The following is a 54,972-nucleotide window of genomic DNA, read 5'->3' as shown; positions in this document are numbered from 1 at the left end:
TAGTCCAGTTTTGCGATTCGATTAGCCCCTGCAAGCCAGCCCCATAAGCCCCCGGCTTAGAGCCAAAGATGCGGTAGCGCGATCGCAGCTCCGCCTGCTCTGCTGTCAGCCCCTGCCGCTGCCACTCAGCACTCTCCTGCCGCGATCGTGCCGCCAGAGGATTTTGCTCCGGCGGTTCTTCTAAAGCCGCCACCGCCGCTACAGCCTGATCCACCAAGTCGATCAGATTGGGAAAGGCATCGCGAAAGAAGCCCGAAATCCGCAGGGTGACATCCACCCGAGGCCGCCCGATCGCCGACAGCGGCAGCACTTCAAAATCGACCACCCGCCGCGAGGGGCCATCCCACACCGGGCGCACCCCCATCAGGGCCAGAGCTTCGGCAATGTCGTCCCCGCCGGTACGCATGGTGGAAGTGCCCCACACCGACAGGCCTAGGGTTTGGGGATAGTCGCCGTGATCCTGGGTGTACTGTTCCACCAGCACTTCCGCCGCCCGCCGCCCCACATCCCAAGCGCTCTCGGTGGGGATAGCGCGAATATCCACTGAGAAGAAATTGCGCCCCGTGGGCAACACGTCAGGGCGATTGCGGGTGGGGGCTCCGGCGGGACCGCTGGGCACGTAGCGCCCGTCGAGGCCCTTGAGCAAGTTGGCGATCTCGTCAGTGGTGCAGGTCAGGGCGGGGATGAGGGTGTGCTGAATCCAGTGGAGTTCGGCGACGAGAGATGTCTCCCTCTCCCCCAGCCCCTCTCCCTGGGGGAGAGGGGAGCTAGAGCTTCCTCCGGTTCCCTCTCCCCCAGGGAGAGGGCTAGGGAGAGGGCGGTTCGGGACAGTGGCTTTTGGCAATAACCCTTCTACCAAACGCGACGCTTCCTCTTCTAAGGCCTCGACAACGTCTCCAGCGATGCGGCAGGTGAAGAGGTGAGGGGATGAGGGGGTGAAGGGTTCTCCAAGATCGACAGTGAGGGGGTCAAGATCGAGGGCCCAGGATTCTGCGATCGCCCGTGTCAATCCCTGTCGGCCACGGCCGGGATGGCGGGCGATCGCCACTACCAAATCCCGCAGTTGCCGGCCATCAGGGCACTGCCCAAAGATATGTAGCCCGTCGCGAATTTGGGCTTCCTTGAGATCGCAGAGGTAGGTATCGAGGGTGGGAAGGAGGGTGGGAAGGGAGGATAAGGGGGATGGGGAAGTGGGGGAGGAGATCTCGGTGAGGAGGCTGGTTTCGGTGAGCAGGGTGAGGATGCGATCGCCAATCAAGGCCAACCGGCTCGGATCCAAGCTTTGAGCTTCATAGTATTCATCCACCAGACCTTCCAACTTTTCGAGAGGGCCGTAGAGTTCGGCACGGGTGAGCGGGGGCGTCAGGTGGTCGAGAATTACCGCCTGGGCGCGGCGCTTCGCCTGGGAGCCTTCGCCAGGGTCGTTGACGATAAACGGGTATAGGTGGGGCATGGGGCCAAACATGGCCTCGGGGTAACAGTCCTGAGATAGGCCGACGCCCTTGCCGGGCAGCCACTCCAGATTGCCGTGCTTGCCCAGGTGAACGATCGCCTGAGCCCCAAAGGTATGCCTCAGCCAGAGATAAAAGGCTAGGTAGTCGTGAGTTGGCTCTAGATCGGGCGAGTGGTAGTTAAGAGAGGGGTCAAGGTCATAGCCCCGGCTCGGCTGAACGCCGATGAAGATGTTGCCGAGCTGGATGCCGGGAATGGGAAATTTTGAGTTTTGAGTTTTGAGTTTTGTTCGCGTAGCGTCTCCAAAGGAGAAATTTTGAATTCCTTCCCTAGTTTCCCCATCTTCCCCAGCCTCCCCATCTCCTCCAGGAAGACCCCAACGAGCGCTCATACCAGCGCGCACCGCTTCCGGTATGGTCTCAAAATACTGACAGTAGTCAGCAAGGGGAAGAGATTGGTGAACCTGGCGAAAATCGTGGCCTTCGGGGTCGTTGGTCACCCCCGCGGTGAGCTGGCGAATTAGGTCGTCGCCATCGGCGGGAATGTCGCCCAGGGTGTAGCCAACGGCCTTAAGGGCGTGGAGAACTTCGATCGCACTCTGGGGTGTGTCGAGGCCAACGCCATTGGCGAGGCGGCCATCGCGGTTGGGGTAGTTGGCGAGAATTAGGGCTATGCGGCGATCACCCACTGGGGTGCGGCGCAGGGTAGCCCAACGGGCGGCCAGGTCAGCGACGAAGGTGATGCGATCGCTCACTGGCTCGTAGGTCACCACATCGGTTTCCAATGTCTCGCTGCGCCGGTTGACCGATTTAAACGAAACAGCGCGGGTGATAATGCGCCCATCCACCTCGGGCAGGGCCACATTCATGGCAATGTCGCGGGGCGAAAGGCCAAGGCTCTGGCTTGCCCAGGCGGCTTTGGTACCGCCGCTGAGAATCACTTGCAGCACCGGCACGTTGAGGGTTTCCCATAGATCTAAATTGGGGGTTGCGCCGTCCAGTTTCGCCACCGAAAAGCTGGTGGTATTCAACAGCACGGCAATACCTTGGCCATCCTTGGGATTGAACAGAGCGACCAAATCCTCCTGCACCTCAGGGTCTTGCAGCGACGACACAAACACAGGGACAGGGTGCAGATGCCGTTCCACCAAAGCCGCGCACAGGGCATCAATGGGCGCAGTATTGCCTGCCAGATAGTGAGCCCGATAGAAGATCAGGCCAATTTTGGCTGTTGTATTCTCCAGTTCCCCTCTCCCCATGGGAGAGGGGCTAGGGGAGAGGGGTTCCGGGTGTATCTCCTGTTGTCTGATAGAGGTTAGTAGAGGATATACCCCGACTTTGGGAATGGGTTGGGGAGTCGGAGGGCAATAGGCAGTGTGGAGGATGCGATCGCACACCCACATCAACCCGTTCGCCATATTCTCGACACCGCCTTCATTGAGGTAGCGCCAGAGTTGGTTGGCCACCGTCAGCGGCACCGTGGAGTAGCTGATCAGGTCGGGGGCGGGGCGATCGTCGCCGGGCAGCACAATCAGGGCGGCCCCGGTTTCGGTGGCCACATCCCTGACGACTTCTAGGCCATAGGGCCAGTAGGCGCGGCCTCCTAGCAGCCGCACCACAATAATCTGGGCGTGGCGCAGCACATCGTCGGCGTAGGTATCGATCGCCAACTGCTGCTGAAGCTGAAGCAGGTTAGCCACCCGCAAAGCGGGGAAATTGGCCGGAAAACTGGCCCGAGTCAGGCTTTGAATTTCTGTGTCGGCGGCGGTGAGCAACACCAGCGGTGCCGGGGTCTGCTCGACAAAAATGACGCCCTCGGTATCCGGCGTCCAGCCGCCGGGGGTAGCGGCTAAGCGATGCATGGGCAATCCCTAGGGCAACAACAAATCTGAAGGAACTCTAGCGTAAGTCAGGGTATGCCCAAAACGGAAGTTACGATGAGGACTCCCTAAGATTGGGCTCCTCAAACCTTAAGGCTTTCTTTGGCAACTCCCCGTTTCAAACCACCGCAGTGGGCGCCCTCGGCCTCAAAATATAGAAATGCCTGACTTTATAAACCGTGGCACTGAACAGGTCATGCCCAAAGCTGCTCTAGTTTTGCTGGGGCAGTTTTTGCGTCAGTACTGCCAGCAGTATCAGCTGACCCTGCTCACCGAGGCTAACCTACCCGCCGACACTCCTAACGACGGTAGTTTTTGGTGCCTAGAGGGGCCCGAGCTGGCGGTGGTCGTAACGGCCCGCCCTCAGGATGACGATCGCGTCGTGGTCGGCCTCACCGCCGAAGCGGCTGACGTAGAGGCATTTTTGGCCCAGCAGGGCTTGGACCGACCCGTCTCTACTACTAGCCTCAGCGCCCTCAGCCAGTTTATGCTGGCCTGGCTTCAGGCCTGTGCCGAGGTGCCGGCTCAAATCGTCATCAATCGACAGCGAGAGCGTCGCCTGCTGCTCAACCAGGTGATTACCAAAATTCAGGGCAGCCTGGAGCTGGGCGAGATTTTAGAAACCACCGTGGCCGAGGTGCGCCAGTTTCTTCAAGCCGATCGGCTGCTGATCTACCAGTTCGACCAGGTGCCGGGCACCCCCGTTAAGCCCATGGATAGCGCTGCTCCAGCCTACTTCAGTGGGCCAGGTCCGATTGGCTACATCACCTACGAGTCGCGATCGAGCGATCGCTTCGCCTCGGTGCTCAACTACACCGAAGACCTCTGCTTTCACGACCACCCCAACTACCCCCATCAGGAGCGCCGCTACCGCCACGGTCGCCCCCTCGCTATCGACGATGTGGCCCAAGCCTACCCCCATGCCCCCTGCATGGAAACTTTTCTAATGCAGATGCAGGTGAAGTCAAAGGCTGTGACTCCCATTTTGGTGGGGCAGCAGCTTTGGGGGCTGCTGATTGTGCATCAGTGCGACTACCTGCGTCAGTGGCAATCCTGGGAAACCGAGTTTTTGCAGCACATTGCCGAACACCTGGCGATCGCCATTAACCAGGCCCAGCTCTACCACCAGCTCCAGCAGCAAACCCAAAACCTAGAGGTTTGCGTCGTCGAACGCACCCAAGACCTGCGCGATGCACTGGTGGCCGCCGAAGCCGCCAACCGAGCCAAAACCGAGTTTTTGGCCACCATGAGCCACGAGCTGCGCACCCCCCTCACCTACATCATTGGCATGTCGGCTACCCTGCTGCGCTGGTCGTTGGGCGATCTCACCCCCCGCCAGCGCGACTACCTCTCCACCATTCAAACCAGCGGCGAGCATCTGCTGCGCGTCATCAACGACATTCTCGATGTGTCAAAAATTGAGGCCGGGCGCACCGCATTAGAAGTACGTCAGTTTTCCCTCACGTCCCTGTGTCGCCAGAGCGTCGATGCCTTTCGCACCGAGGCCGCCCAGAACGATATCGACATCGCCCTCGACCTCAAGCTGCCCAGCGGTCAAGACACCTTCTTAGCCGACCCCCGACGGGTGCGGCAAATTCTCGCTAATCTGCTCAGCAATGCTGTCAAATTTACCGATGCTGGCGGCAAAGTTGTTCTGCGCGTGCGGCGCGAGCAAAACGACGCTGTCTTTCAGATTCAAGACACGGGCATTGGCATTTCGTCCTCCGCCCAATCCCTGCTGTTTGAAAAGTTTCAGCAGCTTGAAAACGTGCTCCAGCGAGAGCACCCAGGTACAGGCTTGGGTCTAGCGCTCACCAAGCAGCTAGTCGAGCTCCACGGCGGCTCTATTAAAGTGAGCTCAGAGGTCGGCAAGGGCTCTATTTTTACCGTCAGAATTCCTCTCCAGCGACTGACTGAACCCCTCGTAACCGAGCCACCGCTCACCGCCGAACCCATCGTGGGGCGCATTGTGCTGGTCGAAGACAATGAAGAAACCGCCAGCGTCATCTGTGACATGCTTACCGCCGCTGGCTACCAGGTAATCTGGATTGTGGACGGATCGCGAGTGCTCGACCAGGTGGAGTTGCTTCAGCCCGCCGCAATGATTACTAGCCTCAGTCTAGCCAGCGCCGATGGCAGCGACATCATTGCCACCCTACGCCGGAGCTCAGGCTCCCCAGGGCCAAAAATTTTGGCCCTAGTCGATCTAGACAACCCTGAGCAAACAGAGCAAGCCCTTAGAGCCGGGGCCAACGACTGCGTCAGCAAACCCATTGACCCTCGGCAACTGCTAGCGACGGTCAACGCCGTTATGACCGCCCAGACGGTATAGCCAAAAAGTTGTCCAAAATGTCTTGACTGAACGGGCGATCGCTATACAGCAGGCCGATTCCAGATTAGAACAAGCTAAAGTGCCAGAATTCAAACCCGCTGGGCATTCTTTTCATTTTTTGCTCTTCCATTTTCGTTTTTCGTTCTTTCGCTCTAGCTCCCCCCTCAAAAACAGAGTGGGCATCGTTCAAACGAACGATGCCCACTTTCTTCACCTGTGCCGCTTAAACAGGATTCCCGACCATTAAGTCTCAGAATTGGGGGCTTGATTGCCGAGAATTGGCGTCAGGAAGGCCACTAAAGCGCCAATCAAAAAACCGGCGACGTTACGCGTTAGGGGCAGCCAGTCACTGGTGCGGGTTACTACAGGGCCAATGCCAAAGGCAAAGAACAGAATCCCCCACAGGGGCGAGAAAATCAGCACCCACTGCCAGGCAAAAATCTGATCGGACTTGCGGGGATGGGCCGCAAATCCACAGATCACGCCGCCGACGATGGAGGTAATCAGCGTCAGCACCCACTGCTCTTGAGGCAAACCGGGCACCACGTTGCAGCCCCCCTGACGCAGACAGCCCTGAATTGATTCAAGGGCGCTGAGAATGGAGTTGTCTTCGCCATTTTCGCGCACAAAGAACTGGTTGCCGTAGCGGGTTTGCAGCTCAATCCAAAAGGTGCGGGGCAGCAGGTCGTAGACGGCATCGCCCACGCTGAAGTTGAGCAGGTTGCCGCCGCGCGGGTCGGCCACCAGCATGATGCTGTGATCGTCGAGGCCCCAAAAGTCTTTTACTGCGCGGCCTGGGGTTTGGTCATACTGGGTCAGCACCCGCAGCTTCCAGCCGGTTTCGGTTTCAAAGTCGTTGAGCTGAGAGTCGAGATTCTCTTCTTGGCGGGCGCTGAGCGACTTGGCCAGATCGATGATGGCGGTCTGGTTATCGGGCAAGAGTTCTGGGTTGTCGTAGGCCCAAGCCGGTGCCATCGGCAGCCAGGCGCAGAGGCTTACTACACAAATGACCAAAATGTTTAGCACGTGTCTCATACTGGCTTGCCGTAAGAACATGAAACTGACAACGACGAAGGCGACCCACCGCTGGCCCAAAATAAAGCCACGTGTGAGTATTTTCCTTAATTTAGACTATACCTTTGTTAACAGTTGTTTACACAACTCTAATATTTCTCTGTCCTTAGAACAAGGGTACCTAGCTACCTGTATCGGACGGCGCTAGGCCTAATTTAGAGGGGGCAGGGTGTAGGGTATAAGGGTTCAAGGCAGATTTATACCGTAAACCTTAGACCCTATACTCCTTGTCTAAAGCCTGTATCTCTCAATTATTAAAGGGTCAGAGGCAGATGCAAGCTAAAGCACGCCTCACCGGCAGGGCGGGGAGCCAGCACCAGATCGCCGCCGTGGGCGCGGGCGATCTCGCGGGCTAGGCTGAGGCCCAGGCCAAGCCCTTCGGTTTGGCGGGCACGGGCGGGGTCGCCGCGATAGAAGCGATCGAACAGGCGACTGGCTTCGGCGGCGGTGAGAGGCGCGGTAGCGTTAGTCAGCGTGAGCTGCACTTGGGACTGGGCGTGGCAAGCTTGGACTCGTACCCAGCCTTGAGGCAGGTTGTATTTAGCGGCGTTGGTGATCAGGTTTTGGATCAGTTGGGCCAGCAGGTCGCGATCGCCCATTACCCTCAGCTCCGACTCAACCTCAGCCGTCACCGTCAGCTCGGGGGCCAGTAGCGAGAGATCCTCCAGCTGATCTTGCACCAGGGCACTGAAATCAACCGGCTGGCGCTGAATGCTCATCTGCCCGGCGTCAGCCAGCGACAGCAGTAGCAACTTGCGCACAATGCCGCTCAGGTGGCGCACCTGGTCAAGCAGCTGGCTGAGGGTTTGCTGGGCCGCCGAGCCGGTTTCGACCTGCTGAATGGCCCGCTCTAGCTCACCCTGAAGAATGGTGAGGGGCGTCTTTAGTTCATGGGCAGCATCGCCGCTGAAGCGAGAGGCCTGCTGAAAGCTGCGCTCTAGCCGCTCTAGCATGGCGTTGAAGGCGGAAATTAGCGGCGCAAATTCGGGGTCAGGGTCAGCGGGCACCCGCTGGTGTAGCCCCTGGGCCGTCACCTGGCCAATGCCCTGGCTGAGCTGGCGCACGGGTCGCAGCGCCTGGCCCGCGATCGCCCAGGCTCCGCCCCCAATCACCAGCAGTAGGCCGGGAATGGTCAGGGCGTAGATGCGTCGCAGGGTGGCCATTTCCTGGCGGAGAGCGTTGAGGTTGGCGGCGATCGCCAACTGTCCCACGGGCGTAGCCCGCACCACCACTCGCCAAGGCCCATTGGGAGTTCGCACCGTCATCAATCGACGCGGCCCCCGACGCCCCTGAGTAGGGCTGGGCACGGGGGAAACTTGGGTTATGGCACTGGGCCATTGGGGCGATCGATAAACCACTTCCCCCGTGCGGCCCACCAGCAAAAACCCCACCTCGGCATCGGCGGGTAGGCCCAGGTCTTGGGCCAGGGCCGGTTCTGGGTTGGGAAATCCACTGCGATCGCCGGGCGGCAAGCCACCGCGATCGCCCGGACGGCCCAGGGGAGCGGTGCGCTCTAACCGGGCGTCGAGGCTATCGAGTCTAGCCTGGTAGATCAACCAGCTCGACAGCAGAGCAAACCCCAGCAGTGCTCCCCCGGCCAGGGCAGCAGACCACAGCGCCAGCCGCAGCCGCAGGGAAAGCTTGAGGAGTGGCGATCGCGTCACGGGCGTTCCCCTCGAGGAGGCTCTTCTGGTGGGCGAAAACGGTAGCCCACCCCTCGCACGCTCTCGATCCACTGGGCCGCATCTAGCGGATCGAGCTTTTTGCGCAGCCGCTGGATAGCCACATCGACGACATTGGTACTGGGGTTAAAGTCGTAGCCCCAGACATGCTCCAAAATTTGGGTGCGGGTCAGCACTCGGCCAGGCGATCGCATCAAATATTCCAGCAGGTTAAACTCCCTCGCCGTCAGCTCGACCTGCTGCCCGCCGCAGGTGACTTCGCGGGTGATGCGATCGAGGCGCAGGGGGCCGGCGGCCAAAAAGTTCTGCCGTTCGCCGCTGCTGCGCCGCACCACCGCGTGCATGCGGGCCACTAGTTCTTCGACGTAGAAGGGCTTGGCGATGTAGTCGTCAGCCCCCAGGTTGAGCCCGGCCAGGCGATCGTCTAGCTCGTTGCGGGCGGTAATTAAAATTACCGGCACGGCGTAGCCCGCCCCTCGCAGCGCCTTGAGAATGGCCAGCCCATCCATCCCTGGCACCATGATGTCGAGCAGCACCACGTCGTAGGTGCGATCGGTGGCTAAGGCGTAGCCTTCGGTGCCGTTGGGGCAGGTGTCAACCACAAAGCCCTGTTCTTGCAGCCCCTGGGCGACAAAACTGGCAATTTTGGCCTCGTCTTCGACTAATAAAACATTCATAGGTGCTCACAACCTAGCACCGCCAGGGAGCCGCAAAAATGACAAAGCTGTAATTTGGCGGCCATGGTTTTGCCATAGTGCCCAGGCTTAATAGAAATCGTCAACCCTAAACCACCGGAGCAAATCATCCATGGTAATTCATCGTTCACTGCTGACTGCTGGCCTGGCCGCTGCCCTAGTGGGTGGCCTGGGTCTGGCCGCCTTTAGCCAAACCACCCAGAGTCAACCCCCTCAACCCGAAGCTACCCCCACCGAGCCCGCCCAGCGACCCGAAGGTCGAGGCCGAGGTCACGGTGAAGGGCTTGCCAACGCTGCCGCCGAGCTGGGCGTTAGTGAAGCCGCCCTGAAAGAAGCCCTGGGCCTGCCCGCCGAGCCACCGCCGCGTCCTGACCTGGCCACCGCCGCCACTGAGCTGGGCGTTAGCGAAACTGAGCTACAGGAAGCCCTGCGAAGCGGTAGGGATGGCGATCGCGGTCAAAGACTGGCCACCGCCGCCACGCAGCTGGGCGTCAGTGAAGCCACCTTGAAAGAAGCCTTGGGCCTGCCCGCTGAACCGCCCGCTCGTCCTGATCTAGCTGCTGCTGCCGCGGAGCTGGGCGTCAGCGAAACCGATCTCCAAGAGGCCCTACGCAGCAACATGAGAAGAGGCGGCGGCCCCGGCAACTGCGGTTCCGAGGGCAATCCTCCCCAACAGTAGTTCGCTACTGGGAGTCAATGGTCACTTCGCTTGATATGCCCTGGAAATCTTGCTGAAATTTCCAGGGCATTTTTTGCTGGTCAATTCGGTAGCGAATTAGGACGCGCACGGTGGCAGGCTGGAGCCTCAACCTGCGCACGCTGGTGCCTGCCCAAGACATTTTTCTCAGGCCCCTACCCGATCTCGATTAGGGCTTAGCTGCCTTTGGCCACATCCGGTAGCGATCGCCGCCCCACATACAACCACAGCAGCCCAACAATCCCCAGCGCTATGCCGGTGAGGCTCACCACCTGGGCAATCCGCAGTGGTCCCAGCATCAGGCTGTCAAGGCGCAGACCTTCAATCCACAGACGACCCAGGCTGTAGGTGGCGAAGTAGACCAAAAAGAGCGTGCCTGTCTTTAGCCGATTGGGATGGCGCAGACCCCAGAAAAACAGCCACATCACCAGGGCAAACACCCCCAAATTCCACAGCGATTCGTAGAGAAAGGTGGGGTGATAGTACTCAACAGTTTCCAGACCGGGGGGGCGCTGGGCGGGGGGAATGTAAATTCGCCAGGGCAGGTTGGTGGGGCCGCCAAAGGCTTCGGAGTTAAAGAAATTTCCCCAGCGACCAATAGCTTGGCCCAGCACCAGAGCTGGGGCCACCACATCCGCCAGTGCCCAAAACGACAGTCGATTGAGGCGGGCAAACAACAGCGCCGCCAGCATACCGCCCAAGATTGCCCCGTGAATGGCAATGCCCCCCTGCCAGATGGCGAAGGCACTCAACGGATTGTCAGCGTAGCGATCCCACTCAAAGGCGACGTAGTAGAGACGGGCTGCGGGCAAGGCCCCCAGCACCAGCCAGATCGACAGGTCGGCAACCGCCTCGGGGTCAAGCCCACGCCGCTGAGCTAACCGCTGAGCTAGGGTAATGCCCAAAGCCAGGGCGATCGCAATCAGTAGCCCATACCAGCGAATGGCCAACGGCCCTAGCTGAAAAATAATTGGCCCCGGCGACGCCAGCTGCGCCAATCCGTTGACTGCCAGCCCCAGTTCTATACCTGCTAACCCCATTGCCCGCCTACCTACTTACGTCTTGGCCCCCGGCTTGGGGCCAAAACCACTATGACATTATATTGAGGCTCCTCGGTTGGCACCCCGCTGGGCTAAACGGGCTAAACCTCTATATCAATGGCTAGGATGCGCACTAAAACGTTAGCAGGTTCAACCGTTTAATCCGTTTAACCTGCCAACCAAACGAGTGAATTTCGACGTCTCCCGGCTCTAACTCCCCATCGAATCCGCCTTTGCGGTGTTAAGCCGCCGATGGCGCATAGTCCGACGCAGGGGCAAAGCTGCGAATCAGCTTGGCCCGCAGATAAACGGTTTGCCCCTCATCAATGCCCAAGTCGCGGTACTGCTCCCGATTAATGTGGGCAGTAATCGGATGGCCATTTTCGAGGGTAAGTTCAATGCGAATCGTCCAGCCTAGGTGAATGATATGGTTCACCGTGGCGGCAACGCTGCCGTCCCGATGTTCGGTGAAGATTTCAATGTCGTGGGGGCGCAGAAACACCTCCCCGTGAGTGGGGGCGTCGCGGTGAAGCGACTTCCAGGTGTTGTCAGGGGAGAGCACGTTGACTGCGCCAATGAAGCTCATCACAAAAGGCGTGGCCGGGTTCTCATAGACCTCAGCGGGGGAGCCCACCTGCTCGACCCGTCCCTGGCTCATCACCACGATTTCATCGGCAATTTCCATCGCTTCTTCCTGGTCGTGGGTGACGAAGACAGTGGTGACATGCACATCGTTGTGGAGGCGGCGCAGCCAGTCGCGCAAGTCTTTGCGCACCTTGGCATCGAGGGCACCAAAGGGCTCGTCGAGCAGCAGCACCTGAGGCTCAACGGCGAGGGCTCGCGCCAGTGCCACCCGCTGCCGCTGACCGCCCGAGAGCTGGGATGGGTAGCGATCGCCTAACCCATCTAGCTGCACCAGGTCGAGCAGGGTATCGACCCGATTTTTAATGCGTTCTTGAGGCCACTTTTGTAGCTCTAGGGCAAAGGCCACGTTTCTGCGCACAGTGAGGTGCTTAAACAGCGCGTAGTGCTGAAACACAAAACCCACCTGGCGAGCCTGCACCGTTTTGTGGGTGGCATCTTGGGCCGAAATATAAATTCTGCCGGTGTCGGCCTTTTCTAAACCGGCAATCACCCGCAGCAGGGTCGACTTACCCGAGCCCGACGGCCCCAGCAGGGCCACCAAAGAACCGCTCTTAATATCCAGGGTGATGGGCTCAAGGGCCTGAAAATCCCCAAACCGCTTTGAAACGTTGTCTACTCTAATTCCCACGGGTGTTTCCCAAAATCGACAGTGTGCTTCAACCGGGATGCGACACCAGAGCTTAGCGAACGGTGCCACTCCCATCACCTCAAACCCAAACCTAAGCAGCAGGGGCAGGGTGCGCCTCAGTTCTCCAGGGGCGATCGCCCACTGACCGAGCTGCAATGTGACCCTACGCTACCCCACCCACAATAAAAATGCAACCTATTCCAAAACCGGGTTGATCTGATTCTAAAAAAATGTGCAAATGACTTCAATTTCATTTCAAATCTAAGTTCAAAATTTTATGATACAGTCCATAAACGTAATCCTCGAAAACCCTATCGAGATACCGGAGATTCTTTGGAGAGCTACCCATGACATCACCTCAACGCTATATTTCGCGGCGATCGGCAATTTTGTTTGCGGCTGGCCTGGGGCTAGCGGGTACCCTAGCCGCCTGCAGTAGCACCACATCGACCCCCGAGGGCAGCAATGGCGAAGCGACCACCGCTGCCGCTGGCTCTGTAGAACTCACCCTGGTCTCCTACGCTGTGACCCAGGCGGCCTACGAACAAATCATTCCTAAATTTGCTGAGCAGTGGAAGGCGGAAACTGGCCAGGAGGTCAGCTTTAACCAGAGCTACGGTGGCTCAGGCTCTCAGACACGGGCCGTGCTTGACGGGCTAGAAGCTGATGTCGTTGCCCTGGCCCTGGCCGGAGACACCGAAAAAATTGAAGAGGGTGGCCTGATTGAACCCGGCTGGGAAAGCGAAGCGCCCAACAATGCGATCGTGCATTCCTCGGTAGCGGCACTGGTCACCCGCGAGGGCAACCCCAAAAACATTCAGGGTTGGGAAGACCTGGCCCGCGACGATGTGCAGGTGGTGACCGCCAATCCCAAAACCTCCGGCGGTGCCAAATGGAACTTTTTAGGAGCTTGGGGGTTTCAGACCCAAACCGGTGGCGATGACGCTGCCGCCTTAGACTTCGTCGCCAAGGTCTATCAGAACGTGCCGGTGCTACCTAAGGATGCGCGAGAATCTACCGACGTGTTTTTTAACCGGGGCCAGGGAGATGTGCTAATTAACTACGAAAACGAGGTGCTGCTGGCCGCTCAAAATGGCGAAGAGCTGCCCTTTGTAGTTCCCGAGGTGAACATTTCCATTGATAACCCCGTTGCCGTCGTCGATGCCAATGTAGACAAGCACGGTACCCGCGAGGTTGCTGAAGCCTTTGTGGAGTTTCTGTTTACTCCAGAGGCCCAAGAGGAGTTTGCCAAAGTGGGCTTTCGCCCCTCCGATCCAGAGGTAGGCGAAAAGTTTGCCGATCAGTTCCCTAAGGTCACCACCCTCTTTACAGTGGCCGACATGGGCGGATGGGAAGAAATCGACAAAAAGTTCTTCGCCGACGGGGCGATCTTTGATCAGGTTCAATCCAAAGTTGGCAAGTAGGCAGATGGCCCTTAGCTCAGCTCTATGCGATCGAGAGCAGGCTGGGGTAAGGGTCGCTCGGGACTGACTAATCGACATGTTTTCTCTGCACCTATGACTTCATCCCCACCGTCTTCATCCCCAGGTCTTTGGCACCAGATTCTCCATGCTCCCTGGACTTGGCGGGTCACCTGGCTCTATCTCACCGTGTTTTTGTTTTTGCCAATGGCGGCGCTCGTGCTCAAGGCGCTGACCCTAAACCCGGCAGAGATTTGGCGCATTGCTACCGATCCGGTGGCGATCTCGACCTACAACGTCACCTTTTTTACGGCGCTGGTGGCTAGCATTATTAACGGCTTTGCTGGGCTAATTATTGCCTGGGTGCTAGTGCGCTACGAGTTTCCAGGAAAGCGATTTTTAGATGCCATCATCGACCTGCCCTTTGCTCTGCCCACGGCGGTGGCTGGTTTAACCCTCTCGACCATCTACAGCACCAACGGCTGGATTGGCGGCTTTCTAGAGCCCTTTGGCATCAAAGTGTCGTTCACCCGGCTGGGGGTGCTGGTGGCGATGATCTTCATCGCGCTGCCCTTTTCGGTGCGGACGGTGCAGCCGGTGCTGCAGGACATGGAGTCGGAAATGGAAGAGGCTGCCTGGTCCATGGGAGCTTCCCAGTGGCAGACCTTTTGGCGGGTAATTTTGCCGCCACTGATGCCTGCCATTCTCACGGGCGTGGCCATGGGCTTTTCGCGGGCGGTGGGCGAATACGGCTCAGTGGTGATTATTGCGGGCAATATTCCCTTTCAAGACTTAATCGCACCAGTGCTAATTATTCAGCGTTTGGAGCAGTTTGACTACGCCGGGGCCACGGTAATTGGCACGGTGCTGCTGCTTATTTCACTGGCAGCACTGCTGGTGATCAACCTTATTCAGGCCCGCGGGAGGCGCTTCTATGGCTGATTCATCTTTAAAACAACCCATTGCCGCCGCTGGGCCTAAATCTCAGGGAGCGGCCTTTCAGTGGGGCAAGTGGCTGCTGGTGGCCTTTGTCTTTGGCTTCCTGGGGCTGATTTTGCTGGTGCCGACCCTCAACGTGTTTGTTCAAGCCTTAAAGGCAGGTCTACCCGGGTTAACTGAAACGTTTAGCAACAAGTTCTTTTTGAATGCGGTGAAGCTGACGGTGATTACGGCAGTGATTACGGTGCCGCTGAACACGGTGTTTGGGCTCTGTGCGGCGCTGTCGTTGGCCAACAAAAATTTTCCAGGGCGATCGCTCCTGATCAGCATCATCGACCTGCCCTTCTCGATTTCGCCGGTGGTTGCGGGTCTCATGCTGGTGCTGCTGTTTGGCAACCGGGGTTGGTTTGGGCCTCTGCTCGATGCCAACGGCATCAAGATTATCTTTGCCCTGCCGGGCATCGTCATGGCCAGTATCTTTATCACCATGCCCTTTATTGCCCGTGAGGTGCTGCCCGCCCTCGAAGAAGCGGGCACCCAGCAAGAAGAGGCCGCTGCCACCCTGGGGGCGACCCAGTGGCAGACCTTTTGGCGGGTCACGCTGCCGTCGATTAAGTGGAGTTTGCTCTACGGCCTAATTTTGACTAACGCACGGGCTATGGGTGAGTTTGGGGCAGTGACTGTGGTCTCGGGCAACATTGTCGGCAAAACCCAAACCCTGCCCCTCTTTATTGAAGAAGCCCACATCCAGTACAACAGCCAAGCAGCCTATACCGCCGCCCTGCTGCTGGCCTGTTTGGCTGTAGTCACCCTGGTGCTGAAGTATGTGCTAGAGCGCAGTGCCGGCATTCAGCATCGGGGGCATTAATTAGGTCTAGGGTTTAGGGTCTTGGGTAGGTCAGACCGAACGCCCGATCGCCAAGCCGCGTAGCTTACATTTCAGGAGGTTCCCAATGTCATCCGTTTCTCCCGACTATGGTCTTGAGGCTTTGCACCTTAAAGACCCTGAAAGTCTGATTCACACCGAAGTAAAAATCCGCATTCCTAAGGCACGCCACCCCGACCCGGTGATCTCAAACTTGATCAACCGCTACGGGCTCAAGGTGAACATTTTAGGTGCTCTGTTGGGAGCCAACGGCCAAGAGGACGGCTGGTTTGATCTCGCCATCGAGGGCCAAGCGGGGACAGTTCACGAGGCGCTGCTCGATTTGGTGGAGCTAGAGGCGGATCTGTGGTTCAACACTGAAGTCGACGACGGCTACTAAATTTGCCTTGTCAGTTTGTTTAGGGGGCGGCTCAGCGGCTCAAGCGATCGATCGCGGCCCTGCCACCCACTGTCAGCTCAGTTGCCCTACCCGGTCCAATTTTCCAATTCGAATACAGGTCAATCGAGATTGCGATCAAGAATTCTTGAGCAAGCGTAGTTTTCGAGGGACAATGGCGGGGTAACGAACCTGTAATGCAGTATGGCAAGGCAAAAAGGTCAGGTTTCGGCGGCCGATGCCATCGAGACTTTGACCACAAAGAGTTTTTTGTTTCAGGGCATGGAGGGCAAAGACCTGCTTAACGGGTTAGACCCCAGTGTCTTGATCATAGAAAAGCTGTACTCCAATCGGCCGGTGTATACGGCCTTTCGTCCGCAAACCTGGTTAGAGCACCTCTACGTGGTGGTCGAGGGCGGCCCAGTCATCATGCGCAGCACCCCCCTCGATCGGGTAATTGCCATGACCTACCCCGGCGCCTGTTTTGGCATGCGCAATTTGCCGGTGGGGTTTGGGCCGGTGGTGCGGGCATTCCCCAGCTTAGTAGAGGCCTACAAAACCACCGACGTGATCAAAGTGCCGGTGGCAATGGTGCAATCGTTATACGACCAGCATGAAACCTTTCGCGATCGCTACTCTCTTTTATTTGAGCTGCGCGAAAAGTTTCAGTATCACCTGCTCAATTGCAGCACCTACCCGCCGCAGGCAGTGGCGGCGCTGCTGCGGGCATTGATCTACCAAGAGCGCAGCCTGGGTAGCCAGCCGAGCCGGGGCAACAATCCCAGCTACTGCTTTGACCTGCCCATTGATATCATTGCCCGCGCTTGCCAACTCAACCACCGCACTGTTGAGCAGGTCTTAAAGGGGCTAACGAAGGCGGGCTACATCAAAACCAGCAAAACCGCCGAGTCGGCTAACGACCAGGTGCAGGTGGTTGACCCCGAGGGGCTGAAGGAAGTGTACGGAGCCACCCGCGATAAGGTGTCGTGGTGGCCCCTAAAGTAGCCCCTGTGCCTGGTGCGTTGCTGAACCCGATCGCCATGCAGATTAGACCCGGCGAGGCGACAGACAGCCCTGCTCACTGACCTCAACTACCCCGTTACCCCCGAGTTTATCGCCCACAGCCTCCAGCGGCAGCTCACCCATGCTGATTTTGCGTTGCCCCAGGGGCACGGGCTATAGCCTAGGAATAGCCGCTGTGGATGGTTCAATCCCGGTAGCGAGCGCCATAATTGCAGCGCTCAATTCGCCTGAAATTTCTGGCTCAGTCAGAATGCCGGCGGCATCTAGATTTTTGCCCAGCAAAGAAACCGTGATGCAGGCTTCAGGCACAATACGCCCTGCCATGGTGGTCACAATTTCGATCAGCGAGGCCTGGGCGTGAGCGGCCCGGGGTGAAGCATTGAATAGTGCAACCGGCTTGCCCATAAACTCTTCGCCACTCACCAACCAATCCAGCGCGTTCTTCAAGACGCCCGGTATACCGTGGGCGTATTCGGGGCTAGAAATTATGATGCCATCTGACCCTTTCACCTGGGCCCGCAAATCGGCTACAGATGGCAGTTCCACTGGCTCTAGGTCAGGGTTGAAATGGGGCAAATCACCGAGGCCACCATATAGGTTTATTTCAACAAATTCTGGTGATAGAGCGATCGCTGCCTGTAACAAAGCCGTGTTGGATGAAACCTGGCGTAGACTGCCTGAAATCGCCAAAATGCGCAGAATTCGAGCTGTGGGCACAACGTCTGCAAAAGTCACTGTTTTATCATCCGTGCCTGAGGGGGCGGGGTGTCTAAGAAGTCGTCGGGGACGGAAAAAAGCCACACGATATGGATTGCAAGAACTAATCTTACAGTCTTAACAGCCTGAACTCTGAAGAAGCGAACCTTTCAGCTAGTAGCTCAGCAATTCAACCTCAATTCAAAGATATCAATGGGTGCTTGGCTCGGCACCTCTGCCAGGTAGCTCTGCCAAACGATGGATGGAATCCGTCTTTACACTTCGCAACATGTAGTGGAAGCCTGATGAATTGATTCAGTTCAATTCATTTTTTGAAAAAGTTGTAGTGAGAAATTATGGCAAGCCAAACCCAGCAACAATCCTTTCTCGACAAAGTGCTAGAGCGGAGCAGTTTGCAAACTCCTAATGATGCTGAGCGGGCAACAAACATAGTATTCCGAATTTTGCGGGATATGATGTTGAACAAAACCAGCGATCGGATCGAAGAGGACCTTAAAGCAAACGCATCTGAAGCGGAGCAAGAAGTGCTCGATCTTTGGAAAGATCCCAACGTCATGGTCGCTTTTTTCAGCCGCATTAGCCCCGCGCAAGATTTACACATTAAGCCAGGGACATTTATGCTGCGTCTACAGCAAGAAGGTGCCTTACCCTCCGGAGTTGCTCCTGAGGAAGTGACAAAGGCCGTGTTCTCAGCTACGAAGGAAATTTTGCCTGCCGAACGAAACCAGGAAATCGCTTCGCTTCTTCCCGGTGAAATCCGGCAAATTTGGGAGCAGGCTTAATCACCACCGCCTAATTGTTAACAGGTGACCATAGCTAAAATCTGCTGTTAGCGTAGCCCGTGGGCAGAGATTCCAGGGTTTTAGTTCTAGCTCTACTAGCCGACCTGTGGAGCTGACTAAAACCCTGGAATTTAGCAATTGCTACCCCTCGTCTTAAAGAAAATCTACGGGCGGAATGGATTTGATTGAATGTCAACTCACAAGGCAGAATGATACCCTTGCCGCCCCAGCTGGGCCAGGCGGGGTACTCGCCCTAGGCGACCGGTCATCAGCCGCAGGGCCAAACGTTTAAGGGGGGAAACGTGGCTGAGCACCCAAAGCCCGCTGCGTCGCAGCACTACTATGGGCAGCAGCTGATTCGAGAAAATGCGGGTCAGCCCGTCGGTAAAACTGAGAATGACCCAATTTTCTAACCGTCGCCAGCGTTCATAGCGGCGCAGCACGGCGAGGCTGCCTATGTCTTGGCCCTGCTGGTGGGCGGCCATCAACACTTCTGCCAGGGCTGCTGCGTCGCGAATGCCCATATTTAATCCCTGACCGCCTACGGGGTGACAGCTATGGGCGGCGTCTCCCACCAGGGCCAGGCGGGGTAAAACGTAGCGATCGCACTGCATCAGCTGCACCGGGAACATCGCGGGCGCGGTCAATCGCTTGAGCTGACCCATCTGATGGCCATAGCGCTTCTGTAGCTCAGCCATAAACTCGGCCTCGGGCAGGTGCAAAATAGCCTCGGCCTCGGCGTGGGGAGCCGTCCACACCACCTGGCAGCGCTGGCCGGGCAGGGGCAGAATGGCAAAGGGGCCGCTGGGCCAAAAGCGCTCGTAGGCGGTGTTTTGGTGGGAGTGCTCGGGGGCTAGCACCGCCGTGACGCAGGATTGCCGGTAGCGCCAGCCAAAGCTGCCAATGCCCGATCGCTGCCGCAGGGAAGAGCCCTTGCCGTCGGCAGCGACAAAAAGGGGCGATCGCACCATGACGTTGCCTTCGGGTGTGCTCACCGCCGCCACTGTGCATTCTCCCTGGTCGTGGGTTTCCCCTAGGGTGGCTGAGCAGAGGTAGTGAATGTTGGGGAAGGTGGCGATCGCCCCCTGCAAAGCCGCCATCAGCACCTTGTGCTCGGCGCCATAGTAGACCGCGTCAGTATCCAGATCGCTGGGCAAAAACCGCACGACCTTCCCGTAGTCACCATCAGAGAGCTGAACCTGGTCAAAATGACAAATCTGCGGCCCAATCTGCGGCCATAACCCAAGCCCCTTAAAAATATCCGCCGAGGTGAGCGAGAAGGCGTAGGCCCGCTGCCTCGAAGCCGCCGCTGCCGCTGTTTGAGATTCGATCACAGCAATCTGCATGCCGCTGTCGCTTAGGGCCGCCGCCAGCGTTAACCCCACAATGCCTCCACCGACAATGGCCACATCCACCGTTAGCTCCGACGGTTGAGCACCTAAGCTGGGCTGATCAGACGGGGCTGGAGACCGAAATTGCGGGGTGGTAGCAGTCATAGGAGCAGGTATTCGCCGTTGCTGTAGCTTTATTCTGGCCTGATGTTCTTTAAGAAATCAAGGTAACTCAGTGCCTTCAGCGGTTCGCGCTCTAGCATTTCAGCCTGCGCATCGGCTGATTTGGCTACTCCTCTGGCTCTATGCCCGCCGCCCGAAGCTGAGCCGCTAGACGCTCGGCTCGCTGGTGTTCCTGCTCGGCCCGTTCTTTGCCCCAGGGGAGCATATCGCCATGAGCATCCCACCAGCGCAGCCAGTAGCCAGTGTGATTTTCGCGAGTGCCTTGCCAAACACCTAGGTCTAGGCCCAACTCATCAATCCAGAATCGCTGCTGGGTATCGGGTGAGCGGAGCTTGTATTGACCGGCATCATTGAGCGCGTAGGCTTCTAGTAAGCCGCTGTCGGGTTCAAAAATAATGTAGTTGGGCACTCGCAGCACCTGTTCGTAGAAGAACCACTTACCAGGGGGATAGGTAGGCTTAATAGAATATTCGCCACCCTCGGTATCGGAGAGAAATTCCATGACGACGACGGGAAAGTCCCCTTGCAGTTGGGGGGTGTAGCTGCGCGTCACCTCTTTTCTGGGCACGCGGATTTGGGGCACATAACCCCAGTCAGGAGCTTTGACCACGGTTTTACCGTTCACGGTCGAGCACAGGCCATAGTTGGTCATTACTAGCGACTGAGTCGGTAAAAGCCCATTCAACTCCAGACTTTCGGTCAGAGCGGCGGCAATGGCAGGCTGGTTGATATTATCCACAGGTTCATCGTCAAGGATGAAGTCGTCGGGTAATTTTTCCCAAGTCACTACCCAAGAGGATTGAGGAGCTGCGACCATAGCTAACCTCGCAAACAGCAGTGTATGGCTCGAACCTATAGTTTAGGAGACCTACGCTGCCATGGGCAGCGATCGCTGCGCCAGCACCTGCCGATAAAACTGCTGGAGCTGTCGGGTAGCGGCAGCCCAGCCCCATTGCTCGGCCTCGGTCACGGCATTGCGGCGCATCAGCTCCCGCTCGTCTTTGGCCTCGATCAGGCGGCGAGTAGCGTTTATGGCTCCTGCTTCATCGAGCGGGTCGAAGAGAAAGCCATTGACGCCGTCGGTCACAATGTCGGGAATGCCGCCGGAGTTGGCCGCTACCACCGGGCAGCCTGCTGCCATCGCCTCTAGCAAGACTAAGCCCAGCGTCTCGGTGCGGGAGGGGAATACGAAAGCATCGGCCGACGCATAGGCAGAGGCCAAATCTTCTCCGCCCAGATAACCCACAAAATTGGTGGGGGTATCCTCAAAGTGGGCCTCTAGCTCGGCACGGTAGGGGCCGTCACCCACCAGAGCCAGCCGCGCACCAGGGATAGCCTGAAGCACGGGCTTGATGCGATCGATCTCTTTCTCGGCGGAAAGGCGACCGATGTAGAGGAGTAGGGGCGCTTCGGAGTGACCCTGGGAGAGGCGATCGCGCATCTCAGCACTGGCCAGTTCAGGGCGAAACAGCTCGGTATCAACCCCACGCTGCCACACCTCAATATTTTCCACGCCGTGCTCTGATAGCTCAGCTTGCATAGCGGTAGAGGTGACCAGGTTGATCTGCGCCTGGTTGTGCATGGCTTTGATCAGCTCCCACATCAGCCCTTCGAGCATGCCGAGGCCGTAGTGCTCTAGATATTTGGGTAGGTGAGTGTGGTACGACGCCACCAGCGGCAGATCTAAGGTTTTGCTGTAGTAAATGCCCGCCAGTCCTAGGACTGCTGGGTTCACGACATGGACTAAATCAGGCTGAAAGCTTTCTAGCGCTTCGCCAATGGACGGGCGGGGCAAAGCCAGCTTGAGCTCTGGGTAGAGCGGCAGCGGAAAACCAGATACACCGTGAATTTTTGCCCCTCGATACTCGGTTAAACCACCCTCGGGGGAAAACACTAAGACCTGGTTGCCCTGGCGCTGCAAGTGATCAACAGTGTGCTTGAGACGGGTCACAATGCCGTCAACTTTCGGCAAAAAGGTCTCGGTGAAGAGAGCAATCCGCATAGGGGCTTAGGGGGAATCGGGGGACGAGGGAGAAGCTTAGTATCCAGGTTAGGAAAATGAGGAAATAAGGATGATAAGGAAGGGAAACGAACGGGTCGTTAAAGGTTCTTCCTCATCTCTCTATTTCCTCACCTCCTCATCGTTTTCTTAATCGCGCCGCCACTGAACCTTGGGCAGAATTTGATTCTTATCGACGCGATCTTTGTACTTGACTGCGAAGTTGAGCAGGCTGTCAAGCAGCGAGTCAGACAGCATGTGGGGCTGTAGACCGAGTTCTAGCAGGTTGGTGTTTTTGGCGTTGAAGTAGTGCTCTTCGGCCTCAACTCGGGGGTTATCAATGTGGTCGATTTCGACATCAACACCTAGGGTGTTGCCTGCTTTTTTCACCATCATGGCCAGGTCGCCGACGCTAAACATTTCGGTGAACTGGTTGAAGACGCGGAAAATGCCAGGGTCGCCGGGGTTGGCGATCGCAATTTCCACACACCGCACGGTGTCGCGAATATCTAAGAATGCGCGAGTTTGACTGCCTTTGCCGTAGACGGTGAGGGGGTGACCCACCGCCGCCTGAACACAGAAGCGGTTGAGGGCGGTGCCAAAAATGCCGTCATAGTCGAGGCGGTTGATCAGCAGCTCATCCATGCCGGTCTCTTCGGTAAGCACGCCGTAGACTACCCCCTGATTGAGGTCAGTGGCGCGCAGGCCCCACACCTTACAGGCGAAGTGAATGTTGTGGGAGTCGTGCACCTTGCTGAGGTGGTAGAAGGAGCCGGGCTGCTTGGGGTAGGGGAGGGTATCTTTGCGACCATTGTACTCAATGGTGATGTAGCCCTCTTCGATATCGATGTTGGGGGTGCCGTACTCGCCCATGGTGCCTAGCTTGACCAGGTGGCACTCGGGGAAGTGGTCGCGCAGCACATAGAGCAAATTCAGGTTGCCCAGCACGTTGTTGGCCTGGGTCAGCACCGCGTGCTCGCGGTCGATCATTGAGAACGGGGCCGATCGCTGTTCGCCGAAGTGAACCACCGCGCCCGGCTCAAATGCGAGCATCGTCTCCTCTAGAAAGGAGTAGTCGTTGATATCACCAACGTAGAGGTCGATGTGCTTGCCGGTGAGGTCTTTCCAGCGCTGGAGGCGGCTTTGGATGGGGGCAATGGGGGTCAGCGTCTCGATCTGAAGCTGAGCATCCCAGTGGCGACGCACCAAGCTATCAAGAATCCCGACTTCGTAGCCACGATTGGAGAGGTATAGGGCAGTTGCCCACCCGCAATAGCCGTCGCCGCCAATTACAAGGACTTTCATATCAATGCTTCAATCTCTTTGCCGATACCAAGACAATCTACCAGGTTTGGAGGATCTGTAAACCACCGAATCAAAGATTGGGGGATTGGAAAGTTTTTTTCCACAGAAGCCAAATTGAGCATCAACTTAACGCTGTTCCCACAGCTTTGGGACTGCCTCAATCAGTGGGCTGAACCAAGCTACGACTGCCCCCCGATTTAAGGATACTAAGCTATGCTAACTATTAGTTAAGCTAACTGTTAGTCGAGAGCCCATTCGCCTGTGGTTACCCAAGCTTTGACCTCAACCCAGTGCGCGACAGGCATGATGACAACGGTGCCAGCGGTGACGCGGTTTTTGCGGGCGGGCATTCGTCGCCACGGCAAGCCTCATCTGTCGCTATCGCAGCTGCGAGTGCTGTATTTTTTGCGGCGGCGATCGCAGTCATCCCTATCAGAGGTAGCTGACTACTTAGATGTCACTCGGCCCACCATGTCGGCCATGGTTGAGCGCCTGGTACAGCGGGGACTGGTAAATAGAATTAGTGATCCGGCTGAGCGGCGACGCATCATTCTTACCCTGACTCCCGAAGGAACGGCGGAGATGGAGCGAGTCTATGACGCCACCTTGCAAACCGTGGCCGCTCGTCTAGAGGGTCTGTCTGAGGCCCAGCTTCAGCAGGTCAAGGCGGGGCTAGAAATTTTAAGCAGCATTTTTGAGGAGCCATCTACACCTGGTGATTAACCTATGGCAATGATTGAAATCCAAGAATTGACCAAGTGCTTTGGCCCCAAGACAGCGCCTAAAACTGCTGTCGATCGGTTTTCCCTTAGTGTGGAACCGGGAGAAGTCTTTGGCCTGCTGGGGCCAAACGGGGCGGGCAAGAGCACGCTGATCAAAATGCTCACCACCCTACTGCCCGCCAGTGGGGGACGGGCCGCGATCGCCGGGTTTGATATTGGTCGTCAGTCTGCCGGGGTGCAGCGGCACATTGGCTACGTACCCCAAGCGCTGTCGGTAGATGGCAACCTGACCGGCTACGAAAACCTGCTGATTTTGGCCAAACTCTACAGCGTGCCCCGGCGGCAGCGGCTCGATCGCATCCACGCCGCCCTGCACTATGTAGGACTCGATGCGGTAGCGAACCGCCTGGTTAACACCTACTCTGGCGGCATGATTCGGCGGCTGGAGATAGCCCAGGCCACCCTGCACCGTCCGCCGGTTTTATTCCTCGATGAGCCCACGGTGGGTCTTGACCCGGTGGCCCGAAAAACCATGTGGGATCTGATCTTGCAGCTGCGGCGCGACTACCAGACCACAGTGTTTCTCACCACCCACTTTATGGAAGAGGCGGATGTGCTGTGCGATCGCATCGCCATGCTCTACAACGGCCAGCAGGTCGCCATGGGCACCCCCGCCACGCTCAAGGCCACCGTACCCCACCCCGAAGCCACCATGGATGATGTCTTCATCCACTACACCCGCAACCCCCTGACCACCGACAACGAAGGAAGCTATCGTGACACGTCAACTACACGACGCACCGCTAAACGTCTGGGCTAACCAAAGCCGGCCGACTGCCCCTATCGAAGACTTTATCGCCAAGGCTCTAGTGGCTGCCGAGCTGGAAGTGCGCAAGCTGCGCCACGACCCCATTCAGCTGTTTACCCGAGCGGTGCAGCCGGTGCTGTGGCTGACCATCTTTGGCCAGGTGTTTACCCAGGTGCGGGGCATCCCCACCGGCAACCTCAGCTACATCGACTTTATGACGCCGGGCATTTTGGCCCAGAGCGTGCTGTTTATGTCGATCTTCACCGGGCTGCTGGTGATTTGGGAAAAAGACCTCGGCATCTTGCATAAGCTAATGGTCAGCCCCGCGCCGAAGTCGGCCCTGGTGCTGGGAAAGGCGATCGGGGCCGGGGTGCGGTGCCTGTCGCAGCTGCTGATCATCTATATTGTGGCGGCTCTTATGGGCGTGGCCATCAACTGGAACCCGCTGGCGATGCTGGGCGTGGCTTTGGTAGTGATGCTAGGCGCGGCGCTGTTTTCGACCTTTTCGCTGATTGTGGCCTGTTGGGCGCAGACCCACGAGCGCGTCATGGGCGTAGGTCAGCTGATGATGATGCCGCTGTTTTTCGCCAGCAATGCGATCTATCCAATTTCGATCATGCCCGCCTGGCTTCAGGTGGTGTCGCGACTCAACCCCTTGACCTACATGGTCGATGCCCTGCGCCAGCTGATGCTGGTAGAACCGGCGGGCAGCTACAGCCTGGGGCTGAGCATCTCGATTTTGGTAGGCGTGGCCGCCGTGCTGATTGCCTGGTGTGGTCGCCTGTATCCTCGCTTAGTGCGATAGGCCTCAGGATCTAGCCCCGACAATCCTAAGCCTTCACGAGTTCATCCGATGCAATATCGAGAGGCTCAATGCAGTCTGGGGAATCGTTTTGGGGCTTGTTGACCACCGTCGAAACCGGGTAGCGATCCATTGCCCCATCGTCGTAGGGACGCAGCATCTCCTGGAGCGCTTGGGGCTGGTAATAATCAGGGTCAAGCCAGGCCGCGTAGTCTTCAGGGGCCAAAATCACCGGCATGCGGTTGTGGATTGGCTCCATCAACTCGTTGGGTGTGGTGGTGAGAATGGTGCAGGTTTGCAGTTCGCTGCCGCTAGTGGGGTCGCTCCAGTGTTCCCACAGCCCCGCAAAGGCAAAGGGCGCATGGTCGTTGAGAAAAATATAGTGGGGCTGCTTGGTTTTGCGGCCAGAAATTGTCTCCCATTCATAAAATCCATCGGCCAAGATCAGACAGCGACGGCGCTTAAAAGCGGCACGAAATGACGGCTTTTCGACCACAGTTTCGGCGCGGGCGTTGATCATCCGGCTGCCAATGGCAGGGTCTTTAGCCCAGCTAGGAATTAGCCCCCAAAGCAGAAAGTCGAAGTGGGGCTCTGGATTTTCGGAGGTCGCCACCACCGTTGCGATGGGCTGAGTGGGGGCAACGTTGTAACGCGGCATGACAGGGGGAGTAGACCGCAGCAAAAAGTCATTGTCCAGGTCATCACCGGTTTTGTTGAGACTGAACCGTCCACACATTGCCCGTCTTCCTGCTTGCACGCTACCGCCATGGTAGCAATTGGGTGGGTCGGCCCTGGTCTGCTGTTAGGTGGATGATGGGAGGCTACAAGGCGTAGGGCAGAGCTACCTGCCCTCTTACACCCCACTACTGAATTTTTAAGAGCGTCGATCGACTCTGCTGTAAAAAGCACAGCTCGCGCAGGCTCAAAGGTCTAGAAAAACGCCGGGCGCAAAGCAGCTAGAGAAGTTGTTTTCATCCTGAGGGACTTCTGGCTAGCTATTGGCCAACCTCAGGGAGGCCAATAGCTAGCCAGAGAACAAGGGGAGTTGGCTAGCGCATTAATTTCTGCCCAGCCAACACAAACGGTGGGTATGGCTTTCAGTTCGAACCTTTCCAACGGGAGAGGGTGCTCTTGAATTCTCGCGGGAACATGAAAGCTGTGAGTAATAACACACTATCCAAATTCTAATCAGGACATACATCTAATGACTGATATGACAACCTTATCAACCAAGCTTGCTGACCTGAACCTTTTTCAAAATGTTTTGATTGACATCGAGCAAAAGCTGATGGCAGCCACCGATGACCACACCATTCGTGAGCGGCTTGAAGGGATGCTGAAGAGCGATCGCGCAAACCTCAGCAATATCCAAGAGGCTGTGACTAAGCTAGGCTCGGCAGCACAGCCACGCGATATTACCCAAAAGCATGCTGAGGCCGTCACGCAAATGATGAACGGTTCAGAATTGTCTCTATACGACAAGTTTTTTCAGCTTGAATTACTGAAGCACCAGCAGACGATGAACGGTTTGGTACTGCACAAAGTGGGTCAAACTTTGAGCGATGAACTTCAAGATGCCATGGAGCCGCTCAACAAAGTTAACTTTGAAAATCGGGCTCACCAAGAAGTTCTTAAGGGCGTTCTTTACTTTGTTGGCACTCGTGAAATAGCGGGCCAAGAGCCTGATATGGGCCTGTGGGCTAGCGTTGAGCAGGGTGTTGCAGCTCTCAAAGGGGCGATCGGCAGCGCTGTTAGCTAATCTTGCAAAGCTGCAAATGTGGCAATGGTGGGTGCGATCGCTCAACCCAGCGACGTTACAGCAACTCCTCTATAACCGTCGCTGGGAACGGCAGCGCAATATCCTCTGGGCAGGTGGGTCTAAGCCATTGCCCAGAGGATATTTTTGCGTGATAGCAGCTTTACGTCTGCAAACGCAGCAGAATCAGCTGGGTGGCGCGATCGCTCTCGAAGTTGTTGTCGCTGACTATTAGCAGGCTCTGGCCACCGTCGGGCAGGCGCGGTCCTAGGGTCATACCCTCTAAGTTGTCTACGGCTAGGGGCGTTTCGGCAAAATCGAGCACTAGCTGCTTGCGGATGGGTGAAATGCCCGACACATCCCCGCTCAGGCTGGGGATGGTCGACGTATCGGTGGCACCGCCGGTAGCCAGTTGGTACAACTTCACTTGCATTCCCCGCAGGCCAAAAGCCCGCTCTAGGGACAGAAAGTGACCAGCTGGGGCGATCGCCAGCAGATCCGTGAGGCCATTCACCACAGCGCCCGAGGGTTCTAAATCGAGCGGATAGCGATGCTCGGCGATTAGTGTATTCTGGTCATCGCCAATGAGGTAATGCAAAAAGCGGCTGTTGAGGGGCTGACTGGGGTCGTCGTTGTAGTCTTGCACTAGGGCTGACTCAGTCGCCGCAAATAGGCGAAAGGGTTCAATCATGCCAGCCCCGCTGGATGACCCGGTGACGGTGAGAGCCTCCAGGCTGAGGTTGTTTTGCACCCCCTGGCTGGGGCTGTCGGGGTCATCAGACAAGTATCGCTTGGGTAACGGTAGGGTGGCGATCGCCTGGCCCGTCTCGCGGTCAAACTCGCCGATAAACGGTGGAATACTTTCGCGAACATCTCCTTCGCTGGCAATGAACAGCGTGTCGCGGGGGGATAGGGCGATGCCTTCGGGGTCAATGCTGCCCTGGGGATAGGGGTTACCCTCGGCATTGAGTAAGGGGGTAAAAGCTTCGAGGGTGACGGTGTCAAACTTAGGCGGGCCGCTACGCTTCAGGGTAATGGCCAGGGTATAAAAGCGGGCGGGGCCAAACCGGCCCCGGTCGTCAGAGAGAATATAAAGCCGATCGCGGGGGCGATCGTAGGTCAGGGCCGACAGCCCACCCACCGTGGTGCCCTCAAACTCCTGGGGCGGCAAGGTGTATACATCTAGTAGCTCAACGGTGAGGGGCAAAAACAGCCGGTCTTCGGCCTTTATTTGGGGTATGGCACAGCTGGTTAGCACCAGCACGAGCAGGAGGGCGAGCGATCGCCACCCAATTCGCCTTAGCATCTGGCCCATCCACTCTGCCATCAACACTCCCCTCACCCATCGCTCAGCACTCTCTAGGATAGGCCAAGGCTGTGCTCACTAAACTAGGGGTTCGTTAGCCCTAGACGGTAGAATTTAGCACTAGAAAGTACTTGCCTGATCACCAAGTAAATTTCAGCCCTTGCTCTATCAGAAATTGTTGCAGAGCAGGCATTTGCCCGGTCACCACTACCTGGGCCGGGGTCAGATCATTGGGCTTGGCGTAGCGTAGCAGCCAGCCCGCTGTCGCTCCCGATGCCCCACCAATGCTCCACTCGCCGTAGTGCACCCGCGTCACGCCGTTGACGATGTGGCTAACAGCCACACTCTTACCGCCAATCAGCACGTTGTCAACGCCCTGGGGCACCAGCGCCTCTAGCGGGATTTGCAACGGTCGCACCACAAATTCTTTAATGCTAGCCCCGGCCGCCTCGTAGGAGGGTCGCCAAGATCGGTAGCGGCAGCCGTGGATATCAATGTCGTAGTGGGCCAGGGCTACGGCCGTTGCTCTAAAATCGCGCCCCCCAGTCATGTCTTCTCGCAGGTCGGCCTCCACCGCCATAAAGCTATCTTGACCGTAGGCAGGGCGGCCCAAAATGCGGCGGCCCTCACGAATATAAGGCACCATACTGAGGCCGGACTCAGTGCCCAAGGGTGAATTCCCCCCCCGCAAAAACGTCAGTGACAGCTTGTTGGTGCTCTCATTTTCGATTAGCCACTCCGCAAACTGAAGCGCATGGGCTTCACCGTAGTTAAGTGACTCGGCCGATAGTCCGCCGAGCCAATCTTGGCGCTGCCCCGAAAGGCGAACATCCTCTTCGGTAAACACCAAAGGTGGGTCCATAAAGTGCCAGTCGTTGCCCTTATTCCAGTTAATGAGGGTCATTTCGCCGGGCTGGGTGCGGTTGACGTTTGAGTTCCCCGCCCGTTGGCTGACAATGCGACGATAGTTAAACACACTGCCAAAGTCAAAGAACGGAAACCCTTCCAAGTTAAATTCTTTGCGGTGATCGGCCTTGGAGAGCGCAGGCTCTAGTTTTTGCAACTCCTTGAGGCTCTCATTTTTGTCGTTGAGGGTAGCCAACACAAAGGGATAGGTGTAAGCCTGGGTACAGTCGGGATTATCCTGCGGCGGCGCGTTGACTTCGCCGGTAAAGCCCTGGCCGTCAGAGCCAATGCGGTGGGGCAGGTTAGCCCAGCCCACCAGCTCGCCGGTATCCGTCGCGTCGATCACAATCATGGAGCGACCCGCCGGCGGCTGTAAGCGAATGGGAATTTTGTTGTAGGCCTCATCGTCTGACCAGGCGTACCACCGCCCTAGCTCCTGAGACAGCCGCCCCGTTGGCACATAGCCCGGATCGAGAGGAACGCGCCGCACCCCATATACCGCCGTTACGTAGCGGCCAGAGGCATCGAAAGCCGCACCTTTAAAGGCAGTAGAGGTAGCCCAGCGGCTCTCAGGAGCATTCTGCGCTGCGTTCCGCATCCACAGTTCTGCCGCTGTGGCTCCAGCGCGGGGAGTAAAGCACAGTTCACCTACCCAGCAGCTATTGGTTCTCTCGACCGGCAGCTGGGCAGGCATACCCGTCCAATCAGGCAGGTGGACGGGCTGGCGCTTAATCAGATCCTTAAACGCTTCCCAGCTGGGGGAAAAATTGCGTCGCCATCGCATCGCCCGCGACTCATCAATCGCCGATACTCCCTGGGAACTGATCTGCCCGCCTAGCCACGGGGTGAGCTCAATCAGGCAAGTGGTGACGCCAGTTTTCATTGCGTGAGAGGCAGCAGCAACTCCACCCAGAGTGCCGCCAATTACTACCACTTCACAGGTCCACACCTCTTCGGCTAGGGGCAGGGGGTTAAGAGTCGGCCGTCCATTGGCAGTTTGAATTTGGCGAATGCCGGTGGCAACTTCGGCCCGGTTGACAATTTGCCCTACCGGACGCTGGCTAAATTCGAGGGGCTGACGCCAGTATTCGCTGGCACCACGAAAAGCAACCAGCAACAAGGTGCTGCTGATCAGGGCCATCATCATCAACCGAGGTCTGCGGGATCGCCGCCGCTTGCGCTTGGCACGGGGTTTTGATGACACTGAACGATAACGAGGGCGCTCTAGCATGGACAAGGGCGGCATACCTAGGGCATTGGTCGTCTGTGAGTGTAGCAACGAAATTGAGAAACGATGCAACCAAAACCGCAGCTCGCCAAATCATGAATCCGCAAGGCCGACAGAGTATTCGCCGATGGGGCAACCTCAACCCCTGAAGCCGACTATGTATAGACTCTTTTAATTCTCGAAGCAATTCCAAAATTTAGGCCATAATGGGCACGATCTCGTGCCTTTGGGCAAATTTGTCTCTTTAAATCTTTCACAATCTATGCAATTTCACCTTCGGCTACAGCGCAACCTGCTGCTTCCTCTGGCATTGACTACCCTGGCGCTGACTTCGCTGCCAGCCAAGGCGCAGACTACGCTTTATTCGCCCATTTCGCTACCGGCATCCCGAGAAGTCAACGATGCCCTCAGCGATCGCGACATCCCCACCGGCACCGGCGGGTTTGCCCGCGACTATACGATCAATCTAGAGGCAGGAGATCAAGTGGCAGTTGATGTCACCTCCGAAGAGTTTGATACCCTGGTCATTTTGATGAACAAAGACGGCGTCACCGTGGGCGAAAACGACGACGGCCCTGACGGCACCACCAACTCGTTACTGTTCGCCCGCATTGGCGAGTCAGGCACCTACACGGTGCGGGTGAGCGCCTACGCTGGGCAAGGGGCCGGTAATTTTTACCTCAAGGTGGCCCGCCTGCGCGAGGTGCAATAGAAGGCGGCAGCAATTTTTCTCAATGGCCTTGTCAGGGGTGACGTTAGCTTGCTATCTTAGTTGAGCGCTGAAATTCGCACCCCTAGCCGGGATAGCTCAGTTGGTAGAGCAGAGGACTGAAAATCCTCGTGTCGGCGGTTCAAGCCCGCCTCCTGGCATATTTGTCGTGACTCCAAAGCCCTTGCAATCACCAGTCTGCAAGGGCTTTGGGTTTCTTACGTTTTGTTGACTGTACTAAACGGTACTAGACCGCACTAAACTGTACCCATATTTTTAGTCCTAGTTTTAGTCATGGCTGACCGCTTGCCTATTGATGGACGGATCGCCCAGGCAAACGGACGACTCAAGGCGGGCCGGGTACGCTGCAAAATCGAGCGGGTAAGCAATCGACTTTATCTCAGGGCCACTCTTCCCCCTAAGCCCTCCAGCAACCGCACAGACGCTTTTCAGCAGCGCATTGCAACTGGTTTTAGTGCTAATGCCAAGGGCTTGTCTCTGGCCGAGGCATTGGCAAAGACGATAGCGGGCCTGGTCGATGCTGGTCGGTTTGACTGGGCACCCTACACCAGCGCCGGTGGCGAAAGCATTCGCCGGGTGGAGGATTGGTTAGAGGCATTTGAGGCTGACTACTTCAGTCGCCGTGAGAGAAACCCTAAGTCTGAGCTGACTTGGAAGAAGGATTACCGAGTTGCGCTGCGGCAGCTCCCCCCGGGGGCCGAGCTATCGCCAGAGGTGTTGATGAGCGCGGTGCTGGCCACCACGCCCGACAGTAAGCCCCGCAAACGTGCCTGTATGGTCTACAGTGCCTTGGCCAATTTTGCGGGGATAGAGATTGATTTAAAGCTCTACCGGGGTAATTACTCACCGTCTGCGGTGGCCCCCAAAGACTTGCCCTCGGATGAGGCGATCGCCGATTGGTTTTACCGAGTGCCTAACCCCCACTGGCAGCAGGTCTATGCACTGCTGGCCATCTACGGCATTCGCCCTTCGGAGGTGTGGTTCCTCGAGCTGAGCGATTTTCCAGTGTTGACGGTGATGGATGGCAAGACCAAATCGCGCCGGGTTTGGCCTTATTACCCTGAGTGGATCGAATGGGTGAAGGTGGGTACCCCCTTGCCAAAGGTAAGCGGGCCAACGGCTGATGACTTAGGCCACCGCGTTGCAACCCAATTTAGGCGCTACGCGGTGCCGTTTCCGCCTAAGATGTTGCGCCACGCCTGGGCAGTGAGAACAATCGCATTCGGGCTCGATACCAGTATCGCCGCCCGCCAGATGGGTCACAGCGAGGCGGTGCACTGCCAGGTCTACCACCGGTGGTTAAATGATCGGCACTACCAGGCCGCCTTCGACCGGGCCCAGGCGAGTGAGACCCGGCCTAAAGCCCCAACTGGCACACAGACCGACAAATAACTTTACATCGTGTTCGGCATTGCAGAATCACGGTTTTTCAATGGTTACAGGCCTGCCGCATCGGCAGCTGCGGCCAAGGCCTGGTGGCCAACGCTGGCCGCCTGGTCTTGCTCAACTGGCACACTAAATTCTTTGCTTAAATCCTTGCCTATATACCAGCTTTTGAGCTTGCCACCGGCGCGGCGGTAGCCGTACCAGTAGGGGCCATGGGGACAGCTTTTGCAGGATCCTTTGCCACACCGCACCATTTCGAGCTGGTAGAGCTTAGCCCCGGCGCGCTTTTGGTCAACCACCTCGCGGCCTGGTTTTGTCGGGGGTGGCTCTATCTCCTCCTCCTCCAAAATGCCAACCAACCAATCACGCAGCTCTGACAGTGCATGAGTCTCGACGGTGGCAACCTCTACCAGAACGTCCCTCAGAACTCGCTGGTGGACTGGGTGAAGGTCGAGGATTTCGATCCGGTAGTCAACACGGGCGAATGAATGGGAAAAATCCATCAGTCTTATGTAACTCCTTTTATTATGGGCACCCAACTCGTTACATAAGAGTGGGGTTGAGGTTATGACAATTAGCCGTAGCGTTTTCGGGTTGCAGACTTGCTATTGAGCAGGGCCTCGACGCGGGGCACATGGTACTGGTAGGTGGCGCGGGCAGCGCCTGGGGGCGACACGTCGCGGTAGTGGTAGCCCTCTTTAAAGGCACCAGCGCGGCGCAGTTTGCCCAGCTTGAGTACATAGATTTGCAGGCGATCGGCGGCTGCGGACGGATAGCACCAGTCGGTTTTAGCCATCGACCGCACCTCCCATGAGAATCCACGAGCCTATGTGTGAATCGTTCTCAAGCCACTGGCCTAATTCGGCCCAGGATAGCGGCACAACCTGGTCAGCTTTGACCGTGAGAAAAAGCGCCTCATTGAGATAGAGGTGAGAGGGGTGGCGCTCCAAAGACAGCCTCTGGCCCACTATCATCGACCTCACCTCCCAAAGTGGGCAATAGCCCGTAGGGGGGTCGTTAACACGGCGAACGATGCTGCCCTCGTGCAGCTGGCCCGAATAAGGGCTTTTATCAATTGACATCGATCGCACCTCCCAGCGGTAAAAACTCCATCGCTAAGGCATACGGCTCAGGGTTGAACCCTGGGCAGTCTCGGGCATCACCAGAGGCTGCCCAGGGCAATGGCGCATCAGGATGTCCGCACCCTTCAGGGGCCTCATCATTGAGAGGATCGTAGTGCTGGCAGTCGCAGCAGTGGCAGGGGCGTAAGTTATCCATGGCGGCGGCCCTCCCTTTGCATGGCTCCGAGCTGGCCGATTAGCTTGACCAGGCCGCGCTGGTCTAGGGTTTTGGGGTCGTTGCCGTCGCACAGGGATGTTAGGTCGGCCCAGCGCTGATAGCCCAGCACCTTTCGGAGGGCATCGGCCTGGGCAATGAGAACGCCCAAATTGTCGCCACCAGTAGCTGGTGGGTCAGCAGCAGGGGCTGTTGCTGGGCCGCGATTTTGGCGGAGGATGGGGCGGCTATACATGCAGGTCACCTACCGCACCTTGCTGCCATCCAAATTCGAGGGGCGGCCACTGTGGTGCGCCAGCAGCAGCTGGTGCTGGCGGGGGGGCTGTGGATAACCCTTTCCCTCTCTCGCGCTCTCTCCCATTCCCCCCGGATTTTAAATTTTTTAAAGGGGCGGTCTCAAGGATACACACTTCATTCTCCCCCCCCAGACGTGTAATAGACGGCGTATCAGTGCTTTGAAGGCTTTCTAGAATCTGCTGGCGAATGGCCTCTATAGTGTCTGCGATCGCCGCCCCGTGGGCTGTTACACGTCTTGGGAGTGGATCTGACTGTGGGGGCGGTTGCGGGGCTGGTGTGGGGGCCGGTGAATCTGGCTGTGGATGCCATAGGTCTTTGTTTTTGTAGAGGGTGTTGGGGCTACAGCGGGCCGCTGGGGCGAGGGCTTTAACCCGCTGCCCAATGTTGAGGCCGTCGAGGCAAAGCTGCTTAAGGGCGGCCATGATGCGAGCGCGGGCATCGTCGGCGCGGGCGGTGCACACTTGAACCAGGCTTTTGCGTTCCCGCAACGGTTCGCTGCCCATGGGCCAGTAGTATTTCTCTACGGCCCTGGCCCAGGCTATGCAGCGCTTAGCGAGTTCGTGGAGGTGGTTACACCATTCGTTCAGGCCGGGGGCGTTGAGGGCGATTCTGACGGTGAAGCGTTGCAGTTCTAGGCCGCTGAGCTTTTCAAAGACGCGGCCGTAGGTGGCGATCGCCTTGAGCATGTCGTTAGTTTGGCCGGGCCCGGTCCAACCTTCGCTGATGACGGTTTTGAGGTCGTTTCCCCACTCTTGAGCTTTGCCATTGGCTTTGCGGCGGCGGCGGCGGTGGTTGCCACGGGCGATGCTGAGGGCTTCGAGGATTTCGTAGTGGTCGTTGTGCTGTACGGCGTTATCCCAGAGGGCGAAGAAGACTGAGAGGTCGTAGGCCCTGGGGTGGGGCTGCAGGTCGTCATCGAGAATCATGCTGCCGGTGCTGGGCTGGAGGGGCAGCCGATGGCCGTTGTATTCAAAGCTCTCGCCAAGCCATCGCCGGGCGTAGGCTTTTCGATTGGGAATGACTTCGAGCTGGCCGGGGGCCAGTACAAAGCCTTGGGCTTCTAGGCACTGGGCAACGGCACAGGCTACGTCAAAGGTTTTGTAGGCGTGGGGGAAGGGAATGTAGATGTGCAGGCCACCGCTCCAGGAGCTGCGCACGGTGATGGTGCGAGTGATGCCGATGGTCTCTAAGGCCCACTTGATTCGCTGGGTGGATTCTATATAGTCGCTCTCGGCATCGATGTCGATCAGGGCGTGGGAGGTGGTGGGGCCAAAGCGCGTGCCGATGACGGTGGCGGCGTCTTGCCACCTGGCCCAGAGCACCCTGGGCCTGAGCGGGTATTTTTCGCAGGTTTTCCAGTCGGCTTTTGGGGTGTCGCTGGGGGTCTCTATCCACTTCCAGGGGTAGTTGAACAGCTGGCAGAGCCGTTGACCGTTGAGGTCTCTTGGTAATGCTGGTTGCTTCATGTTTATATAAGGAACGAATTGAACTGTTCGAGCAAAAACGGCGATCGCCTGTCGGGGGCGATCGCCGTTTTTTTAGAAGACGTCAATCTCTACTTCCACCTCGTCAGGCTGGCCAGGGGTAAGAGCTGGGAGGGTTGGCAGGTTGGGGGCGTCTGGGTTGAGGCCCTGGGCACGAAGGAAGTTAGCGACCTGGTTCCACTGCTCGGTAGCCGCCTTGACCTTGGACTCTAGGTCTCTCAGCTTCCGTTCCTCCTCCCAGATGTTGCTGTAGAAGTCTTGGGCCTTGCCTTTACCGGCGCTTAGCTCAATCGCCTTGTTTCTCAGGTGCTCGACGGCAGCTTCGACGGTGTCGCCTTCCTCCAGCTGGCATCTAAAGCCGATCTTCTCGTTGTTGTAGTCGCCCAGGTTGAACAGGGCGGAGAACTCTACGTGGGTCGTTTTCATGGTTGTACTCTGAAGTAACGATGATTAAGCCGCTGGATAGTTTCACCGCTGGGCATGGCTGGAAATAATTAAGTGAGTGAGTGGTAATAGGTGGGTAAGGCTATGACTGACGAGGCTTTCAAGAGACGGTTAGCCCAGCGTGAAGCGCTGGTAGAGAGTAGCTGTGAGCGGATTCAGGAAAACTCTCAGCGGATTCAGGAAAACTTTCAGCGGGTTCAGGAAAACTCTCAGCGGATTTGGGCAAACTCTCAGCGAATTGGGGCTTTGCCTGATAGATCAGATGCCTTTTAGGGGGCGCGTACTGGTGGTGGCGCATAGTTAACCTTTGATGACAGATGACAAACGACAACGGCGATCGCCCCCAGATAGGCGATCGCCGTTTTTTTTAGTGCCTATGCGGATGTGGTTGAGGCGTGACTGAAGCTTTCATGGATGGGTGTCTGTTAAGGGCAAACCAGCTTTACCTCAACTGAGATAATGAAACGTCTACAGGGGAACGGATTGAGCCCCAGTGCCCCTGTAGATGATTTCCCCCCTAGCTGATTAGAGGTTAAAGCGATCTTACCTCAACTTCAGCAAGGGTCAACTGGAGTTGAGGTATAATGGCGCAAAGAGACACCCCAAACATGGAGTCGAAGTTAGTGGCTTTACGTCTTGAGGCTGGTCTTACTCAGAAGGCGCTTGCAGATGCCTTTGACGTAAGTGAGCAGGCTGTAAGGAATTGGGAGCATGGCAAGGTGGAGCCAAAATTCACCCTTGCCCAGACCAAAAAGCTTTGCAGGCTGCTCAATAAAACGTTAGAGGAGCTACCAGATAGTTTTTCTGATAAGAGCCCTGCATAAAGAAAGGGGCTGCCGTCCAAAGCAATGCCCCCTTCCGTTCACTGTCTATCTGTAAACAGGACCCACCTAATTATGAATGATGCGATCGCCCCTGGCCCAGGGGCTAATTTTTCATGCTCAGACAACGGGGAACAGCCAACCCTCGACGGCTACACCCGCCAAGATTTCATTCGAGACATTGGCCACTGCTGCACCGAAATGGTGAGCGTGGCCACCAACTTTAAAGAGAACGATGACCGAAAAGCTCTGGGAGCAAGGCTAGAGGCTGATACAGGCAACGGCTATATGCTCGCTGTTCGCATCTCCGACGACACACCGCCAGAGATATTAGCCGCAGCTGCTGACCTCTATGAAGCGATCCAGCAGCACTACCGCCAGTCAATCGGTGAAGAGGGCTAACTCAATGGCAGTAACGATTAGAGCCGTCATTGACGGCGTCTACTACTCCCAAGGGCAAGAAGGAGGCGAAACAGAGCTATTCATTAGCTTCAATAAGGCTTCTAAAAGCGTTGACATAACCTCTGTATCCGAGGATTTCAACCTCGAAGTTGACACGGCTGACCTTCTAGAAGCCCTACGGATAAGTGGCGCTTTAGAAGATCAGCCCACCACTGCCGAAGAGATTCCCGACTAGCGCAAATTTTTTAACCCCAGGGGCAGCCGTCGCAAGCAAGGCCCCTGGAGCTACCCAAACGAGGGATAAACCTATTATGACCTCCCAATCCCAGCAAAAAATTCTCAATCGGATTGAGACCACCGGCCACTACACAACCACATCAGACCGCAGCGCCAAAGTAGCTCACTCCCTATCTGACCAGGAAGTGCAGCACGTTTATAGCTCTGTTTTACCTGGTGATTCAGGTAAAACAACGCACCGCTTTATGAAGCGCCAACGTTGTCAGCCTCAATAGTCGTCGCTGAGCCCGCGCCCCCAACTCTCCTGGGGGGCGCTTTTTGTCGTTTAAAGAGAACCAACATCATGAAACCTACCCACGTGGCCTTTGCCCTAGCCATCATTGGCACCGCAATACCCAGCGTTAGCAACCTGGGCAACTTTGCCTCACAAGTCAGCACCGCTCGCGCCGAAGCCAGCAGGATCGGCGATGACATGACCGAGCTCACCCTGAGCCAGCAGGAGCAGGCGCAAAAAAACGAGGTGGCGATCGCCCGCTATCAAAACGGCTGCATCCCAGTGGTGAGTGCTGACCAACTGAGCTATGTCTCCCTGGTGCTCAACCTTCCAGTCATAGACAGCGTTTCCGGTCAACCCATCCCGGTGGGTTCTGTCGTCTGCGATGCCCACGGCAACACCGGCGTCATTACCGACGATGACAGCGCCCCCAACACCCCAGGCGTCACCCAAAAGATGGCCTTTACCGGCGATAAATCCTTAGTCGACCGGCAACTCAGCCAGTACCAGGGCGCTGCCTACTACATGCCCTCAAACTAAGCCCCAGCAAACCTTTAGAGACTCAACCCATGACTACCTACTACACCAAAAAACGCTCAACCCGTGCCCAAAACTCAGGGGCCAAGACAGCCCGGCAGTTTCTCTACTGGCTAGCTATCTGTGTCGCCTGCGTCGTGGCATCTGCCAACATGCTGCCCTATTGCCGCGCGGTATCCCTCGCCCTAATCAACATCTTTGACCTGCAAGGCCTGGTCGGCTTCTTTGGCAATCGTGCCCTGGCCCTGATCTCAATCCCCGTTGGGATTGTGTTGTGGGCCTTCATTCAGACGGCAGAAACCTACCCCATTCTGCTAAAGCACGACCGTAAGCTGATGCGCCTGATTGCCCTAGAGGCCGACTCCGCCGACCAACTCCAGGTGAACGAAGACGACGATCCCGCCCTGGCGCAGCTGAAGGAATGGTACAACCGTTTTCCCCTGCTCAGCATCCGCAGCGCCAACCGGGCCAGCCTCATGGCCTACATCGTCGATACCTTCCTTTGCCTAGCCGTCTTTCCCCCCGTCGACGGTGGTTTTGCGCAGCTGGTGTTTGTCATTTTCACCGGCCAATGGGGGCTGATCAACTGGGGCAGCGTGGGGCTGATCGTCACCATGCTGTTCTGCTTTGAAATCATGGTGCGCTTCATCTTGTTTTTGGGCCTGCAATGGCACTACATGAAGCGAGCCCACAGTTAGACAACACGGCAAACGGGGGCAGCAATGCCCCCATTACTTTTTGGTGAAACAATGACTACCTTAGCGACCAAACCCCTTTGGATTGACACCGCCGAAGATGCCGCCGAAGGGATGCACAACCCAAAACTCTATATCGGCGGTGGCCTGGCCGGTGGGCTCATCCTGGGTAGCCTGCTAAACCCACTCACGGGCCTAGCTGCTCTGGCCTATGGACTGTACCTGTCTTGGGATGCTAACGAGCGCAACAGTGACCAAATCGAGGCCGTCGGCGATGGGCTAATCGCCCACCTGCTGAATAAAAAGCACCTGCGGGAGTACCAGAACGATGTCGGTGCCGAGCAGGTGCAGGCAGAACTGGCCCAGGCGATCGCCCGAGAACTGCGCCTCTCAGACGATGCCGAAACGTTAGCCAAGTCGCTGGGGTTGCTAGGTAAGACTGCACCGGCTGCCCCGCCTCAACTGCCCCCAGCCGCGCCAGTCGGTAGCCAGCAGTGGGATGTCGATGTCATCCCCACCGCACAAACGGCCGTTGACGTTTTGCAGGACTGCCTCAACTACCCCACAATCCTGATCTACGGCCCCCAAGGTAGCGGCAAAAGCACCCTAGCCCATTGGCTCATTCAGCAGCGCCTGGTCGCTGGCCACCACTGCGAGATCCTGGACCCCCATGCCGCCTACGGGGCATGGGAAGGCCTGCCCCTTTATGGTGCTGGCCTGGACTATCAAGGCTGCGACGAGCGCCTGGTCGCGTTTGCCGAACTGGTTAAAAACCGCTACCAGGTGCTCAGCACCAAACCCAACTTCAAACCCAAACCCTACACTCTGCTGACGGAGGAATTTACTAACTGGGCTACCCATTGCCCCAACGCCGCGCAGTTTTTTGGCAGCTCTATGACCGACCTACGCAAAGTGAATATGTTTGCCGTTTACGTCGCCCATGGGCGCACGTTAACCAGCTTAGGTGGCAAAGCGGGCGTAGCTGAGCAGCGAGACCAAAGCTTACTTGAAATCGAACTATCTGCCATTGTTGGCCCAGGCGGGAATCCCATTCCATCGGGGAAGGCAAACATCTACTACCCTGGCCAGAAAAACAATCCGATCGCCGTCGAGGTGCCCACACTGAAGCTAAATCAAACGTCCAATAATCAGGGATTAGAATCGGCCTACTCGGCTGACAGCTCTAATGATGAAGTCGCCATCATTAGAGAGGTTTTAATCAAGGCGGCTGAGCCGCTCCGGGCATCCCAAATAAGGCAGAAGCACCGGGCGCTAAAGGATGGTGTCGACACCAAAGAGCTAGAGCAAAAATTAGAGCTGATGGCGATGGAGGGCTTCATTGAGCGCATTGACGAGACACCGCCTAAATATGCTGTCTCGTGATGTCTCGTGATTGTCTACGCCACGAGACAAACCGCTAAGCCCCTTGTCTCGTGGTTGTCTCGCCGTCTCGTAGGTTGTCTCGTGGTTGTCTCGCGAGACAGCCTACGAGACAACCACGAGACAGCCGCGAGACAGCACTGCCCTCTACCACCGACCGCTATTTAGGACTAGCAAATATGACTTGGCAATGCCCTTACACCCCACTCGAATTGCACCAGTTCAACCCTCACAATTTTGCCTATGGCTCTCAGGTTGTGCTGCCCGATGGTCGCACTGGAATGGTGTCAAAGGTTGGCTATAAATACGGCCACGTCGATGCTGACTCCGGGGCTGATTGGAAAGGCTATCTGACCGAGTTAAGGCCAGCCGTACCTGATGAAATAGGCCAGCCAAATGTGCAGCAGTTAACGCTGTTGTAATTTAGCCTAGACCCCAGGCTTGGGAACTTCGTAGATGATCCGCTTCAGCTCCTTCAATTGCCCCTCGGTCAGTCGATTACGGTGCGCACTGAGAGTAGTGATCGCACTTTCAATTAACTGGCGCTCACGGGCCAATGCCTCTAGCTGTTCGCGATTGCTGCTACTCATGGCCAGCACCATTACGCGCCCCATTGCGCACCTGGAACGGGTGCGGGTACTGGCCAGAGCTGGCTAGCTGCAAATAGCGCTCAATGTCCTCGATGCGCTGCTCATTTTGGCGGGTTCTGCTTTCCGTTTCGGTGTCTACCATCCGCAGCGCCTGGATGCCCACTAGGCTCAAGTTGACTTGTTCCTTAAGTTGAGTCAGCAACACAACGCCCTTCGTCCCATTGCTTAGGACACTGCGGACCGCAATAACTAGAGCGGTGACGAGACTTAATGCCAGTGGGATAGCGACTTCAAGAGGCATCGGGATACCAAACTTCTAAGGTGATCGTCCAGTTCGCCTCAGCGACCACACCATAGGCATTGTGCTTAACCGCAAAATGGCGAACAGTGTACCCGGCTTCTTCGAGCGCTGGGGGGACCGTAAAGTCATAGAGCGTAGGCAAGGTGCTGGGGTAGATTGTCCTTAAAAAACGAAAGTCCCCGTTCGAGTAGAACTCGCCCAGATGGATTTTATTAAGGAACGACAACTCCGACTTCTGATAGGTTTGAGTGATTCTAACGGCCTCGGCACCAATCGCCGGGAATTCAAACTCTGCCCATTCAAAGCCCAATTGAATGGTGCCGAGGGATGACCAACCCACTATCTAAAAACTCCAGCGAATCGGGGACAATTCCAGCCTGAATAAAGGCATCTACAGAGTCTTCAGCATCGTGCCAAAACGCATCCGGATCCCAGCCCTCTGAGCGAAGGAGGTCGTTAAAATCGTCTTCGTGGCGCTTGCCCTGAAGCACCTCGTCTAGGACAGCGGCCCTGAGCAGGGCTTTGTCACATGCCTTGGTTAACTCTGCCGGGGTCATGCCCTCAGCAGAGTTAACGACCGGCAGCAGTGGTTCTAAGTAGTCCACTATGCCGCCTCTCCCTAGGTTCGCTCTGGCGTGATGCGGGCGCTAAAACCGGGGGTGGCGTAGGCCGCGACCAACGCAGCGCCCACAGCAGCCTGCGTGTCGGCGGCCAAATTCTTCCCAAAGGGAACAGAGCGAGAACGGTTGTTGTAGGGGCGGTAGGGAAGGCCCGTGATTTCAGAGCGCTTTTGGGCCTCCCGCGCGCCTTTCTGAGTCCGAATGACGCGGGCGGCTTTATAGCTCTTAATGGTGACGGCGGTATCAGTCCCCAGCGCGTCGGTGACGTGTTGCAGCGTCGGGGCAATGCCTTTGCAGTGGTCCCACGAGGGGGACAAAGCCGATTCCCGCAAAGTATGATTGGCGGCCATGGGAAATGCAAACGGAGTAATGTAGAGGGGGACGGATTCAGGTCGGTCTTCCCCCGTGCCGGGGTCAAGTGCACGTTCTTGGGCACCAGCCAGGAAATCTAAATATTTTTGTCGGGCTGTAGCACCACGAGCCCCAGTTAAAACCCGATAGTAACGAGCAGTAGGCATACGGACCTTTACCTTAGATATTGCACCTCCGTTCTAGCCTGAACAATCAGCACTTACCGATTTCTCCAAAGGCTAAACCTTTGATAGCAAAACCGAGAGACACGGTTAGCTGGCCAATGCCGCCGCGTAGGTGTAGGAGCGGTCATAAAGGACAATTGGGGCAGCAATGCCATGGATGTGCAGCAAGGCGTGCCAAAACCGCACCGCAGCGATGGGGCGCTTGCGGGGTTCGCGGCGAAGCTCACCGTAAATCATCTCGCTCTCGGGGATGGTGGGGTAGGCCTCCATCGGTTCAGCATTCTCTGCGTAGTTCATCTTGGCCCAGTTGGGCACATCGTTCTGAATGTCGAGAACCTTGGTAATGATTTCGCGGGCCTCTGAATTTGACCGAGTGAGCAGCTGCAACTGATACCCCTTGGCCCAGTCAGTGTAGCTAGCCATGTCTTTACCCTTGCGCCAGATGTAGCCCGATCCACCATTGCCAAAAGCTAGCTTGACCCGGTTGGCAAAAACTTCGGCCTGGGCCTTGGTGATGGAAGCGCTGCCCATTAGCCTAAACCCTATATGCCCATGAACCGGGGAATAATCAGGATCAACATCCTCAAAATCTTCCTGGAAAAACAGACTAATTTGGGGCTGAAATTTGCGGCTCTCTTGAAAGCTGCCGACCGGAATGCCGTAGTAAGGAACGCGATGCGCCTGCCCCCGAATCTCATTAAACAGCTGCAATCGCATCTGTGTAGTTATTAGGTTGTCAGTGTCTAAGTGGAAGCATGCTTTAGCTAAATTTTCCCTAGACACATTTAGGTTAGGGCTCCAGTTATCATCAATGTTTAGATCCTTGAAATAATCCCTTACCTCTCTGTTGTACCAGCGTCTAACACAGCCTTGTAAATGCTCAACACTATTAAATTCAGTTGTCGCACTGGTAGGCATTAGCTAGCACTCCTTTGGCTCGCTTCGACAGTTGGTTCAGCCCCTACACTGTTTTCTTTATTCTCAGCCTGCACAATCGCAATGGGCTCGTTGGCAGGATAGTCCACAGGCTCACCCTCAGCAATAATTTTTCTTGCCTCAAGTCTTTGCTCTTCAATTTCTCCCAACTCGCTAACTATTTCTAAAGGGGCTTGAGTTACATATTCAACTGTTTCAGCAATATTCTCTACCGTTTCGGCCCCGGCCATCCATTTATCTACTTTGCTGCGCCACTTATTGGGGGCTCTAGCAGACTCAGACATATCGGGAAAAGCATTTTCCCCAACTATTCCAAATCGCTTCAAGCTGTTGCCGATCTTCCCAGTATTGTTAGCGATATACTCCGACAGCTCCAAGCTAGTATCCATGATGCTGCGAACGCTCCAAACTATGTTGGAGCCAATTTGCACTACTCTATTAGCCTTCTGCCATGCTTTGCTAGTGTCGTTATAAACCTCTTCTCCCAAGACATTTTTTAGCAGACTTTCTACAGACTTGCCTAGCATAGTATTTAGGTCTAGCCTGTTCCCTTGCTCATCATCTATTCCAAATAAGTCTAAAGCGCCTGACATCGCTTCTAACAATGTTTGTCCAGTAAATCGCGATAGCATAGCAGCATTGTGAATAGCACTAATTAGAGTTAGTGCATTAATCACTTTCTGAATACGAGTGCTTTGCCAAGCTGTAGCAGCGAAATTTTGCATAGTAGTTAGATAGGCTCTACTACTAGCAGCTATTCCATTAGTGGTAGTTGATATTGCTAGGTGTGCATTCTGCCTCACTGCTGTAGCTGAAGTTGTAGCATCAATTTTTCTAAGCAATGCTAAGTCAGCAGGCTTCATAATGTTATTCACTACCGTTTTGTTATTGTTTCTAACTAATGTGACAACCTTGCCCGGTGTTGTTATTCGCTGAATGATAGTAACGGGCTTGATATTCGTAACTCCAATTCCGTTAATTCCATCCCTTCCCCTAGCTCCTACCGCCCCTCTTAATCCCTGTGCTCCTTTAAGCCCCTGAACGCCCCTTAGGCCTTGTATTCCCTGTAAACCCCTTGGCCCTGGCACTCTCGCTCTTGTGAGTGCTTCTGTAGCCGTTGCCTGTGCAGTTTTAGCCCTAGCGTTAGCCGCCCCTGCTAGAGCCGTTGCCCCAGCTACGCCCGCTATAGCGATACCAGCTTGAGTAAGTGCTGAGGCTGCTGTACTTCTAGCCTGTAAAGCAATGCTTGTGGCTTGTTCGCCTAGCTGTACCGCTTGCCTAGCGATTAACTGGGCATACTCAGCAGCATTTTGAACGTTCTTTAATCTGCTAACTATTCCAAATAATGTTCCTAGGATCTGACTAATCTCTCTCTCAATGATTGAGATTTTTTGCTCTAGGATGTTCATTCTCCTTCGCAAGTCGATAGCATTCAGAATCGAAAAAATAGTAGAGAGAATGTCGAGAATAAGGAATATTTTTCCTAATGCCTTCAGTGCAATTCCAAAAGCCTTCCCCGCTGTAGCTTGAGCCGCTTTAGATACACCTACAGCATCTAGGGCAGTGCCTAGCGCTCTGGCTGCTTTTGCTGCTACGTCATCAATTAAACGGGAGAATCTAGCTACAACCTCATCTATTTTTGATAAAGCGTGATTTGCCTTGCCTACTGCTGTTTCTGCTGTAGTTTTTGCGGTAGCTGCTACACCTTTAGCCGTTTCAGCTAACTTACTCGCTTGTGTAGCCTTGCTAGACGCAGACTGACCTAAAATTTTTGCTTTAATTGCTTCAAATTCAGCACCTTTCCCTACTTCATAAGCTCTAGTTGCTAGCTGTTGGGCATCTACCGATTTGAAATAAGCTTGTGCTGATTCTTGTAGTGCTTTCTTAGCCTTAGCCGCCGCCGCTAGCGCTTCACTTTTACTTACGACTGCGATACCCTTTGCTGTAGAGGCTTCCGATAAAGCATTCTGAGCGCGCATCAATGCTGCTCGAAAGTCGCTATCATGGACAGTTTTTAATGTGTAAGCTCCAAATAAAGGAATAATTGCAGCTTTAGCTATTTGCTGACCCTTATTTGCACCATCATTAACTATATTCCCTCGATCTGCTTTCGGAATATATTTACCATCCATAGCAGATAGCCTGGATTCAATAGCGTTGAGCTTCTGCATTAAAGCATCGCATTCTGCACTCATTACAACATTCCTAATATTCGAGTAGCTTTAGGCATTAAAACAGAGCAACATCCACAACCGGGCTGCTTATTCGTTACTTCTATGCAAGTTGCATCTTCTACTATTAATCCAGTTGAAAATGTTGTTTTACATTTCTCAGAGCTACCAGGAGTAGTAGGCGCTGGATCACCACAGCTATCTAATTTTCCATCTGACCTTGTTACCTTAAAATTCCTGTATTCATAGGAAAGGCCACAGCCAGAAGCGTAGTTCCTAGTAGTAGCACCACCCAGGCTTAGCCATCCTGTTTGTCTTACACCTGATGAGTTGTTATAGGTGACAGACCATCCAGCAGACTTATCATTGTTGGAAGGAGTTGTTGAGTTTGTTATTACAAGTGTTGGGACTCCTATAGGCCCATAGTAAATAGTGTTGGGAATAATATTATTCCTTAAAGCCCAAGCACCCCAAGCACCACAACCGAAAAAAGTCGAAGTTCTACTCCTAATCTCATAAGTAATTTGATAGGTGGCTGGTGGCGGACACTGCCCACCCGTAAACGGATAGACAGGCGCTACAGCAGGAATTATCTGTTGAGTCCAGGTAATAGGATTAGGGGAGGTTATCTTATTCCATATAACCTCCGTTCTCTTTTTCCAATAAGCAACGTAAACCACTTATTAGCCTACAACTTCATCGGGATCTAAAGCAGAACCATTAAACGGCTTATAAACGCTAACGGGGAATTGTGTGTCTAGCTGGCTATTGTCTCTGACAATTGAGAGAAAGGGATCGCCAACAATAACGCCCCATAATGGATCGTCAATAGCAGTTGTAGGGGTGTTAGCCTTAATCCTTAATAGGATGGCTGTAAATATTTCGGCTGCTGAGGTGCTAGTGGGTGTTAGCCCTACCCCAACAAAATCGTCTAAATCAATAGTCAGAACCGTATTAGCTAGCGTTGCTGTGGCGCCAAAAAACTGTTGAATAGTAGCAGCAGGCATAAAAAAACCCGTCAATTACTCTTCAATTTTGCCCTACTCCACTAGGGACAAGCGAGCAAAAATAGGCTTAGAATTAGGCAAGGATTATAAAGCTGCCGACGAAACCATTGATAAGCAAGGGTTTCGCAAGCTTGCACCGAAGACTGAAAATCCTCGTGTCGGCGGTTCAAGCCCGCCTCCTGGCATTAATCAAATTAAGCCAAAATATCTGATATTCCTTGATTTCTAGAGTTAGGGCTTGACTAGAAGAAGTTAAACTTGCTGATTTGTCAAGGGGTGCGATCACTTCGCTACCTAAGCCGAAACCACGGGACTCAACCCTGAGATTTGCACAGCCCAGGTGCAACGGCTGCAAACTTAGCGAAGCCAGGCCCAAGCCCAGCTAGCGGAGGCCGAAGCCAACCTTCAGTTGGCCCGAAGCGCCTAGGTCGAGCCGGAGGAGGTTGATGCGCCGGGTCTCCGCTAGCTGGGCTTGGTGAATTTGGATGAGGTCTATCTGCAGACTTCATTCCCCAAGGCGAGCTGGGTTGGGTGCGGGTGGGAGTGGCCCACGTCTTTCTAGACTCGGCCCCCGAGCAATCCCTGGTCGTCAGGGTGACAGCGGTGGATACCGAAGCCTCGTCCACCCTAAGAATATTTACTTCCGTGACGCCTAAGTGGCCCAGGTGTTTGGCCTCAGGCTGAAAATTGACAATTTAGGGGCTTTACCGTGCTGCTGGGCCTGAGCATCAGTCGCTTTTGGGCGCAGCTTAATAGAGTAGTCATTGCAGACGAGCGGCTTAGCGATCGCTCCAGCAAAGCAAGCCTCTACTGCAGATCAATCAACCGTTCGGCCCACTGAGATGTCTTTGTCATTCAAAGCTAGGTTTTTCGGTACTGCACTGACAACTCAGAGCCGCAGCTAACCGCATACAGGCAACAAATGCAGCGACATCATTAATTGATTCTATAGATAATCTTATCTGCATAAGCCAGACCTATCAATTAAATTAAAAATTGCATTGCAAATCTGCTCTTCAAGGTGAGCTACTGGCATGAAAATGGCTATAGACTCATTTTTATGCGAAGCGAGAGCGCAATTGACTTAAGTCAATCCATTTCCGGGTGTTCTCTTTGCCAGCTAAAGCCCCAGACTGCTTGAAGCCTAAGCCTTGCAGTCCAGTTTGCTCACCATAACTTTTCAACTGAACCCATAGTCATTTAGCTACCAGCGCTCCCACTGCGGAGATTGCTGAAAGGAGTTCTATGTCCGATTATTCGCGCCGTAAGTTTCTGATTACCGCTGGTGTATCGGCTGCTAGTTCACTGCTACTCAAAGGCTGCTTGGGCAATCCTCCCTCGGCTACGGTCACCGCCGCGCCGGCGGCCACCGCTGCCCCTGGTCCTGTGGCCGCCGGTGACACCCCTGAAACTAACAAGGTCAAGCTGGGCTACATTCCCATCGTAGAATCGGCCCCGCTGATCATTGCCCAGGAAAAAGGCTTTTTTGCCAAGTACGGCATGACTGAGGTAGAAGTCGCCAAGCAGGCAAGTTGGGCCGCTGCGCGGGATAACGTCACCATTGGTTCTGCCGGAGGCGGCATTGACGGTGGCCAGTGGCAAATGCCCATGCCCCATCTGCTCAGCGAAGGCATTATTACCGACGGCAGAAAAATTCCTATGTATGTGTTGGCTACGCTCAACAGCCAAGGGAATGGTATTGCTGTTGCCAATCTGCACCAAGGTAAAGGGTTGGGGCTAGATCTCTCTGGGGCAGCAGACTACATCAAGGGTTTCTCCGCTAACCAGGGTCGCAAGTTCAAGGCCGCTTTCACCTTTCCTAATGCCAACCAGGATTTTTGGATTCGCTACTGGTTCGCCGCTGGCGGCATTGACCCCGACCAAGACATTGAACTGTTGACGGTGCCCTCTGCCGAAACCTTGCAGGGCATGCGCAACGGCACTATGGATGCCTTCAGCACCGGTGACCCCTGGCCCTACCGGATTGTGAGCGACCAAATTGGTTTTTTGGGGGCACTGACCCAAGAAATGTGGGCCTTTCATCCTGAAGAATACCTGGCAATCCGAGCTGATTGGGTCGATGCCAACCCTAAAGCGACCAAGGCCTTGCTTAAAGCCCTTATGGAAGCCCAACAATGGGCCGATAAGCCCGAAAATCGCGATGAGCTAGTGCAGATCACCTCCGGTCGCAACTACTTCAACATCCCGCCCGAAGTGCTGACGAATCCGTTCAAAGGCAATTACACCATGGGCGATGGCAAGGCCGACATCAATAGTTTTGATGCTGGGCCGCTGTACTGGAAAGACCCCAAGGGTAGCGTTTCTTATCCCTATAAGAGCCACGACCTATGGTTTCTTACCGAAAGTCTGCGCTGGGGCTTCCACAAAGATAAGCTTACCGACATCGACACCGTTAAACGCATTGTCGACGCTGTCAACCGCGAAGACCTCTGGCGCGAGGCTGCCACAGAAGCAGGGTTTACCGCCGATATTCCTGCCGATACGTCTCGCGGCGTTGAAACCTTCTTCGATGGCATCAAGTTTGACCCTGCCAACCCTGAGGCATACCTCAACAGCCTTCAGATTAAGCGGGTTTAGGAGGGAGAGGGGTAGATGAGTAGGCGAGTAGATGGGCAGGCGGGTGATCACACTCAACGTTTCCTTTCTCCATCTACACATTCACCCATCCACACATCCACTCCATTCCTTCCAACAGCACTGGTTCAGAGAGAGATGACCACAGGCGAGAGATTGGGGCCCCATCGTCCACAGCAGCCCCAGTCCCCCTTGCCTCGGTGCCTGAACCAGCCTACCTCGGTCTGTCTCCCCAAAGAAGGGCCGGGGTGGGTTTCCTCCTCAAACCGTTCGTGATCAGTCCATTCACACTAGGCACAGGAACTATGGTTACTCACTCCCCGGCTCCGATTCGCAGGCAGGCACGTCCTAACCCGGTTCTGACTTCGGTCAGGCAGTTTTGTCAAAAGCGTGGCCCTGACCTGATTCCCCCCATCATTGGGATTGCGGTGTTTTTGACAGTGTGGCAATTGGTGTCGTGGTCGGGGGCTACCCGGCTGCCGGGGCCGTTGAGTTTGTGGACCGATACCCGCACCCGCGAGCTGTTACTGTATCCGTTTTACGACCTGGGCGGTTTAAATAAAGGGCTCTTTTGGCAGACCTGGGCCAGTTTGGGCCGGGTAGCCCAGGGCTATACGGTAGCGGCGGTCGTGGGTATTGCAGTGGGCGTTTTGGTGGGCACCAACCCCTGGTTGAATAAGGCTACTTACCCAATTTTCCAATTCTTGCGGATGGTAGCGCCGCTGGCCTGGGTGCCGATCGCCCTGGTGGCGCTGCAACAAAACCAGCCTGCCGCCATCTTCGTGATTTTCATTACCGCTGTGTGGCCTATTTTGATCAACACCATTGAGGGCGTGCGGCAGATTCCAGAAGACTACGAAAACGTGGCTAAGGTGTTGCAACTGTCGCGCAAAGACTATTACTTAAACATTCTGTTTCCGTCGGCGCTACCCTACATTTTTACCGGGCTGCGGATTGCGATCGGGTTGGCCTGGTTGGCGATTATTGCAGCAGAAATTGTGATGTCGGGGATTGTGGGCATCGGCTTCTTTATTTGGGATGCTTACCAGCAGAACTACATCAGCGAGATTATCTTGGCGGTGTTTTATATCGGCTTTGTGGGCCTGCTGCTCGATCGCGCGATCGCCCTTTTGCAGATGAAGATTGCTCCAGCCAGGAAGTAGGAAACCCGTAGGTTTATTCAATTTTTGCGAATTTGGGTGGTGGGCAGTGCCCACCCTACAGCATTCATCACAACGATCGCGAGGATAGAACGATGAGCTTATTGGTGGCAGTAGATCAGGTGGATAAGGTCTTTTCCCTATCCGATGGCGATGAGTATATCGCCCTTAAAGGCATTGATCTGACGATTAAAAAAGGCGAGTTTGTTTCTTTTATTGGCCACTCGGGTTGTGGCAAATCAACCCTTTTAAATATGATCGCTGGCCTCTCGCTGCCCAGTTCAGGGGTGCTCACCCTGGAGGGCAAAAAGATTACCGCCCCAGGCCCCGATCGCATGGTGGTGTTTCAAAATTACTCATTGTTACCCTGGCGCACGGTGCGTGAAAACATTGCCCTGGCGGTTAACAGCGTCTATGGCGACCAGCCCAAAGGCGATCGCCGCGCCATTGTCGAAGAGCACATTAACCTGGTGGGTTTGCAGCAGGCCGCCGACAAAATGCCCGATCAGCTCTCGGGGGGGATGAAGCAGCGGGTTGCGATCGCCCGCGCTCTGGCCATTCGCCCCAAGCTGCTGCTGCTGGATGAACCCTTTGGCGCACTGGATGCGCTAACCCGGGGCAATCTGCAAACCCAGCTGATGCGAATCTGCGACGAGAACAACGTCACTGCCGTGATGGTCACCCACGATGTCGATGAGGCAGTGCTGCTCAGCGATCGCATTGTCATGCTCACCAACGGTCCCGGTGCCGAAATCGGCAACATTTTAGAGGTGGATATTCCCCGGCCCCGACGGCGCATGGAGGTGGTTGAGCACCCTAGCTATTACAGCCTGCGCAGCGAAATTATTTACTTCCTTAACCAGCAAAAGCGAATCAAAAAACTGCGGGCCAGAAAAACCACGGCGGTGGCCCGCCACGGGCTAGAGAAAGTGAACCTGGATATTGGTTTTGTGCCGCTGACTGCCTGTGCCCCGGTGGCAATCGCCAAAGAAAAAGGCTTCTTTGCCAAGCACGGCCTGGAGGAAGTCAACCTGACCCGCGAAACCAGCTGGCGCGGCATTGTGGACGGCATTGCCGGGGGCTACTTAGATGCGGCCCAAATGCCCTCAGGTATGCCTCTGTGGTTTTCCCTGGGTGGCCACAACAACCGACCGTTGCCCGTGGTCTCGGCGCTGACCATGACCCGCAACGGCAACGCCATCACCCTATCGCGGCGCTTTTATGAGCAGGGCATTCACAGCCTAGAGAGCTTTCGCGACATGCTGCACCGCACCCCCGACACGCAGCACCGCATGGGTATGGTGCACCCCTCGTCGATGCACAACCTGCTGCTGCGCTACTGGCTAGCGGCGGGCGGCATCGACCCCGACAAAGACCTGGCTCTGCAAACCATTCCCCCCGCTCAGATGGTGGTGGACTTGAAGAACAATGCGATCGACGGCTTCTGCGTTGGCGAACCCTGGAACCTGCGCGCCGCCATGGACGAGGTAGGCTTTACCATCGCCACCGATCGCGAAATCTACGACGGCCACCCCGGCAAAGTGCTGGGCGTGCGCGAAGACTGGGCCAGCGCCTACCCCAACACCCACATCGCCCTCACCAAGGCCCTGCTCGATGCCTGCCGTTACTGCGCTGACCCCGAAAACGAGCTAGAGATTCGCCAGATTCTCTCCCAGCGGGCCTACCTGGGCACCCCGATCGAGTACATCCACTTGGGCGACCCCAACACCAAATCCTGTGAACTGCAAAAGCCCATGCGTGAATACGCCCACCACCTGTTCTTCGGCAACGGAGCCAACCGGCCCAGCCGCACCGAACACCTCTGGCACATGACCCAGCTGGCCCGCTGGGGCGACGTTCCCTTCCCCCGCAACTGGCTCGAAATTCTCGAACGCATTGTGCGGGTCGATGTCTACAGCACCGCCGCCCGCGAACTGGGCTTGCTCGACGCCAAGTTTACTCGCGGCAGCATTCACCTGTTTGATGGCACCGACTTCGACGCCCAAGACCCAATCGGCTACCTCAACAGCCTCGCCATCAAACGCGACATCACCATCGCCGAGGTGGTGTTGGATGGGCGAATGGCGGCCTTGGCTGCGTAGGGGGTAGATGGGTAGGGGGTGGACGGGTGGATGGGTGACGCCTATTTCCTCATTCATCCAAGCCGAGGTTTGAAGCCCTAGAGGTAAGTGCCCCCAACACCTTCATTGGCAGAACAGGGGTTTAAACCGATGATCGGTCAATCCTTTCCGTGGGGTGAAGGGCGGCGGAATGCCCTTCGAGAAGGGGGTCTGGGGCCAGCGAAATGGCCCCAGCAGTGACTCTGGCTTCCCACCCCCACCTTCGTCAACCCAGCAACCCATGCCCCAAACCGACTCATACCGAGTCCTGTTGAATACCTCCGATTGAGCAGGGCAAACGCCGTTTGCCCCTACTGGCCCCTCAACCCTTAAAACATCCCAATTCAGAATTTAGGAGTAAACCATGCAACCCACCCCTCTCAAACTCAAGTCCCGTCGCCCCGCCCATCCCGAACTGGTGGACTATAACCAGCCCTCCACCGATCAGGGCTTTCTGGTCTTTGATCAGGTCTCTAAGGGTTTCCCCACCGCCAAGGGCATATTTCCAGTACTAGAAAACGTCAACCTGACCATTCAACAGGGTGAATTCGTCTGCTTCATTGGTCACTCCGGCTGCGGCAAATCGACCCTGCTCAGCCTGGTCTCAGGCTTTCAACAAGCCACCGGCGGCTCCGTCACCCTCAACGGGCAACCCATTCTCAAACCCGGCCCCGATCGCATGGTGGTTTTCCAAAATTACGCCCTGCTGCCTTGGCGCACCGTGTTTGAAAACGTGTATCTGGCGGTGAAAACAGTGTGGCCCAATAAGCCCGAGGCCCAAAAGCGAGCGATCGTGCGCGACCACTTAGCCATGGTGGGGCTCACCGAAGCCGCCGACAAGCGCCCCGACCAGCTCTCGGGGGGTATGCGGCAACGCGTCTCCATCGCTCGCGCTCTGGCCATTCGCCCCGAGGTGCTAATTCTCGACGAACCCTTTGGAGCCCTCGATGCGATTACCAAAGAAGAACTCCAGGAAGAGCTGCTGAAAATCTGGAATGACCACCGCTGCACAGTCTTGATGATCACTCACGACATCGATGAAGCGCTATTTCTGGCGGATCGCCTAGTGATGATGACCAATGGCCCCGCCGCCACCATCGGTGAGGTGATGGATATCCCCTTTGAGCGACCCCGCGATCGCGACCAAATTATGGAAGACCCCCAGTACTACCAGCTGCGCAACCAAGCCCTCGACTTTCTCTACAACCGCTTTGCCCACCACGATGGAGTCTAGGATGTCAGTGCCAGCAATGCCAGCACCAACAGGACGTCTGTTGTCCTAACTCACCACCTGTATTACCAGGGTGCTTTTTCGTTTACTGTATGAATCAACCCTGCCCCCTTTTCAGAAGGCAGGGTTGATTCATACAGTGACTAAGCTACAGCAAATCACTAGCTTACGTTAAACACCTTTTAATGCTGCGAAGGCGATCGCGCTATTCACAGATTACAAACTGTTGGTGATGCCGGTTTCGGATAGGGGAGGGGGAGCAGTGACGCTGGTGAAGCCCATCTGAGTAGCGGCTTCCCGCAATAGCGAAATCTGCGATTGAAACTCCATGCCCTTGATGTCAGAGAGAATGTTGCTCAGGTCGCCTCCCGCTTCGTAGTCGCTGGGCATGTCTACAATTTGCTTGCCCATGGCCTCGGCCCAGCCGTACCACACCAGCAGTTGGTTGTTGGCGCTCAGAGCACCGTAGCGCTCAGAGATATCGCCATGCTCGCCTCGCGCCACGCTGCGCATGGCCTCAAGTTGATCTTCTTTAGATAGATCATACAGGCCTTTGATCAGCGGTTCAGCCAGTTCAGGGTCAGCAGCCTCAGGTGCAGCCGGAGTGATGGAGCTACCCATGGCTTCATAGATGTAGTAAAGCAGCGCCAGCTTGTCGTCTACAGACAGCGCATCGTAGCGTTGAAATAGATCGTTAGTAGAGTTTTCAGTAATTTGGGTCGTTTCATTGTTAGAAACCATATAGCTATCCACATCTAATATTGTCGCTTTACCCTAAACCCGCCGCCCTTGACCCAACATCGACTGCGAGGGAGACATGGCCGTAGTCGATTGGTAGAGAAGGGGAAGTCGCAGATGAATCGCCTGCTAAACCGCCACTTCCCCATTTCTAATCGCCAACAGCCGCCAACAATCAGTGAAGGCTTAAATAGGCGAATAGCCAAAGGTGACATTAAAGTGGCGGCACCAAATGCCCACGGCTTGGTAGTTGCTGATATAGCTGTAGCCATGTGAGCTAGGACATAGACTAGAGACAGAGACATTGCCACCTGAGTGCCATGGCCAAACCCTACAGCCTCGATTTGCGCCAAAAGGTCATCGACGCCAT

General features: G+C 55.9%; 60 protein-coding genes and 1 tRNA gene (1 of these 61 only partly in view). 28 read left to right on the top strand and 33 right to left on the bottom strand.

What is annotated here, in order from left to right; all coding sequences use genetic code 11:
• Positions 1 to 3,313, bottom strand: the 5' portion of a protein-coding gene (gene cobN / locus H6F57_RS15990; RefSeq protein ID WP_190628428.1) for a cobaltochelatase subunit CobN. The gene continues 665 nt to the left of window position 1, outside the view; the window shows 3,313 of its 3,978 coding nt (coding positions 1–3,313); the start codon lies at positions 3,311 to 3,313; its stop codon lies off the left edge, out of view.
• 178 nt (positions 3,314 to 3,491) lie between these two features.
• Between cobN and H6F57_RS15985 the strand changes: the two genes are divergently transcribed.
• The gene (locus H6F57_RS15985; RefSeq protein WP_199294779.1) at positions 3,492 to 5,663 is read left to right on the top strand and encodes a GAF domain-containing hybrid sensor histidine kinase/response regulator; all 2,172 of its coding nucleotides are present in this window, start codon (positions 3,492 to 3,494) and stop codon (positions 5,661 to 5,663) included.
• 243 nt (positions 5,664 to 5,906) lie between these two features.
• Here the strand turns inward: H6F57_RS15985 and H6F57_RS15980 are convergent, their stop codons facing one another.
• From H6F57_RS15980 to H6F57_RS15970, 3 genes are all read right to left on the bottom strand, one after another.
• Positions 5,907 to 6,638 carry a TPM domain-containing protein gene (locus H6F57_RS15980; RefSeq protein ID WP_242024933.1) on the bottom strand — a complete coding sequence of 244 codons (732 nt, stop codon included), beginning with the start codon at positions 6,636 to 6,638 and terminating at the stop codon, positions 5,907 to 5,909.
• Positions 6,639 to 6,991: 353 nt separating this feature from the next.
• Positions 6,992 to 8,401, bottom strand: a complete 1,410-nt coding sequence (locus H6F57_RS28400) for an ATP-binding protein (RefSeq protein ID WP_190628431.1) — start codon at positions 8,399 to 8,401, stop codon at positions 6,992 to 6,994.
• Positions 8,398 to 9,096 carry a response regulator transcription factor gene (locus H6F57_RS15970; RefSeq protein ID WP_190628433.1) on the bottom strand — a complete coding sequence of 233 codons (699 nt, stop codon included), beginning with the start codon at positions 9,094 to 9,096 and terminating at the stop codon, positions 8,398 to 8,400. Before H6F57_RS15970 ends, H6F57_RS28400 begins: the two co-directional genes overlap by 4 nt.
• Positions 9,097 to 9,226: 130 nt before the next feature.
• On the opposite strand from H6F57_RS15970, the gene H6F57_RS15965 reads away from it, so the two are divergent.
• Positions 9,227 to 9,793 (top strand): hypothetical protein, encoded by a 567-nt coding sequence (locus H6F57_RS15965; protein WP_190628436.1) that lies wholly within the window; start codon positions 9,227 to 9,229, stop codon positions 9,791 to 9,793.
• A gap of 4 nt (positions 9,794 to 9,797) precedes the next feature.
• Here H6F57_RS15965 and H6F57_RS15960 read toward each other — a convergent pair whose 3' ends face one another.
• From H6F57_RS15960 to H6F57_RS15950, 3 genes are all read right to left on the bottom strand, one after another.
• A complete protein-coding gene (locus tag H6F57_RS15960; protein WP_190628438.1) occupies positions 9,798 to 9,953 on the bottom strand; it encodes a hypothetical protein in 156 nt (51 codons plus the stop codon).
• Positions 9,954 to 9,987: 34 nt separating this feature from the next.
• A complete protein-coding gene (gene lgt, locus H6F57_RS15955; RefSeq protein WP_190628440.1) occupies positions 9,988 to 10,851 on the bottom strand; it encodes a prolipoprotein diacylglyceryl transferase in 864 nt (287 codons plus the stop codon).
• Between the two features lie 241 nt (positions 10,852 to 11,092).
• Positions 11,093 to 12,124, bottom strand: a complete 1,032-nt coding sequence (locus H6F57_RS15950) for a TOBE-like domain-containing protein (protein ID WP_190628534.1) — start codon at positions 12,122 to 12,124, stop codon at positions 11,093 to 11,095.
• A gap of 347 nt (positions 12,125 to 12,471) precedes the next feature.
• Between H6F57_RS15950 and H6F57_RS15945 the strand changes: the two genes are divergently transcribed.
• The 5 genes from H6F57_RS15945 (at position 12,472) to H6F57_RS15925 (ending at position 16,751) form a co-directional block, all read left to right on the top strand.
• Positions 12,472 to 13,548, top strand: a complete 1,077-nt coding sequence (locus H6F57_RS15945; RefSeq protein ID WP_190628442.1) for a sulfate ABC transporter substrate-binding protein — start codon at positions 12,472 to 12,474, stop codon at positions 13,546 to 13,548.
• Between the two features lie 93 nt (positions 13,549 to 13,641).
• Positions 13,642 to 14,487, top strand: coding sequence for a sulfate ABC transporter permease subunit CysT (gene cysT / locus H6F57_RS15940; protein ID WP_190628443.1), 846 nt, complete (start codon positions 13,642 to 13,644; stop codon positions 14,485 to 14,487).
• Entirely contained in the window at positions 14,480 to 15,352 is an 873-nt protein-coding gene (cysW, locus tag H6F57_RS15935) for a sulfate ABC transporter permease subunit CysW (protein ID WP_190628445.1), read from the top strand. The genes cysT and cysW overlap by 8 nt, the downstream gene beginning before the upstream one ends.
• A gap of 85 nt (positions 15,353 to 15,437) precedes the next feature.
• Positions 15,438 to 15,749 carry an NIL domain-containing protein gene (locus tag H6F57_RS15930; RefSeq protein ID WP_190628448.1) on the top strand — a complete coding sequence of 104 codons (312 nt, stop codon included), beginning with the start codon at positions 15,438 to 15,440 and terminating at the stop codon, positions 15,747 to 15,749.
• 201 nt (positions 15,750 to 15,950) lie between these two features.
• On the top strand, positions 15,951 to 16,751 hold the full coding sequence (locus H6F57_RS15925; protein ID WP_190628449.1) for a Crp/Fnr family transcriptional regulator: 801 nt from the start codon (positions 15,951 to 15,953) through the stop codon (positions 16,749 to 16,751).
• 42 nt (positions 16,752 to 16,793) lie between these two features.
• On the opposite strand, the gene H6F57_RS28055 is transcribed toward H6F57_RS15925, so the two are convergent.
• Together H6F57_RS28055 and H6F57_RS15920 are read right to left on the bottom strand one after the other, a co-directional pair.
• Positions 16,794 to 16,919 (bottom strand): hypothetical protein, encoded by a 126-nt coding sequence (locus tag H6F57_RS28055; protein WP_277873731.1) that lies wholly within the window; start codon positions 16,917 to 16,919, stop codon positions 16,794 to 16,796.
• A gap of 3 nt (positions 16,920 to 16,922) precedes the next feature.
• Positions 16,923 to 17,504, bottom strand: coding sequence for an NADPH-dependent FMN reductase (locus H6F57_RS15920; protein WP_199289793.1), 582 nt, complete (start codon positions 17,502 to 17,504; stop codon positions 16,923 to 16,925).
• 317 nt (positions 17,505 to 17,821) lie between these two features.
• On the opposite strand from H6F57_RS15920, the gene H6F57_RS15915 reads away from it, so the two are divergent.
• Positions 17,822 to 18,268: a DUF2267 domain-containing protein gene (locus H6F57_RS15915; protein WP_190628451.1), complete on the top strand. Its 447-nt coding sequence runs from the start codon at positions 17,822 to 17,824 to the stop codon at positions 18,266 to 18,268.
• A 197-nt stretch (positions 18,269 to 18,465) separates the two neighbouring features.
• Here H6F57_RS15915 and H6F57_RS15910 read toward each other — a convergent pair whose 3' ends face one another.
• The 4 genes from H6F57_RS15910 to H6F57_RS15895 all read right to left on the bottom strand — a co-directional run bounded on the left by H6F57_RS15910 (position 18,466) and on the right by H6F57_RS15895 (position 23,086).
• Positions 18,466 to 19,764, bottom strand: a complete 1,299-nt coding sequence (locus H6F57_RS15910) for an FAD-dependent hydroxylase (RefSeq protein WP_190628454.1) — start codon at positions 19,762 to 19,764, stop codon at positions 18,466 to 18,468.
• 124 nt (positions 19,765 to 19,888) lie between these two features.
• Positions 19,889 to 20,599, bottom strand: coding sequence for a Uma2 family endonuclease (locus H6F57_RS15905; protein ID WP_190628456.1), 711 nt, complete (start codon positions 20,597 to 20,599; stop codon positions 19,889 to 19,891).
• 51 nt (positions 20,600 to 20,650) lie between these two features.
• Positions 20,651 to 21,784, bottom strand: a complete 1,134-nt coding sequence (locus tag H6F57_RS15900) for a glycosyltransferase family 1 protein (protein ID WP_190628458.1) — start codon at positions 21,782 to 21,784, stop codon at positions 20,651 to 20,653.
• 147 nt (positions 21,785 to 21,931) lie between these two features.
• On the bottom strand, positions 21,932 to 23,086 hold the full coding sequence (locus H6F57_RS15895) for an NAD-dependent epimerase/dehydratase family protein (RefSeq protein WP_190628460.1): 1,155 nt from the start codon (positions 23,084 to 23,086) through the stop codon (positions 21,932 to 21,934).
• Positions 23,087 to 23,347: 261 nt separating this feature from the next.
• Here H6F57_RS15895 and H6F57_RS15890 point away from each other — a divergent pair, with 261 nt between their 5' ends.
• The 3 genes from H6F57_RS15890 to H6F57_RS15880 are packed head-to-tail and all read left to right on the top strand — an operon-like array spanning position 23,348 to position 25,421.
• Positions 23,348 to 23,809, top strand: coding sequence for a MarR family transcriptional regulator (locus H6F57_RS15890; RefSeq protein ID WP_190628462.1), 462 nt, complete (start codon positions 23,348 to 23,350; stop codon positions 23,807 to 23,809).
• Between the two features lie 3 nt (positions 23,810 to 23,812).
• Positions 23,813 to 24,628 (top strand): ATP-binding cassette domain-containing protein, encoded by an 816-nt coding sequence (locus H6F57_RS15885; RefSeq protein WP_190628464.1) that lies wholly within the window; start codon positions 23,813 to 23,815, stop codon positions 24,626 to 24,628.
• Positions 24,585 to 25,421 (top strand): ABC transporter permease, encoded by an 837-nt coding sequence (locus tag H6F57_RS15880; protein ID WP_190628465.1) that lies wholly within the window; start codon positions 24,585 to 24,587, stop codon positions 25,419 to 25,421. The genes H6F57_RS15885 and H6F57_RS15880 overlap by 44 nt, the downstream gene beginning before the upstream one ends.
• Positions 25,422 to 25,446: 25 nt before the next feature.
• On the opposite strand, the gene H6F57_RS15875 is transcribed toward H6F57_RS15880, so the two are convergent.
• On the bottom strand, positions 25,447 to 26,154 hold the full coding sequence (locus H6F57_RS15875) for an SOS response-associated peptidase (RefSeq protein WP_190628467.1): 708 nt from the start codon (positions 26,152 to 26,154) through the stop codon (positions 25,447 to 25,449).
• 468 nt (positions 26,155 to 26,622) lie between these two features.
• Between H6F57_RS15875 and H6F57_RS15870 the strand changes: the two genes are divergently transcribed.
• Entirely contained in the window at positions 26,623 to 27,177 is a 555-nt protein-coding gene (locus H6F57_RS15870; RefSeq protein WP_190628469.1) for a hemerythrin HHE cation-binding protein, read from the top strand.
• 160 nt (positions 27,178 to 27,337) lie between these two features.
• Here the strand turns inward: H6F57_RS15870 and H6F57_RS15865 are convergent, their stop codons facing one another.
• Positions 27,338 to 28,501 carry an esterase-like activity of phytase family protein gene (locus H6F57_RS15865; protein WP_242024932.1) on the bottom strand — a complete coding sequence of 388 codons (1,164 nt, stop codon included), beginning with the start codon at positions 28,499 to 28,501 and terminating at the stop codon, positions 27,338 to 27,340.
• Between the two features lie 118 nt (positions 28,502 to 28,619).
• Complete coding sequence (locus H6F57_RS15860; RefSeq protein WP_199289794.1) at positions 28,620 to 30,590, bottom strand: FAD-dependent oxidoreductase; 1,971 nt, start codon at positions 30,588 to 30,590, stop codon at positions 28,620 to 28,622.
• Between the two features lie 286 nt (positions 30,591 to 30,876).
• Between H6F57_RS15860 and H6F57_RS15855 the strand changes: the two genes are divergently transcribed.
• From H6F57_RS15855 to H6F57_RS27630, 3 genes are all read left to right on the top strand, one after another.
• Positions 30,877 to 31,326, top strand: coding sequence for a PPC domain-containing protein (locus H6F57_RS15855; protein ID WP_190628471.1), 450 nt, complete (start codon positions 30,877 to 30,879; stop codon positions 31,324 to 31,326).
• A gap of 85 nt (positions 31,327 to 31,411) precedes the next feature.
• Positions 31,412 to 31,484 (top strand) — tRNA-Phe (locus H6F57_RS15850).
• Positions 31,485 to 31,617: 133 nt separating this feature from the next.
• Positions 31,618 to 32,736, top strand: a complete 1,119-nt coding sequence (locus H6F57_RS27630) for a site-specific integrase (protein WP_190628473.1) — start codon at positions 31,618 to 31,620, stop codon at positions 32,734 to 32,736.
• Positions 32,737 to 32,780: 44 nt separating this feature from the next.
• On the opposite strand, the gene H6F57_RS15840 is transcribed toward H6F57_RS27630, so the two are convergent.
• The 7 genes from H6F57_RS15840 to H6F57_RS15810 form a co-directional block, all read right to left on the bottom strand.
• Positions 32,781 to 33,233: a hypothetical protein gene (locus H6F57_RS15840; protein ID WP_190628474.1), complete on the bottom strand. Its 453-nt coding sequence runs from the start codon at positions 33,231 to 33,233 to the stop codon at positions 32,781 to 32,783.
• A 71-nt stretch (positions 33,234 to 33,304) separates the two neighbouring features.
• Positions 33,305 to 33,526 (bottom strand): DNA-binding protein, encoded by a 222-nt coding sequence (locus H6F57_RS15835; protein WP_190628476.1) that lies wholly within the window; start codon positions 33,524 to 33,526, stop codon positions 33,305 to 33,307.
• Entirely contained in the window at positions 33,519 to 33,812 is a 294-nt protein-coding gene (locus tag H6F57_RS15830) for a hypothetical protein (protein WP_190628477.1), read from the bottom strand. The genes H6F57_RS15835 and H6F57_RS15830 overlap by 8 nt, the downstream gene beginning before the upstream one ends.
• Positions 33,802 to 34,008 carry a hypothetical protein gene (locus H6F57_RS15825; protein ID WP_190628479.1) on the bottom strand — a complete coding sequence of 69 codons (207 nt, stop codon included), beginning with the start codon at positions 34,006 to 34,008 and terminating at the stop codon, positions 33,802 to 33,804. The genes H6F57_RS15830 and H6F57_RS15825 overlap by 11 nt, the downstream gene beginning before the upstream one ends.
• A complete protein-coding gene (locus H6F57_RS15820) occupies positions 34,001 to 34,261 on the bottom strand; it encodes a hypothetical protein (protein ID WP_190628481.1) in 261 nt (86 codons plus the stop codon). Before H6F57_RS15820 ends, H6F57_RS15825 begins: the two co-directional genes overlap by 8 nt.
• Positions 34,254 to 35,789 (bottom strand): hypothetical protein, encoded by a 1,536-nt coding sequence (locus H6F57_RS15815; protein ID WP_190628483.1) that lies wholly within the window; start codon positions 35,787 to 35,789, stop codon positions 34,254 to 34,256. The genes H6F57_RS15820 and H6F57_RS15815 overlap by 8 nt, the downstream gene beginning before the upstream one ends.
• Positions 35,790 to 35,861: 72 nt before the next feature.
• Positions 35,862 to 36,233 carry a hypothetical protein gene (locus H6F57_RS15810; protein WP_190628484.1) on the bottom strand — a complete coding sequence of 124 codons (372 nt, stop codon included), beginning with the start codon at positions 36,231 to 36,233 and terminating at the stop codon, positions 35,862 to 35,864.
• A 602-nt stretch (positions 36,234 to 36,835) separates the two neighbouring features.
• Here H6F57_RS15810 and H6F57_RS15805 point away from each other — a divergent pair.
• From H6F57_RS15805 to H6F57_RS15770, 8 genes are all read left to right on the top strand, one after another.
• Positions 36,836 to 37,075, top strand: coding sequence for a helix-turn-helix domain-containing protein (locus H6F57_RS15805; RefSeq protein WP_242042966.1), 240 nt, complete (start codon positions 36,836 to 36,838; stop codon positions 37,073 to 37,075).
• Positions 37,076 to 37,147: 72 nt separating this feature from the next.
• Positions 37,148 to 37,474: a hypothetical protein gene (locus H6F57_RS15800; RefSeq protein WP_190628488.1), complete on the top strand. Its 327-nt coding sequence runs from the start codon at positions 37,148 to 37,150 to the stop codon at positions 37,472 to 37,474.
• Positions 37,475 to 37,478: 4 nt separating this feature from the next.
• Positions 37,479 to 37,709, top strand: a complete 231-nt coding sequence (locus H6F57_RS15795; RefSeq protein ID WP_190628490.1) for a hypothetical protein — start codon at positions 37,479 to 37,481, stop codon at positions 37,707 to 37,709.
• A gap of 76 nt (positions 37,710 to 37,785) precedes the next feature.
• Positions 37,786 to 37,986, top strand: coding sequence for a hypothetical protein (locus H6F57_RS15790; protein ID WP_190628492.1), 201 nt, complete (start codon positions 37,786 to 37,788; stop codon positions 37,984 to 37,986).
• A 68-nt stretch (positions 37,987 to 38,054) separates the two neighbouring features.
• The gene (locus H6F57_RS15785) at positions 38,055 to 38,525 is read left to right on the top strand and encodes a hypothetical protein (protein WP_190628494.1); all 471 of its coding nucleotides are present in this window, start codon (positions 38,055 to 38,057) and stop codon (positions 38,523 to 38,525) included.
• Positions 38,526 to 38,554: 29 nt separating this feature from the next.
• Complete coding sequence (locus H6F57_RS15780) at positions 38,555 to 39,220, top strand: hypothetical protein (protein WP_190628496.1); 666 nt, start codon at positions 38,555 to 38,557, stop codon at positions 39,218 to 39,220.
• A gap of 51 nt (positions 39,221 to 39,271) precedes the next feature.
• The gene (locus tag H6F57_RS15775) at positions 39,272 to 40,600 is read left to right on the top strand and encodes a hypothetical protein (protein WP_190628498.1); all 1,329 of its coding nucleotides are present in this window, start codon (positions 39,272 to 39,274) and stop codon (positions 40,598 to 40,600) included.
• A gap of 176 nt (positions 40,601 to 40,776) precedes the next feature.
• The gene (locus H6F57_RS15770; RefSeq protein WP_190628500.1) at positions 40,777 to 41,019 is read left to right on the top strand and encodes a hypothetical protein; all 243 of its coding nucleotides are present in this window, start codon (positions 40,777 to 40,779) and stop codon (positions 41,017 to 41,019) included.
• 6 nt (positions 41,020 to 41,025) lie between these two features.
• Here H6F57_RS15770 and H6F57_RS15765 read toward each other — a convergent pair whose 3' ends face one another.
• The 9 genes from H6F57_RS15765 to H6F57_RS15725 form a co-directional block, all read right to left on the bottom strand.
• Positions 41,026 to 41,187 (bottom strand): hypothetical protein, encoded by a 162-nt coding sequence (locus H6F57_RS15765; protein ID WP_190628502.1) that lies wholly within the window; start codon positions 41,185 to 41,187, stop codon positions 41,026 to 41,028.
• Positions 41,180 to 41,389 carry a hypothetical protein gene (locus H6F57_RS15760; protein ID WP_190628504.1) on the bottom strand — a complete coding sequence of 70 codons (210 nt, stop codon included), beginning with the start codon at positions 41,387 to 41,389 and terminating at the stop codon, positions 41,180 to 41,182. The genes H6F57_RS15765 and H6F57_RS15760 overlap by 8 nt, the downstream gene beginning before the upstream one ends.
• Before the next feature lie 88 nt (positions 41,390 to 41,477).
• Complete coding sequence (locus tag H6F57_RS15755) at positions 41,478 to 41,828, bottom strand: hypothetical protein (protein WP_190795018.1); 351 nt, start codon at positions 41,826 to 41,828, stop codon at positions 41,478 to 41,480.
• Positions 41,788 to 42,093, bottom strand: coding sequence for a hypothetical protein (locus tag H6F57_RS15750; RefSeq protein ID WP_190628508.1), 306 nt, complete (start codon positions 42,091 to 42,093; stop codon positions 41,788 to 41,790). The genes H6F57_RS15755 and H6F57_RS15750 overlap by 41 nt, the downstream gene beginning before the upstream one ends.
• A 14-nt stretch (positions 42,094 to 42,107) precedes the next feature.
• Positions 42,108 to 42,626 (bottom strand): hypothetical protein, encoded by a 519-nt coding sequence (locus tag H6F57_RS15745; protein WP_190628510.1) that lies wholly within the window; start codon positions 42,624 to 42,626, stop codon positions 42,108 to 42,110.
• 105 nt (positions 42,627 to 42,731) lie between these two features.
• Positions 42,732 to 43,361 (bottom strand): hypothetical protein, encoded by a 630-nt coding sequence (locus tag H6F57_RS15740; RefSeq protein ID WP_190628512.1) that lies wholly within the window; start codon positions 43,359 to 43,361, stop codon positions 42,732 to 42,734.
• Between the two features lie 200 nt (positions 43,362 to 43,561).
• The gene (locus tag H6F57_RS15735) at positions 43,562 to 45,775 is read right to left on the bottom strand and encodes a collagen-like protein (protein WP_190628514.1); all 2,214 of its coding nucleotides are present in this window, start codon (positions 45,773 to 45,775) and stop codon (positions 43,562 to 43,564) included.
• Positions 45,775 to 46,431, bottom strand: a complete 657-nt coding sequence (locus H6F57_RS15730; protein WP_190628516.1) for a hypothetical protein — start codon at positions 46,429 to 46,431, stop codon at positions 45,775 to 45,777. The genes H6F57_RS15735 and H6F57_RS15730 overlap by 1 nt, the downstream gene beginning before the upstream one ends.
• A gap of 3 nt (positions 46,432 to 46,434) precedes the next feature.
• Positions 46,435 to 46,758, bottom strand: a complete 324-nt coding sequence (locus tag H6F57_RS15725) for a hypothetical protein (RefSeq protein ID WP_190628518.1) — start codon at positions 46,756 to 46,758, stop codon at positions 46,435 to 46,437.
• Positions 46,759 to 46,786: 28 nt separating this feature from the next.
• Here H6F57_RS15725 and H6F57_RS15720 point away from each other — a divergent pair, with 28 nt between their 5' ends.
• The 5 genes from H6F57_RS15720 to H6F57_RS15700 all read left to right on the top strand — a co-directional run bounded on the left by H6F57_RS15720 (position 46,787) and on the right by H6F57_RS15700 (position 53,867).
• Positions 46,787 to 46,987, top strand: a complete 201-nt coding sequence (locus H6F57_RS15720; protein WP_190628521.1) for a hypothetical protein — start codon at positions 46,787 to 46,789, stop codon at positions 46,985 to 46,987.
• Positions 46,988 to 48,003: 1,016 nt separating this feature from the next.
• A complete protein-coding gene (locus H6F57_RS15715; RefSeq protein ID WP_190628523.1) occupies positions 48,004 to 49,356 on the top strand; it encodes a CmpA/NrtA family ABC transporter substrate-binding protein in 1,353 nt (450 codons plus the stop codon).
• 302 nt (positions 49,357 to 49,658) lie between these two features.
• Positions 49,659 to 50,516 (top strand): nitrate ABC transporter permease, encoded by an 858-nt coding sequence (ntrB, locus tag H6F57_RS15710; RefSeq protein ID WP_199289795.1) that lies wholly within the window; start codon positions 49,659 to 49,661, stop codon positions 50,514 to 50,516.
• Between the two features lie 92 nt (positions 50,517 to 50,608).
• Complete coding sequence (locus H6F57_RS15705) at positions 50,609 to 52,615, top strand: nitrate ABC transporter ATP-binding protein (protein ID WP_190628525.1); 2,007 nt, start codon at positions 50,609 to 50,611, stop codon at positions 52,613 to 52,615.
• 382 nt (positions 52,616 to 52,997) lie between these two features.
• The gene (locus H6F57_RS15700; protein WP_190628527.1) at positions 52,998 to 53,867 is read left to right on the top strand and encodes a nitrate ABC transporter ATP-binding protein; all 870 of its coding nucleotides are present in this window, start codon (positions 52,998 to 53,000) and stop codon (positions 53,865 to 53,867) included.
• 213 nt (positions 53,868 to 54,080) lie between these two features.
• On the opposite strand, the gene H6F57_RS15695 is transcribed toward H6F57_RS15700, so the two are convergent.
• Positions 54,081 to 54,605, bottom strand: a complete 525-nt coding sequence (locus H6F57_RS15695) for an orange carotenoid protein N-terminal domain-containing protein (RefSeq protein WP_190628529.1) — start codon at positions 54,603 to 54,605, stop codon at positions 54,081 to 54,083.
• Positions 54,606 to 54,972 lie beyond the last annotated feature (367 nt).

The sequence above is a fragment of the Leptolyngbya sp. FACHB-60 genome, assembly GCF_014695775.1.
Taxonomy (GTDB): Bacteria; Cyanobacteriota; Cyanobacteriia; order Phormidesmidales; family Phormidesmidaceae; genus Nodosilinea.
Note: the sequence above shows the minus strand (reverse complement) of the source record. Positions and strands in the feature narration are given on the sequence as shown.

What these genes read in the sequence shown, in the direction of transcription:
- H6F57_RS15985 (WP_199294779.1), top strand. Translation starts at nt 3,492, where the DNA reads ATGCCTGACTTTATAAACCGTGGCACTGAACAGGTCATGCCCAAAGCT.
- H6F57_RS15980 (WP_242024933.1), bottom strand. Translation starts at nt 6,638, where the DNA reads ATGGCACCGGCTTGGGCCTACGACAACCCAGAACTCTTGCCCGATAAC.
- H6F57_RS15970 (WP_190628433.1), bottom strand. Translation starts at nt 9,096, where the DNA reads ATGAATGTTTTATTAGTCGAAGACGAGGCCAAAATTGCCAGTTTTGTC.
- H6F57_RS15965 (WP_190628436.1), top strand. Translation starts at nt 9,227, where the DNA reads ATGGTAATTCATCGTTCACTGCTGACTGCTGGCCTGGCCGCTGCCCTA.
- H6F57_RS15960 (WP_190628438.1), bottom strand. Translation starts at nt 9,953, where the DNA reads ATGTCTTGGGCAGGCACCAGCGTGCGCAGGTTGAGGCTCCAGCCTGCC.
- lgt (WP_190628440.1), bottom strand. Translation starts at nt 10,851, where the DNA reads ATGGGGTTAGCAGGTATAGAACTGGGGCTGGCAGTCAACGGATTGGCG.
- H6F57_RS15945 (WP_190628442.1), top strand. Translation starts at nt 12,472, where the DNA reads ATGACATCACCTCAACGCTATATTTCGCGGCGATCGGCAATTTTGTTT.
- cysT (WP_190628443.1), top strand. Translation starts at nt 13,642, where the DNA reads ATGACTTCATCCCCACCGTCTTCATCCCCAGGTCTTTGGCACCAGATT.
- cysW (WP_190628445.1), top strand. Translation starts at nt 14,480, where the DNA reads ATGGCTGATTCATCTTTAAAACAACCCATTGCCGCCGCTGGGCCTAAA.
- H6F57_RS15930 (WP_190628448.1), top strand. Translation starts at nt 15,438, where the DNA reads ATGTCATCCGTTTCTCCCGACTATGGTCTTGAGGCTTTGCACCTTAAA.
- H6F57_RS15925 (WP_190628449.1), top strand. Translation starts at nt 15,951, where the DNA reads ATGGCAAGGCAAAAAGGTCAGGTTTCGGCGGCCGATGCCATCGAGACT.
- H6F57_RS15915 (WP_190628451.1), top strand. Translation starts at nt 17,822, where the DNA reads ATGGCAAGCCAAACCCAGCAACAATCCTTTCTCGACAAAGTGCTAGAG.
- H6F57_RS15910 (WP_190628454.1), bottom strand. Translation starts at nt 19,764, where the DNA reads ATGACTGCTACCACCCCGCAATTTCGGTCTCCAGCCCCGTCTGATCAG.
- H6F57_RS15905 (WP_190628456.1), bottom strand. Translation starts at nt 20,599, where the DNA reads ATGGTCGCAGCTCCTCAATCCTCTTGGGTAGTGACTTGGGAAAAATTA.
- H6F57_RS15900 (WP_190628458.1), bottom strand. Translation starts at nt 21,784, where the DNA reads ATGCGGATTGCTCTCTTCACCGAGACCTTTTTGCCGAAAGTTGACGGC.
- H6F57_RS15895 (WP_190628460.1), bottom strand. Translation starts at nt 23,086, where the DNA reads ATGAAAGTCCTTGTAATTGGCGGCGACGGCTATTGCGGGTGGGCAACT.
- H6F57_RS15885 (WP_190628464.1), top strand. Translation starts at nt 23,813, where the DNA reads ATGGCAATGATTGAAATCCAAGAATTGACCAAGTGCTTTGGCCCCAAG.
- H6F57_RS15875 (WP_190628467.1), bottom strand. Translation starts at nt 26,154, where the DNA reads ATGTGTGGACGGTTCAGTCTCAACAAAACCGGTGATGACCTGGACAAT.
- H6F57_RS15870 (WP_190628469.1), top strand. Translation starts at nt 26,623, where the DNA reads ATGACTGATATGACAACCTTATCAACCAAGCTTGCTGACCTGAACCTT.
- H6F57_RS15865 (WP_242024932.1), bottom strand. Translation starts at nt 28,501, where the DNA reads ATGGCAGAGTGGATGGGCCAGATGCTAAGGCGAATTGGGTGGCGATCG.
- H6F57_RS15855 (WP_190628471.1), top strand. Translation starts at nt 30,877, where the DNA reads ATGCAATTTCACCTTCGGCTACAGCGCAACCTGCTGCTTCCTCTGGCA.
- H6F57_RS27630 (WP_190628473.1), top strand. Translation starts at nt 31,618, where the DNA reads ATGGCTGACCGCTTGCCTATTGATGGACGGATCGCCCAGGCAAACGGA.
- H6F57_RS15840 (WP_190628474.1), bottom strand. Translation starts at nt 33,233, where the DNA reads ATGGATTTTTCCCATTCATTCGCCCGTGTTGACTACCGGATCGAAATC.
- H6F57_RS15835 (WP_190628476.1), bottom strand. Translation starts at nt 33,526, where the DNA reads ATGGCTAAAACCGACTGGTGCTATCCGTCCGCAGCCGCCGATCGCCTG.
- H6F57_RS15830 (WP_190628477.1), bottom strand. Translation starts at nt 33,812, where the DNA reads ATGTCAATTGATAAAAGCCCTTATTCGGGCCAGCTGCACGAGGGCAGC.
- H6F57_RS15825 (WP_190628479.1), bottom strand. Translation starts at nt 34,008, where the DNA reads ATGGATAACTTACGCCCCTGCCACTGCTGCGACTGCCAGCACTACGAT.
- H6F57_RS15820 (WP_190628481.1), bottom strand. Translation starts at nt 34,261, where the DNA reads ATGTATAGCCGCCCCATCCTCCGCCAAAATCGCGGCCCAGCAACAGCC.
- H6F57_RS15815 (WP_190628483.1), bottom strand. Translation starts at nt 35,789, where the DNA reads ATGAAGCAACCAGCATTACCAAGAGACCTCAACGGTCAACGGCTCTGC.
- H6F57_RS15810 (WP_190628484.1), bottom strand. Translation starts at nt 36,233, where the DNA reads ATGAAAACGACCCACGTAGAGTTCTCCGCCCTGTTCAACCTGGGCGAC.
- H6F57_RS15805 (WP_242042966.1), top strand. Translation starts at nt 36,836, where the DNA reads ATGGCGCAAAGAGACACCCCAAACATGGAGTCGAAGTTAGTGGCTTTA.
- H6F57_RS15800 (WP_190628488.1), top strand. Translation starts at nt 37,148, where the DNA reads ATGAATGATGCGATCGCCCCTGGCCCAGGGGCTAATTTTTCATGCTCA.
- H6F57_RS15795 (WP_190628490.1), top strand. Translation starts at nt 37,479, where the DNA reads ATGGCAGTAACGATTAGAGCCGTCATTGACGGCGTCTACTACTCCCAA.
- H6F57_RS15790 (WP_190628492.1), top strand. Translation starts at nt 37,786, where the DNA reads ATGACCTCCCAATCCCAGCAAAAAATTCTCAATCGGATTGAGACCACC.
- H6F57_RS15785 (WP_190628494.1), top strand. Translation starts at nt 38,055, where the DNA reads ATGAAACCTACCCACGTGGCCTTTGCCCTAGCCATCATTGGCACCGCA.
- H6F57_RS15780 (WP_190628496.1), top strand. Translation starts at nt 38,555, where the DNA reads ATGACTACCTACTACACCAAAAAACGCTCAACCCGTGCCCAAAACTCA.
- H6F57_RS15775 (WP_190628498.1), top strand. Translation starts at nt 39,272, where the DNA reads ATGACTACCTTAGCGACCAAACCCCTTTGGATTGACACCGCCGAAGAT.
- H6F57_RS15770 (WP_190628500.1), top strand. Translation starts at nt 40,777, where the DNA reads ATGACTTGGCAATGCCCTTACACCCCACTCGAATTGCACCAGTTCAAC.
- H6F57_RS15765 (WP_190628502.1), bottom strand. Translation starts at nt 41,187, where the DNA reads ATGAGTAGCAGCAATCGCGAACAGCTAGAGGCATTGGCCCGTGAGCGC.
- H6F57_RS15745 (WP_190628510.1), bottom strand. Translation starts at nt 42,626, where the DNA reads ATGCCTACTGCTCGTTACTATCGGGTTTTAACTGGGGCTCGTGGTGCT.
- H6F57_RS15740 (WP_190628512.1), bottom strand. Translation starts at nt 43,361, where the DNA reads ATGCGATTGCAGCTGTTTAATGAGATTCGGGGGCAGGCGCATCGCGTT.
- H6F57_RS15735 (WP_190628514.1), bottom strand. Translation starts at nt 45,775, where the DNA reads ATGAGTGCAGAATGCGATGCTTTAATGCAGAAGCTCAACGCTATTGAA.
- H6F57_RS15725 (WP_190628518.1), bottom strand. Translation starts at nt 46,758, where the DNA reads ATGCCTGCTGCTACTATTCAACAGTTTTTTGGCGCCACAGCAACGCTA.
- H6F57_RS15715 (WP_190628523.1), top strand. Translation starts at nt 48,004, where the DNA reads ATGTCCGATTATTCGCGCCGTAAGTTTCTGATTACCGCTGGTGTATCG.
- ntrB (WP_199289795.1), top strand. Translation starts at nt 49,659, where the DNA reads ATGGTTACTCACTCCCCGGCTCCGATTCGCAGGCAGGCACGTCCTAAC.
- H6F57_RS15705 (WP_190628525.1), top strand. Translation starts at nt 50,609, where the DNA reads ATGAGCTTATTGGTGGCAGTAGATCAGGTGGATAAGGTCTTTTCCCTA.
- H6F57_RS15700 (WP_190628527.1), top strand. Translation starts at nt 52,998, where the DNA reads ATGCAACCCACCCCTCTCAAACTCAAGTCCCGTCGCCCCGCCCATCCC.
- H6F57_RS15695 (WP_190628529.1), bottom strand. Translation starts at nt 54,605, where the DNA reads ATGGTTTCTAACAATGAAACGACCCAAATTACTGAAAACTCTACTAAC.